Annotated in this window: 21 protein-coding genes (1 of these 21 running past the window's edge); 3 read left to right on the plus strand and 18 right to left on the minus strand. The window is 74.0% G+C overall.

All coding sequences use genetic code 11. The features are described from left to right. Positions 1–341 precede the first annotated feature (341 nt). Complete coding sequence (locus ACFPM7_RS29235; protein ID WP_378251063.1) at positions 342–1,157, minus strand: hypothetical protein; 816 nt, start codon at positions 1,155–1,157, stop codon at positions 342–344. Positions 1,158–1,335: 178 nt separating this feature from the next. Here ACFPM7_RS29235 and ACFPM7_RS29240 point away from each other — a divergent pair, with 178 nt between their 5' ends. Together ACFPM7_RS29240 and ACFPM7_RS29245 are read left to right on the plus strand one after the other, a co-directional pair. Beyond that, on the plus strand, positions 1,336–2,739 hold the full coding sequence (locus tag ACFPM7_RS29240) for an alpha/beta hydrolase family protein (RefSeq protein ID WP_378251064.1): 1,404 nt from the start codon (positions 1,336–1,338) through the stop codon (positions 2,737–2,739). A 70-nt stretch (positions 2,740–2,809) separates the two neighbouring features. Beyond that, positions 2,810–3,175: an STAS domain-containing protein gene (locus tag ACFPM7_RS29245; RefSeq protein ID WP_378251065.1), complete on the plus strand. Its 366-nt coding sequence runs from the start codon at positions 2,810–2,812 to the stop codon at positions 3,173–3,175. Here the strand turns inward: ACFPM7_RS29245 and ACFPM7_RS29250 are convergent. The 6 genes from ACFPM7_RS29250 to ACFPM7_RS29275 form a co-directional block, all read right to left on the minus strand. Continuing rightward, on the minus strand, positions 3,172–4,410 hold the full coding sequence (locus ACFPM7_RS29250) for an RNA polymerase sigma factor (protein ID WP_378251066.1): 1,239 nt from the start codon (positions 4,408–4,410) through the stop codon (positions 3,172–3,174). The genes ACFPM7_RS29245 and ACFPM7_RS29250 overlap by 4 nt on opposite strands. Next, positions 4,407–4,730 (minus strand): YciI family protein, encoded by a 324-nt coding sequence (locus tag ACFPM7_RS29255; protein ID WP_378251118.1) that lies wholly within the window; start codon positions 4,728–4,730, stop codon positions 4,407–4,409. The genes ACFPM7_RS29250 and ACFPM7_RS29255 overlap by 4 nt, the downstream gene beginning before the upstream one ends. A 13-nt stretch (positions 4,731–4,743) precedes the next feature. Further along, the gene (locus ACFPM7_RS29260) at positions 4,744–5,343 is read right to left on the minus strand and encodes a dihydrofolate reductase family protein (protein ID WP_378251067.1); all 600 of its coding nucleotides are present in this window, start codon (positions 5,341–5,343) and stop codon (positions 4,744–4,746) included. A 176-nt stretch (positions 5,344–5,519) separates the two neighbouring features. Then, positions 5,520–7,262, minus strand: a complete 1,743-nt coding sequence (locus tag ACFPM7_RS29265) for a ThuA domain-containing protein (RefSeq protein WP_378251068.1) — start codon at positions 7,260–7,262, stop codon at positions 5,520–5,522. Positions 7,263–7,611: 349 nt separating this feature from the next. Continuing rightward, positions 7,612–10,452: a carbohydrate-binding protein gene (locus ACFPM7_RS29270; RefSeq protein WP_378251069.1), complete on the minus strand. Its 2,841-nt coding sequence runs from the start codon at positions 10,450–10,452 to the stop codon at positions 7,612–7,614. A gap of 47 nt (positions 10,453–10,499) precedes the next feature. Next, positions 10,500–12,887: a ricin-type beta-trefoil lectin domain protein gene (locus tag ACFPM7_RS29275; protein ID WP_378251070.1), complete on the minus strand. Its 2,388-nt coding sequence runs from the start codon at positions 12,885–12,887 to the stop codon at positions 10,500–10,502. A 393-nt stretch (positions 12,888–13,280) separates the two neighbouring features. On the opposite strand from ACFPM7_RS29275, the gene ACFPM7_RS29280 reads away from it, so the two are divergent. Further along, positions 13,281–14,483, plus strand: a complete 1,203-nt coding sequence (locus ACFPM7_RS29280) for a S8 family peptidase (protein ID WP_378251071.1) — start codon at positions 13,281–13,283, stop codon at positions 14,481–14,483. Between the two features lie 455 nt (positions 14,484–14,938). Here ACFPM7_RS29280 and ACFPM7_RS29285 read toward each other — a convergent pair whose 3' ends face one another. The 11 genes from ACFPM7_RS29285 to ACFPM7_RS29335 all read right to left on the minus strand — a co-directional run. After that, positions 14,939–15,679, minus strand: a complete 741-nt coding sequence (locus tag ACFPM7_RS29285; protein ID WP_378251072.1) for a thioesterase II family protein — start codon at positions 15,677–15,679, stop codon at positions 14,939–14,941. Between the two features lies 1 nt (position 15,680). After that, on the minus strand, positions 15,681–16,850 hold the full coding sequence (locus tag ACFPM7_RS29290; protein ID WP_378251073.1) for an acyl-CoA dehydrogenase family protein: 1,170 nt from the start codon (positions 16,848–16,850) through the stop codon (positions 15,681–15,683). Next, positions 16,850–24,976, minus strand: a complete 8,127-nt coding sequence (locus ACFPM7_RS29295; RefSeq protein WP_378251074.1) for a type I polyketide synthase — start codon at positions 24,974–24,976, stop codon at positions 16,850–16,852. The genes ACFPM7_RS29290 and ACFPM7_RS29295 overlap by 1 nt, the downstream gene beginning before the upstream one ends. Before the next feature lie 84 nt (positions 24,977–25,060). Next, entirely contained in the window at positions 25,061–25,942 is an 882-nt protein-coding gene (locus ACFPM7_RS29300; protein ID WP_378251075.1) for an SDR family oxidoreductase, read from the minus strand. A gap of 70 nt (positions 25,943–26,012) precedes the next feature. Beyond that, positions 26,013–27,173, minus strand: a complete 1,161-nt coding sequence (locus ACFPM7_RS29305; RefSeq protein ID WP_378251076.1) for an aminotransferase class I/II-fold pyridoxal phosphate-dependent enzyme — start codon at positions 27,171–27,173, stop codon at positions 26,013–26,015. 119 nt (positions 27,174–27,292) lie between these two features. Beyond that, positions 27,293–27,871: a DUF2867 domain-containing protein gene (locus tag ACFPM7_RS29310; RefSeq protein WP_378251077.1), complete on the minus strand. Its 579-nt coding sequence runs from the start codon at positions 27,869–27,871 to the stop codon at positions 27,293–27,295. A gap of 72 nt (positions 27,872–27,943) precedes the next feature. Beyond that, positions 27,944–29,344 (minus strand): cytochrome P450, encoded by a 1,401-nt coding sequence (locus ACFPM7_RS29315; protein ID WP_378251078.1) that lies wholly within the window; start codon positions 29,342–29,344, stop codon positions 27,944–27,946. Positions 29,345–29,393: 49 nt separating this feature from the next. Continuing rightward, positions 29,394–34,823 carry a type I polyketide synthase gene (locus ACFPM7_RS29320; RefSeq protein WP_465251848.1) on the minus strand — a complete coding sequence of 1,810 codons (5,430 nt, stop codon included), beginning with the start codon at positions 34,821–34,823 and terminating at the stop codon, positions 29,394–29,396. 100 nt (positions 34,824–34,923) lie between these two features. Next, positions 34,924–46,464 carry an SDR family NAD(P)-dependent oxidoreductase gene (locus tag ACFPM7_RS29325; protein ID WP_378251079.1) on the minus strand — a complete coding sequence of 3,847 codons (11,541 nt, stop codon included), beginning with the start codon at positions 46,462–46,464 and terminating at the stop codon, positions 34,924–34,926. 14 nt (positions 46,465–46,478) lie between these two features. Next, positions 46,479–57,002, minus strand: coding sequence for an SDR family NAD(P)-dependent oxidoreductase (locus ACFPM7_RS29330; RefSeq protein ID WP_417281768.1), 10,524 nt, complete (start codon positions 57,000–57,002; stop codon positions 46,479–46,481). Continuing rightward, positions 56,999–57,671, minus strand: the 3' portion of a protein-coding gene (locus tag ACFPM7_RS29335) for an SDR family NAD(P)-dependent oxidoreductase (protein ID WP_378251080.1). 5,828 nt of this gene lie beyond the right edge of the window; the window shows 673 of its 6,501 coding nt (coding positions 5,829–6,501); its start codon lies beyond the right edge, outside the window; its stop codon occupies positions 56,999–57,001. The genes ACFPM7_RS29330 and ACFPM7_RS29335 overlap by 4 nt, the downstream gene beginning before the upstream one ends.

Consider the following 57,671-nt stretch of genomic DNA (forward strand, 5'->3'; position numbering starts at 1 on the left):
CATCGCCGCGGTGGTCGTCGTGGTCATCGGGGCCATCGCCGTCGTGGTCGTGGCCTGGCCACCCGGGGCGGCCGCGTCGTCGCTGCCACAAGCAGACAGAACCAGGGCCATCGCACCGATGCTGCCCGCGACGACGGCATTGCGAACAGAGGACTTCATCGTGTTCTCACTCCAGTGGTTCGGGTTACCGGCGTCCGCCGCTCCCCTGTGGACCTTGCCTTCGGAAGTGGATTCGCCGCCGGGGTCCGGGGTGGATTGGTGAGAATCCGGGGAATCTTTCCGGAATCGCGTCGCCGCTGGTCAGCGCGGGTTCGGTTCACCCGATCGAAGGAACGTCTAGCTCAACGCTCCGGCACCTGCCCCGCTCGGTCGACGTGCTCGCACGCCTTGCCGAGCACATAGACCAAGCCGTCGGCCACGAGCACGGAGTTGCGGAAGTGCTCGGCCGCCGCCATCGCCGCCAGCTCGACCAACTCGTCCGGGTTCTCCCCGACCGCCTCCGCCGACCCGTGCGGATCGATGCGGTCGGCCAGGTGGGAGAACAGCTGCCGGGCGGAGGAGGCCGCGCCGCGCAGGGCGGAGACGGTCGCGACGATGTGGTCGGTGTCCGGCAGCGCGCGCTCCGGCGCGATCAGCGCGGCGTGGTGGCACCACCGCAGGAGCTCGGCCGCCACCCTCGCCGCCGACAGCACCCGGTCGGCGTCGTGGTGCGGGTGCGCCCAGCCGGACTCCCTGACGAAGCGCTCCGCGGAGAACGCGGCGTCGGCTGGGTGCGACTCGGGCTGCTGCGCGGTCACCGGCGGGCTCCCCTGATCGGCTGACGTGCTCCCGTTCCGCATTCGTCGCCGACGTGCTCGCGGACTGGCCGGAGTCCGCGGGCGCTCAGCCGCCGGAGTGGGCGGCCCGGCCCGGGGTGTGGCCGTACTCCTCGGCGTAGGCGGCGACGAAGGCCGACGGGCCCGCGCAGCGGTGGGGCGGGCGATGGAGGCCAGCAGGCGGGCGGCGTCCCGGGAGATCGACACCGCGCCCGCGCGCAGGTCGGCGAGCGCGGGCGGGACCTCGCGCAGGCACACCCGGTAGACGGTGTCCCCGCCGGGGGTGTCGAGGGCGTAGCCGTACTCCTCCGGGCCCGGGCCGAGGTGGCCTCTTGGCCGCATGGGCTGCCCTCTCGTCGACATCCACCGGGCCGTCGCGAGGCTAGCCTCATCAGCCTCCTAGCTGCGATGACGGCGTGGCGGCGAACGATATGAACAGAACACCGGGTGGTCGCGACGGCGTGCCTAGCATCACATCCCGCGGTGCGACACGGCATCGGAAGGCCGAGGGAGGTCCTCAGTGGGGACAGCACATCGTCGCCGGTCGCGGCTTCAGGTCGCAGTCGGGCTCCTGGCGGCCTCTGTCGCCACCGCGACGCCCGCCGCCGCCGACAGCGGCCCGGAGCCGTCGGCCTGTCCGGCCGAGATCGCGGTCGCGGCCACCTGCTACACCGGCCAGGACTCCCACGGCGCGCACTACGCGATCGCCATCCCCGAGGACTGGAACCGCTCGCTGGTCGTGCACGCCCACGGCGGGCCCGACCTGACCGACGCCTCCGACCCGGCCCGCGCTCCCGAGGACCTCGCCCGGTGGTCGGTCATGGTCGAGGAGGGCTACGCGTGGGCGGGCTCGGCCTACCGGCGGGGCGGCTACGGCACCCGGATGGGCGCGGCCGACACCGAGACCGTGCGCAGGCTGTTCGTCTCGACGTTCGGCGAGCCTCGGCGCACCTACCTGCACGGGCAGTCCTGGGGCGGCAACGTGGCGGCCAAGGCGGCCGAGATCCACCGCGGCTACGACGGCGTGCTGCTCACCAACGGCGTCCTCGCGGGCGGCTCGCGCGGATACGACTACCGCGTGGACCTGCGCGTGGTCTACCAGCACTACTGCGGCAACCATCCGCGTCCCAGCGAGCCCCAGTACCCGCTGTGGATGGGCCTGCGCGCGGACTCCGCGATGACCCCGGCCGGGCTGCGCGCCCGACTGCGGGAGTGCACCGGCCACGACTCCCCCGCCGAGCGCACCGCCGCCCAGCAGCGCAACCTCACCGACATCCTGGCCGTCACCAAGATCCCGGAGCGCGCGCTGGAGTCGCACCTGCGCTTCGCCACCTTCACCTTCCGCGACATCGTCCACAAGCGACTCGACGGCCGCAACCCGTTCAGCAACCGCGCCGTGCGCTACACCGGCTCGCACGACGACGCCGCCCTCAACGCGGGCGTGGAGCGCTTCAGCGCCGACCCGTCCGCCCGCCGAGACCTGTCCTTCGACAGCGACCCCACCGGCCTGGTCACCGTCCCGGTCCTCACCCTGCACGCCATCGGCGACCCCACCGCCTTCGTCGAGCACGAGTCGGCCTACCGCGCGAGCCTGCGGGGCAGCTTCAGCGGCCACCGCCTGGTGCAGACCTTCACCACCGAGACGGAGCACAGCGCCCTGAGCGACGCCGGGTACGCCACGGCCATGTCGGCGCTCGACAGGTGGGCCGAGAGCGGCCACCGGCCGTCGGCCGCCGCCATCGCCAGGGAGTGCCCGAGGTTCAACGAGGTCTACGGCACCGGCTGCTTCTTCGACCCCGCCTACCGCCCGGCCGACTACTCGGCGAGGGTGTACGCCCGACCGGGTGGCCTGCGCTGGCCCGCGCTGTCCCCGGTCGAGGAGCTGGTGCTGCGGCACCGGCCGGGTGTGGGCATCTCGCCCTGACCTTCCCGGCGTCGCGAGCTGGGGTTCTCCCCCGCCCGGGACTACGGTGAGGAGGTCCGAAGGAGAGCCCGTGTCCGAACCGCCGAAGCACCCGCCCGTCATGTCCGTCGGCGTCGCGGTGGAAGAGGGCTGCGCCGTCGCCGTGGTCGCGGGCGAGATCGACATGGCGACCGCGCCCGAGATGATCGCCGCCGTCCAGGCCGTCATCGAGGACCAGCCCGCCGCGGTGCTGGTCGACCTGGCCGCGGTGACCTTCTTCGCCTCGGCGGGCGTCCACGCGCTCGTGGTCCTGCACGACCTGGCCCAGCGGCACAGCGTGCCCGTCGGCCTGGTGCACAGCGAGATCGTCGGCCACGTCCTCACCATCTCGTCGCTGCCGGAGCTGCTCGACACCTACCCCACCCGGCGGATGGCCCTCGACGCGCTGACCGGCTAGACCGAGTCCCCCAGCTGGTCGCGGCGGCGGGTCAGGGCGGCGATCTCGGCCGCGTTGCCCGCCAGGGCGACGGCCTGGTCGTAGGCCGTCCGCGCCTCCCGGTCCCGCCCGAGCCTGCGCAGCAGGTCGGCGCGGGTCGCGTGGAAGGCGTGGTAGCCGGACAGGGGCGACTCCAGGCCGTCGACGGCTGCCAGCGCCACCTCCGGGCCGTCGAGTTCGGCGACGGCGATCGCCCGGTTGAGGGCCACGACCGGGGACGGGTCGAGGCGGGCCAGGTGGGTGTAGAGGGCCACGACCTGGGACCAGTCGGTGTCGCGCAGGTCGCGGGCCGAGGTGTGGACGGCGTTGATGGCGGCCATGAGCTGGTAGCGGCCGGGGGCCGCCCCGGTGGCCAGGCGTTCGCGCACCAGGCGGTGGCCCTCGGCGACCATGGCCGGGTCCCAGGCGCCGCGGTCCTGCTGGTCGAGGGTGACCAGTTCGCCGTCCGCCGACACGCGGGCGGCGCGGCGGGCCTCGGTGAGCAGCATCAGCGCCAGCAGGCCGGTCGCCTCGCCGTCCTCGGGCAGCAGAGCGCGCAGCAGGCGGGTCAGGCGGATGGCCTCGGCGGTCAGGTCGTGGCGGACGGGCGGGGTGTCGGGGCCGGTGGCCAGGTAGCCCTCGTTGAAGATGAGGAACAGGACGGCCAGCACCCCGGACACGCGGGCGGGCAGGTCCTGCGCCGACGGCACCCGGTAGGGGATGCGGGCCGCTGTGATCTTCGCCTTGGCGCGGGTGATCCGCCTGCCCATGGCCGCCTCCCCGACGAGGAAGGCGCGGGCGATCTCGGGCATGGTCAGGCCGCCGACCATGCGCAGCGTGAGCGCCACGCGGGCCTCGACGGCCAGCGCCGGGTGACAGCAGGTGAAGATCAGCCGGAGCCGGTCGTCGTCGACCGCGCCGACGGGCTCGGGCGGGTCGTCGTCGTGGATCATCCGAGCCTCCCTGTGCTTGTCGTCGCGCTTGTTCTCGCGCCGGATGCGGTCGATGGCCTTGCGGGTGGCGGTGGTGCTCAGCCAGGCGCCGGGGTTGGGCGGCACGCCGTCGGCGCCCCACCGCTCGACGGCGGTCGCGAACGCCTCGGCCGCGGCCTCCTCAGCGAGGTCGAGGTCACCGAAGCGCCTGGTCAGGGCGGCGACCACCCGGGCCCACTCCGCGCGGTGGGCCCGGGTGACGGCGGCTTCGGCGGCGCCGCTCACAGGAACGGCCGGACCTCGACGCGCCGGTTGCAGTGCCGCGACCCCTCGGCGGCGAGCGCGATGGCCGCGTCGAGGTCGGGCGCCGACAGGACCCAGAAACCGGCCAGGTACTCCTTGGACTCCAGGAACGGCCCGTCGGTGATCATCGGCTCGGCGCCGCGGTTGTCGATCACGGTCGCGGTGTGCGGGTGGGCCAGGCCGCCGGCGAAGACCCAGTTGCCGTCGGCCTGGAGGCGTTCGTTGAAGGCGGTGATCGCGGCCATCTCCTCCGGGGTGGCCGAGCCGGTCCGGTCATCGATCACGGAGATCAGGTACTGCATGTCGCTCATCCCCCTAGTGTGCGTACCGGGGGCGACCGGCGGGCCGGTAGACCTGCACCGTGACCCCGTTCGCGGCGGCCCGGGACTCGACCAGCTCCAGCGCGGCGTCCGCGCCGTCGGCCGGGAACAGGCGCATGCCCTGGCCGATGACCACCGGGTAGGTGAACAGGGTGATCTCGTCGGCGAGCTGGTTGTCCAGCAGCCAGCGGGCCAGGCTCAGGCTGCCGTGCACCTGCAGCTCGCCCCCCGGCGCGTCCCTCAGCGCCCGGATGGCCTCGACATCGGGGAGAACGGTCGTGCCCGCCCACCCGGGTTCGGCGAGCGCCGTGGACACCACGTACTTGGGCCGCGAGTTCAGCGCGTCGGCGATGAGGCTCGTGCCCGCGTCCGCCACCTGCCCCCACGACCCGGCGAAGACCTCGAAGGTCCACCGGCCGAACAGGAACGCGTCGGCCCGCTGGTAGACCCGGCCCAGCAGCTCCTCGACCTCCGCGTCGAACAGCGGCAGCGCCCAGCCGCCACGGGTGAACCCGTCCCTGCGGTCCTCCTCGGGCCCCCCGAGCCCCTGCATCACGCCGTCGACGGAGACGTTGGTGGTGATCGTCAGCCTCATGGCCTGTCCTTCCGGTCCGAGGAGCCCGTCGCGGACACCTCCCACCCTGCTACGAACGCCTCCCGCCCGATCCGACACCGGACCGCGAAGATTCTCCCGAAAGTCTGTCGGGACCGGACAGCACTCGCCGGCCAGGTGGGCTTCCACCTGGCCGGCGAGTGCTGTTCACGGTGTGGTTACGGCAGGACCCACTTCTGGTTGCCGACGTTGAGGCAGTCCCAGATGTGCAGGGCGGTGCCGTCGGCCGTGCCGGCGTTCATCGCGTCCAGGCAGCGGCCGGACTGGGGGTTGCGCAGCGAGCCGTCGGCCTGGGCGGTCCACTGCTGGGCGCCGGTGCCGTTGCAGGTCCACAGCTGGGTGAGGGTGCCGTTGGCGGTGCCTCCATTGCGGATGTCCAGGCACTTGCCGAGCGCCCGGATCGAGCCGTCGCCGGGCAGGGTCCAGCGCTGGGCGCCGGTGCCGTTGCACGTCCACAGCTGGATCTTGGTGCCGTCGGCGGTGTTCGAGCCGCTGATGTCGACGCACTTGCCGCCGACACCGGTGATCTGGCCGGTGCGGGGACCCGGGCCGGGGCCGCTGCCCAGCTCCTTGACCCGGATGTTGCGGAAGGAGACGTCGTCGCCCGCGCCGTGGTTCTGCAGGCCGATGTGGCCCTGCAGGAGGCTGCGCGCCGGGTCGGTGTTGGTGAAGTCGTTGATCTTGGTGCCGTTGAGGAAGATCTGCAGGCGCTCGCCCTCGACCAGCAGCTCGAAGGTGTTCCACTCCCCCGGCGGGTTCAGCGACCGGTCCCGGGCGGCGATGTCGGCGGACTTGTAGCCGTAGACCGCGCCGGTGGTGCGGTCGGCGGAGTCGGTGGCGTCGATCTGGATCTCGTAGCCGTTGTTGACCGCCGACCACGGGTCGCTGCTGGCCGGGAACCCGATGAAGACGCCGGAGTTGTCGTCACCGGGCATGCGCCAGTCGAGCTTCAGGGAGTACGAGCGGTACTCCTTGGCCGAGTACCAGAGCAGGCCCATGCCGCCTTGGGAGGTGAGCGTGCCGTCGGACAGGGCGAAGCTGCCGGGGCCTGCCTGGCTCCAGCCGGTGAGGCTGTTGGCGAAGATCGGCGTATAGCCGGTCTCGGCGCGGCAGTCGGCCTTGGTCACGCCGGCGGCGTAGCGGATGCCGCCGAGCAGGTGGGCGCGGAAGCCCGCCTCGGCGTAGGTCTGCTCGGTGTGGCCGCCCGCGGTGTACCAGGACCGGCCGCCCTCGTAGGGCTTGCACCAGGCGATGGGGTGATCGCCCATGTTGCCGCCGGTGTAGGTGCTCTCGTCGAGGCGCGCCAGCACGCGGGCGCCCGAGCGGGGGTTGGTGGTGAAGTTGTACCACTCGTCGGTGCGGACCCAGTCGTTGCCGAGGTGTGATGTGGACGCGTGCGCGCGGTCCTCGACGCGGACGGTGGCCTGCTGGATGTGCGGGTGGGAGTGGAAGTAGGCGCCGACCAGGCCGCCGTAGAAGGACCAGCCGTACTCGGTGTCGGAGGCGGAGTGCACGCCGACGTATCCGCCGCCGCCGCGCACGTAGGACTCGAAGGCGGCCTGCTGGGTGTTGTCCAGAACGTCGCCGGTGGTCATCAGGAACACCACGGCGCGGTACTGGGCGAGGTTGGCGGTGGTGAAGGCGGCGGCGTTCTCGGTGGCGTCGACGGTGAAGTTGTTGGCGGAGCCGAGGTCGCGGATCGCCTGCAGGCCGTTGGGGATGGACGAGTGCCGGAAGCCCGCGGTCTTGGAGAAGACCAGGACCTTGTAGGCCGGATCGGCGGCCACGACCGGGTTGGCGGCCGGCGCCCGGTCAGCGGCCTGCGCCGAGAACGGCGCGAAGGTGACGGCGCAGGCCAGCGCGGAGCCGAGCGCGAGCAGCGCTCTGCGCAGACGGGACATGGGTTCTCTCCTCGGGGTGGTCATGGCAGGGTCCGGCCCGGGACGGGGGCGCGGCGGACGGGCCGGTCGTGGCGGGGCCCCGGAGCCGGTCGGCTCCGGTCGGCACGGGCACGGCCCCAGCGGGCTCCGCCCGCCGAGCCGCGCGGGGCGAGGTCGACGCGGGCACAGCCCACCCGCGCTCCACCCGCCGAGCCGCGCGGGACCGGATCGGCCACAGCGGTGCCCGACATCTCCCGGGCGCGCGAACCCGACACCGGACACGTGGCGGGATGGTCGTCGCCGGGGCGGCACGGGGGTCGCCCGCGCCTGTCCCTGGCTGGTGCCAGAGCCCGCATCTTGGTCAGGCCGGTCATGGCAGGGTCCAGCGCTGGTTGGCCGCGCCCGCGACGCAGTCCCAGATGTGCAGGGCCGTGCCGTCGGCGCTGCTGTTGCCGGAGGCGTCCAGGCAGCGGCCGGACTGGGGGTTGCGCACGGTGCCGTCGGGCTGGGGTGTCCAGCGCTGGGCGCCGGTGCCGTTGCAGGTCCACAGCTGGGTGAGGGTGCCGTTGGCGGTGCCCCCGTTGCGGATGTCCAGGCACTTGCCGAGCGCCCGGATCGAGCCGTCGCCGGGCAGGGTCCAGCGCTGGGCGCCGGTGCCGTTGCACGTCCACAGCTGGATCTTGGTGCCGTCGGCGGTGTTCGAGCCGTTCACGTCGACGCACTTGCCCGCCAGGCCGGTGATCGGGCCGGTGCGCGGGCCGCTGGTCGTGCCGGTGGTGAAGGTGAAGTCGTCGATGTCGAACAGCGAGCCAGCGCCGCCGGTGAAGCGCAGGTACAGCGTCGTGGTGCCCGAGGGCTGGGCCGACAGGGACGTGCTGACGGTGGTGAAGGTCTCCCAGCCGCCGGTCACCGGGACGGCCACCGAGCCCAGCAGGGTGCCGGTCGCCGAGCCCGCGCGGATCTCGATGGTGCCGCCCGCGCCCGCCGACGCGACCCGGGCGGTGAACGCCGTGGCGTTGGACAGGACGTAGGGCTGGAAGGCGATCCAGTCGCCGTTGTCGATGTAGCCGACCGCCTTGCCGCCGTGCGCGACGGCCTTGTCCACCACCTGCACGCCGTTGTTCGTGCCGAAGTGCTCGGCCTGGCGGTTCTTCTGCTGCGTCACGTGCTGGGTGTGGGTGGTCAGGCCGCCGTTGTCGGTGTACTCCGCGTCCCAGACGCCGTAGATGTTGGCGTTGGGGTCGTGTTCACCGTCGACGGGGGTCTGGAGGGTGCCGGAGCAGCCGCTGGCCTCGGTCAGCTTGTGGCCGTGGGAGTCGTGGCCGAGGATGTAGCTGATCTTGACCCGGGAGCAGTCGACCGTCCCGTCCTCCGGGTCGGTCACGCTGATGCGGAACGGCACGGCGTCGCCGAAGTTGAACAGCTGGCCGTTCGCCGGTTCGTGCAGCACGACCGTCGGGGCGGTGTTGCCGACGTTGACCCGGACGCTGGCGCTGCCGGACTTGCCGGTGTTGTCGGTGACCGTCAGCGTCGCGGTGTAGGTGCCGTTGGCCGTGTAGGTGTGGGTGGGGTTGGCGGCGGTGGAGGTGCCGCCGTCGCCGAAGGTCCAGCGGTAGGTGATCGGGTCGCCGTCGGGGTCCGAGGAGCCCGCCGAGGAGAACGTCACCGCCAGGGGCGCCGGTCCGGAGGTGCGGTTGGCCGACGCCTGCGCCACCGGGGCGAGCCCGTCGGCGGTGTGCTCGATGCGGTAGAGCGCCGAGTTCTGGTCGCCCGCGAACCAGCCGGTGCCGTAGTCGAGCACGTAGAGCGCGCCGTCGGGCCCGAAGGCGGCGTCCATCACCTGCGTGCCCGTCCACGGGAAGTTCGCGATCGTGCCCGGGGAGCCGTCGGCGTTGACGGTGATGTCCTTGATCCAGCGGCGACCGTACTCGGTGGCGAAGAAGTGGCCGTCGTAGGACTGCGGGAACTTGACCGCGGAGTTGAGGTTCGGGTTGTAGCGGTAGACCGGGCCGCCCATGGGCGACTCGCTGCCGCAGCCGAGGCCGGTCACCGAGCAGCCGTCGTAGGGCAGCCAGGCGGGCTGGGCGGGCGGAAGCGTTTGCCTGCCGGTGTTGTTCGGGGAGTTGTTGACCGGACCGCTCGCGCAGGCGAACTTCGCGCCGGAGGCGCCGGTGGCGAAGTTGAAGTCGTTGTAGGTCTCGGCGGTGGTGTTGCGCCCGGTGCAGTACGGCCAGCCGAAGTTGCCCGGCCCGGTGATCCGGTTGAACTCCACCTGCCCGGCCGGGCCGCGCTGCGGGTTCGCCGCGCCCGCGTCAGGGCCGTAGTCGCCGAGGTAGACGATGCCGGTGGCCTTGTCCACGTTGAAGCGGAACGGGTTGCGGAAGCCCATGGCGTAGACCTCGGGCCGGGTGTTGGCAGTCCCCGGCGCGAAGAGGTTGCCCGCCGGGATCGAGTAGCTGCCGTCGGCGTTGACCTTGATGCGCAGCAGCTTGCCGCGCAGGTCGTTGGTGTTGCCGCTGCTGCGCTGGGCGTCGAAGGCCGGGTTGCGGTCGGTGCGCTCGTCCAGCGGGCTGAAGCCGTCGGAGGCGAATGGGTTGGTGTCGTCGCCGGTGCTCAGGAACAGGTTCCCGGCGGCGTCGAAGTCGATGTCGCCGCCGACGTGGCAGCACATGCCGCGGCTGGCGGGCACGTCGAGCACGATCCGCTCGCTGGCGTTGTTGAGCGTGCCGTCGGCGTTGAGCACGAACCGGGACAGCCGGTTGACGCCGTTCCACGCCGAGAAGTTCGTCCCGCCCGACGGGGCGTCACCGGCCGGTGTGGACAGCGGTGGCGCGTAGTAGAGGAAGACGTGCCGGTTGGTGGCGAAGTTCGGGTCCGCGGCGATGCCCTGCAGGCCCTCCTCGTCGTGGGCGTAGACGGCGACCCGGCCCGACACCCGGGTGTTGCCCGCGGCATCGGTGAAGCGGATCGTGCCGTCGCGGGAGGTGTGCAGCACCGAGCGGTCCGGCAGCACCGTCATCGACATCGGCTCGCCCATCTCGGCTTCGCCGCGGGCGAGGGTGACCTGCTGGAACGTGGGCGCCGCCGCGGCGGGCGGCGCGGGGTCGAGCGGGGCGGCCGCGCCCGTCCCGGTGGGGACGGCCGCGGCGAGGCCCGCGATCAGCAGCGCGGCTGTGCCCAGGCGGGCCAGGCCGCGCGAAGTGGGAGACATGGTAGTGCCGTCCTTCCGCCCTGATGTGTCCTGAGTAGAGGGGTGGGTCATGGCAGGGTCCAGCGCTGGCTCGCGCCGGTGTGGCAGTCCCAGATGTGCAGGACGGTGCCGTCGGCGCTGCTGCCGCCGAGTGCGTCGAGGCAGCGCCCCGAGCGCGGGTTGCGCAGCGCGCCGGTGGGGTCGGGGACCCACTGCTGCGCGCCGGTGGAGTTGCAGGTCCACAGCTGCGCGACCGTGCCGTTCACGGTGCCGCCGTTGCGCACGTCGAGGCACTTGCCGAGGACCCGGACGGTGTCGTCGCCGGGCAGGGTCCACCGCTGGGCGGCGGTCCCGTTGCAGGTCCACAGCTGGATCTTCGTGCCATCGGCGGTGCCGGAGTTGTCGACGTCGGCGCACTTGCCGCCGATGCCGGTGATCTGCCCGGTGCGCGGCCCCGCGCCGATGAGGCTGTTCAGCGTGTACCAGGCCTCGGTGCTCCACAGCGACGTCCCGGCCTGGCTGGCGAACGGCTTCGGCGAGCGCACGTGCACGACGTGGCCCGACAGCAGCCCGGCGACCTTCAGCGTGACCTTCTTGCGGTCGGCCGACGGGGTGGCCGAGCTGACCGTGAGGGTCTTCTCATCGATCTTCGGTCCGCCGTAGGCCGCGGTCGGGGCGTAGCGCCACTGCTTGACCCTGTACTTCGTCGCCAGGTCCGCCAGCGTGGCGTCGGAGAGCGGCTGGGTGTACTCCAACTCGAAGCCGCCGTCGACGGCACGCATGGCGAGGATGTCGAAGGCGCCCGTGCCGGTCGGGGTCAGCTTCTGGAAGCCGTGGGCGAGCTTGCCCGGCTGGCCCCAGTTTCCGCCCGCGCCGATGCCGCCGGTGTAGATCGCGCCGTCAGGGCCGAGGCTGATGCGGCTGACCCCGGACTCCAGGCCCTGGGTCATGCGGAACACCGCGCCCTGGTACTCGCCGTTGACCTTCTCCAGGAACGCGCGCTGCAGGCCGCCGTAGGTGACGTCGCCGAACACCAGCTGTCCGGCGAACGGCCCGGTGCTGAGCTGCACGGGGTTGCTGGGCGAGTTCGCGATCTCGTTCTGCGGCAGCCACAGCACCGGCTTGGTGACCGGGCGGTTGTCGAAGGGGCCCGCCGGGTTCACGAAGTGGTTGAAGAAGCGGTCCTGCTTGATGTGCAGCAGCTTGGAGGACGGCAGCCAGTCGCCCTGGTTGTCGGTGACGAAGATGCCGTCCTCAGGGCCCCAGCCGATGCCGTGCGGGGTGCGCAGGCCGCCTGCGACAGAGGACACCGCGCCGGTCGCCTTGTTGACCTTGATGGTCGTGCCGCGGTTCGCCGCGGGCTGCGGGTTGGTGGTCGCGCCGCCGTAGTTGATCGACACCGACAGGTTCAGGTAGAAGAATCCGTCCTTGTAGAGCAGGCCGAAAGCGAACTCGTGGAAGTTGCCGCCGTAGGGCCAGGTGGCGACCCTGCGGTAGTTGTCGGTGACGCCGTCGCCGTTGGTGTCGTTGAGTTCGGTGAGACCGTCCTTCTCGGACACGTACAGCTTGCCGTCGGCGTACGTGATGCCCATGGGCTCCTTGAGGCCTTGGGCGATGCGCTGGGTGGTCACCCGCGCGGGGCTGGTCGTGCCGGTGACGTTCGAGAGCAGGTAGACCTCGCCGGTCTCGTTGTCAGTACCGCCCCAGGTGACGATGGCGGCGCGGCCGTCGGGCAGCCAGTCGATCCCGGCGACCTGGGGGGTGAAGCCGGAGGGGCGCAGGTTCGTCAGGGTGTAGTTGGGGTGCACGCCGGTCAGCGGCAGCCCGTCGCCCGGGGAGTCCGCGCCGGTCTCGCACTCCTTGCGGCCCGGCGCGGTCACCCGGACCACGCCGGCGTCGGTGGACAGGGCGCTGGTGGGCACCAGGGTGTAGCCCGAGGCGCCCGGCGGCTGCCAGTCGAGGGTGATGCGCTGGTCGCCGCCGTTCTCGAAGTGGTCGATGCGCAGCGCGTGCATGCCCGCGGTCAGCTGCACCGAGCCGGTCTTCGGCGGGTCGGCGCCGTGCAGGCCGTCGTGGTCGATCACCACGGTGTTGCCGACGCGCAGGCGCGAGCCGTCGTCGCTGGTGAGGCGGAAGTTGTAGGTGCCCGTGGTGGGCACGGTGATGTTGGCGATGACCTGCGCGGCGAAGTAGTCGGTGAAGCCGAAGTCCTGCGCGGTCGTCCAGTTGATCGTCGGCATGAGCTTGTCGACGTTCGGGGTCTGGCCGGGCTTGAGCGTGCACAGCTTCGACAGGCCGACCTGCAGGTCGAAGACGCGCAGCGTGACGCCGGGCTCCTGCGGGGGCGGTTGGGCCTGCGCGCGCCCGGGGACGGTCGCGGAGAGGGCGAGCAGGAGGACGGCCAGAGCGGCGAGCGGGCCTGCGGCCCGGCGGCGCAGGGCAGGGACGAAGGGCATGGACGGAACTCCCTTATGAGCCGTGAGCAGGGGACTCGACTGACAAGGAGGGCCGTGTGGTCTGTCCGGGTGTAGCCCAGATCACACTCGGGATGACGGTATGGTTACTTTCGCTTGAGGTCAACGAAAGAGTGCTGAGAGCGAACGGAAGTACGTCGAACGGAGGCAAAACTCCCTCGGCGGTCGAGACTCCGAGCCCGCGCGGGCGCGGGACCTTACCGGGCGCGCGGCGTTCGATCACCCATCAGTTGTCAACTGTTCTCGGCCGAACGCAGTACCTCGTTAGGTGTCAACCAGCCGATTGTCGACCCCAGGATGGCCGCTTACAGTCAGAAGAAGTCCGCGCGGACTGCACAAAACCCTGCCAAGTCCCGTCGTGAGGGAGATACCTCTATGACGCGCTTCCGCGCTGCCCGAACCCGCATGGTGGCCGTGCTGGCGGTCTCAGCCGCCGCCTCCGCGGTCCTGACCGGCCAGGCCACCGCCGCGGCCGAGGGGACCGTCGTCTCAGCGGCGAACGCCATCCCCGGCAGCTACATCGTGACCTTCAAGGACGGAGCGCTCGGCACCCAGAGCGCCCGCTCCCTGACCGGCGCCCTGGCCGACCGGCACGGCGTGTCCGTCGAGCACACCTACGAGCACGCGGTGCACGGGTTCTCCGGCACCATGAGCGCCAAGGCCGCCCGCCGTCTGGCCGCGGACCCGTCCGTGGCGATGGTCGAGCAGAACGGCCGGGTCAGCCTCGCCGCGACGCAGTCCCCCACCCCGTCCTGGGGCCTGGACCGCACCGACCAGCGCAACCGTCCGCTGAACAACAGCTACTCGTACACCACGACCGGCTCGGGCGTCACCGCCTACGTCCTCGACACCGGCATCCGCACCACCCACCGCGACTTCGGCGGCCGGGCGGTCTGGGGCACCAACACCGTCGGGGACGGCAACAACACCGACTGCAACGGCCACGGCACGCACGTCGCCGGCACCGTCGGCGGCACCTCCTACGGCATCGCCAAGTCGGTGCGCCTGGTCGCGGTGAAGGTCCTGTCCTGCAGCGGCTCCGGCAGCTGGGCGGGCGTCATCGCCGGCATCGACTGGGTCACCAACCACCACACCTCGGGCCCGGCGGTCGCCAACATGTCGCTGGGTGGCTCCGGCACCAACGCCTCCCTGGAGAACGCCGTCCGCCGCTCCATCGCCGACGGCGTGACCTACGCGCTGGCCTCCGGCAACTCCAACTCCAACGCCTGCAACTTCACCCCGGCCCGCACCCCCGAGGCCATCACGGTGAACGCCAGCACCAACACCGACGCCCGCGCGTCGTTCTCCAACTACGGCACCTGCACCGACATCTTCGCCCCCGGCCAGAACATCACCTCGGCCTGGCACACCAGCGACACCGCGACCAACACCATCAGCGGCACGTCGATGGCGTCCCCGCACGTCGCGGGTGCGGCGGCGCGGGTGCTCAGCGGCAACCCGGGCCTGACCCCGGCCCAGGTCGCCAGCACCCTGGTGTCGGCGTCCACGCCGAACGTGATCACCAGCCCCGGCTCGGGCTCCCCGAACCGACTGCTCTACCTGGCCCCCACGGCCTAGTCCCTCCCTGTGCGGACACCGCCCGGTCCCTTCTGGGGCCGGGCGGTGCCGTGGGCGGGGTGCCGCGGGCAGCGGCGTCGTGGGCGGCGATCTGGGCGCGCAGGGGGCGACCTCGGCTTCGGCGTGGCGCAGCTTGAACTCGGCGAACTCCTGCGCCATCTCCCGCTGACGCTCCTGCACGCCGTGTCGCGGTTCGATCGGGTCGGCGGGGAAGTCCACGATCCTCCGGGAACCCCATCCGGCGATCGTTCGACAAGGCGGCGGCGCATTCTGACGACGGCCGCGATTCGCCGTGTGTCAGGAGGTCGGTGACACAGCCGCAGGTCAGCTCCGCCCTCCACCGGTACGAGTGCGTTCGATCGTGTCGTGTCACCTGGTCAGCGGTCCGGTCCCCACAACGGCGTGAACCGCCTCCCCAGGGGGATGGGGGGAGGCGGTTCACTGGAGGCGGGCGGTCAGGAGAAAGCGCCCGCCAGTACTGTGGCCAGTTCCTGGCGGTGGTTGTCCAGGTAGAAGTGGCCGCCGGGGAAGACGGTGATGGCGAAGCCGCCGCGGGCGTGGCCGGACCAGGCTTCGGCTTCGGCGATGGTGCACTTCGGGTCGTCGTCGCCGATGAGGGCCACTACCGGGGACTTGATGGTCCGGTCGGTGTTGACCGGGTAGTTCGCCGCCGCCGTGTAGTCGCTGCGGAGGGTGGGCAGGACCATGCGGACCAGGTCCTCGTCGGCGAAGGCGGCGGCGCTGGTGCCGTTGAGCTTCTGGATCTCGGTGATGAACTCCTCGTCGGTGAGGGTTTCCGGGCGTTCGTCGCGCCAGGTGGAGGGGGCGCGGCGGCCGGAGGCGAAGAACGTGGTCAGGGTGTGGCCGCGCTCTTCCAGGCGGCGGGTCACCTCGAAGCCGACCAGGGCGCCCAGGCTGTGGCCGAAGAAGGCCACCTGGTGCTCCAGGTAGGGCTCCAGGGCCGCCGCGATCGGGTCCACGAAGTCCTCGATGTGCTCGAAGGGGGCCTCGCGGTAGCGGTCGTGCCTGCCGGGGTACTGCACGGCCAGGACCTCGACGTCGTCGGGCAGCAGCTCCGAGAACGGGAAGAAGTAGCTGGCCGAGCCGCCCGCGTGGGAGAAGCACACGACGAAGCGTGTGGTCTTCTCCCGCGCGTGGAAGCGGCGGACCCACAGCGGGGTGGAGACGGCGGTCATGTCACGTCCGCCGGGGCACGGGGACGACGTAGCGGCCGAAGACCAGCTCGCGCAGGACGTCGTCGCCGCCCTCGACCACCGACACGTAGCGGATGTCGCGCATCAGCTTGCCGATGCGGGCGTCGTGGGTGTAGCCCAAGCCGCCGAACATCTCCGAGCCGACGCTGGCCACCTCCCAGCCCGCCTGACCGCAGAACATCTTCGCCGTCAGCGCCGTCTTCAGCGTGCCGCTGCGCACGAACGCTGCCGCCGCGTCCTCGCCCGCCATGACCGCGTCGAAGTCGCGCGCCGCGCGCAGCAGGTGGCTCTTCATCACGTCGATCTGGACTTCCATCTGACCCAGCCGCTGGGCGAACACCGGGCTCTCCAGCAGCGTGCCGTCGCGGAACGGCTTGGCCTTGGCGTAGGTCATGCAGTCGTCCCTGATGCGCCGGGAGATCCCGAGCGCCGTGGTGGCGATCAGGATGCGGCTGGCGTTCAGCGCGATCTCCAGCAGGCGCAGGCCGGACCCGGCCAGGCGGTTGCTCGCGGGCACCCGCACGTCCTTGAGCGACACCTGGTAGGTGTGCGAGGCGCGCAGGCCGATGACGTCCCAGCGCTTCACGACCTCGATGCCCGGCGTCTCGCGCGGCACGACGACCGCGGCGTAGTCCTCCGGGTCGTCGGCCGAGCGGGCCACGACAACGATGAAGTCGGCGAAGTCGGTGTTGGTGGAGAAGTACTTCTCCCCCGTGATCACCAGATCGCCGCCGTCCTTGCGGACCATCGTCTCGATCTTGCTCAGCTCGCTGCCCGACGTGCGCTCGCTGCCCAGCGTCGCGCAGAACGTGCCCGCCGACGCCATCGGCTTGAGGTAGCGCTCCTTGAGCTCATCCGAGCCGTAGAGCTGCACCATCGTCGTGCCCAGGATGGAGATGAACAGCGTGAAGGCCACTCCGGCGTCGCCGTAGGACAGCTCGTTGACGATCTCCACGCTGTCTTCCAGCGTCAGGCCGCGCCCGCCCAGCTCCTCGGGCAGCCACCAGTTGGCCAGGCCGGTGTCGCGGAAGCGCTCGTAGAGCTCCACCGGCTTCTCGTGCAGCGCGTCCAGGTCCGTCCCGCCCGCGGCGAGCTCGGTGCGGACGAACTGGCGGATACCCTTCAGGTCCTCGGGTTTCATCACGTTGCCCATCAGTCGGTGAGTGTGCGCTGGATGAGGTCGTCGATGTCCAGGCCGTCGATCTCGTCGTCCAGCTCGGACATCGCCGCCGCCGACTCGTCGGCGGCCTCGGTGTCGTCCCCGGCGCCGAACATGCGGTCCACCAGGTGGCTCGCCAGCGCCGCGGGGGTCGGGTAGTTGTAGATGATCGTGGCCGGGATCTCGACCCCGGTGTCCACCTTCACCTGGTTGCGGAAGTCCATGCCGCTCAGCGAGTCGAACCCGATCTCCTGGAACGACATGTCGGCTTCCAGGTCGTCGGTGGACGGGTAGCCGAGCACCACGGCCGACGTGGACAGCAGCAGCTCCACCATGGCCTCGACGCGCTCCTTGGCGGCGACATCGGCCAGCCGCTTGACCACCGGGGGCACTGCTGCCTCCTCGACAGCCGCCGCCTCCACGGTTTCGGTCCGCGTGCGGAACAGCACGTGCGCCACAGCGCCCGGCGCGGCGCGGTCCACGATCGCCGGGACCACCGCGGGTGCGCCCAGGCGCAGCGCGGCGTCGAACATCGCCGTGCCCGCCGCGTCCGGGATCGGGACGAACCCGGTGCGGCGCAGCCTGGCCAGGTCGACCTCGCTGAGGGCGCCCGCCATGCCGATCTCCCACGGACCCCACGCCAGCGAGGCCGCGGGCAGCCCGGCCGCGTGGCGGTGGGCCGCCAGCGCGTCGAGGAAGGCGTTGCCCGCCGCGTAGTTCGCCTGGCCCGCGGTGCCGAAGGTGCCCGCGACCGAGGAGTACAGCACGAACGCGGACAGGTCCAGGTCCTTGGTCAGCTCGTGCAGGTTCCAGGCGGCGTCGACCTTCGGCCGCAGCGCCGTCTCCAGCTGCTCCGGCGTCAGGTTGGCGACCGCGGCGTCGTCGACGACACCGGCCAGGTGCACGACCGCGGTGAGCGGCGCGTCGGCCGGGACGGCATCGACCAGGGCCGCCAGGGCGGTGCGGTCGGCGGCGTCGCAGGCCGCGTGGGTCACCTCGGCGCCCAGCGCGGTCAGCTCCGCGGTCAGCTCGCCCGCGCCCGGGGCACTCTCGCCGCGCCTGCTCAGGAGCAGCAGCTTGCGCGCCCCCTTGGCCGACACCAGGTGCCGGGCCAGCAGCGAGCCGAGCGCGCCGCCCGCGCCGGTGAGCAGCACGGTGCCCGCCGACCAATCCGGCTGCGCGGCCTCGGCCGCCGCGGACGCCTGCGCCAGGCGCGGCACGTAGGCCACGCCTCGGCGCACCGCGACCTGCGGCTCGGCGAACCCGATGGTCTCGACCAGCGCGGCAGAGGCCGCGTCGTCGTCCACGTCCACCAGGACGACGGTGTCGGGGTGCTCGGTCTGCGCGGAGCGCAGCAGGCCCCACACCGGCGCCTGCGCGACGTCCGGCTCGTCGCCCTCGCCCACCGAGACGGCCAGGCGGGTCACGACGATGCGCCGCTGACCGGAGTCGGCCCACCTCTTGGCCTGGTCGAGCACCTCGGCGGCCAGCGCGCGGGCCGCGGACGGCACGTCGTCGGCGACCGGGGACTTCAGCCAGGTGACGGCCACGTCGTCCGGCCGCTCGCCCGAGGAGCCCAGCGGCTGCCAGTCCAGCGCGAACAGCGCGTCGGCGACCGCGCCGGAGACGACCTGGTCGGCCGAGGCGGGCAGCAGGGCCAGCGAGGCCACCGACAGCACCGGTGCGCCATCGGGGGTGCTCAGCTGGACCGACACCTCGTTCGCGCCGGTCTCGCGGACGCGGACCCGCACGCTCGTCCCGGCGGTCTCGCCGAGCGCGACCCCCGCCCACGAGTAGGGCAGCAGCACCTTGTCCGGCTCGGCCTGGCCGAGCAGCACCAGCACCGGGTGCAGCGCCGCGTCCAGCAGCGCCGGGGAGACGGCGAACCCAGCGGCGGTGTGCCTGCCCTGCTCCAGCTCCACGTCGGCGAAGAACGCGTCGCCGTCGCGCCACATGGCGCGCACGCCCTGGAAGGCGGGGCCGTAGCCGTAGCCGCGACGGGACAACCCGGCGTAGAGGTCCGCGATGTCCACGACCTCGGCGTTCGAGGGCGGCCACACCGACTCGCCGGACTCGGCGAGCGGGGTGTCGGCGAGGACGCCGGTGGCCATCCGGGTCCACGGCGCGCCCTTGGCGGTGCGGACGTGGACCTCGAGCGAGCGCTTGCCGTCAACCGTGGCGTCGACGATCAGCTGCACCTCGACGTCGGCGTCGTGGCCGAGCGCCAGCGGCGCGAGCAGCGTCAGCTCGGCGACACCGCCGAGCCCGGCCTCCTTCGCGGCCCGCAGCGCCAGGTCAACGCTGGCCGCGCCGGGCAGCACGGCCGCGCCGAAGATGCGGTGGTCGGCCAGCCACGGCTCGTCGGCCAGCCGGATGCGCCCGCCGACGACGAGCTGGCCGGTGGTCGCCAGCTCCGTGCTCGCGGTCAGGAACGGGTGGTCCCCGGCCGCCGGGCCCGCGACGACGTCGGCGCGCGCCGACGCCCAGTAGCGCCGGTGCTCGAAGGCGTAGGTGGGCAGGTCGGCCGAGGTGGCCGAGAGCCCTTCGGCGGTGAGGTAGGCGGCCCAGTCCACGGCGGCGCCCGCGACGTGCAGGCGGGCGAGCGCCTCGGCGAAGGCCTTGGCCTCCGGCCTGTCCTTGCGCACCACCGGCACCGCGACGACGTCGGGGGCGGACCCGCCGATGGTCTCCTTGGCCATCGCCGAGAGCACGCCATCCGGCCCGACCTCGATGAACGCGCCCACGCCCTCGGCGAGGGCGGCGCGCACGCCGTCGGCGAAGCGGACCGCGCCGCGCACGTGGCGCACCCAGTACTCGGGGTTCTCCAGCTCGCCCGGCCCGGCCACCGAGCCGGTCACGTTCGAGACCACCGCCAGCGTCGGCGCCGAGTAGGTCACCGAGGCGGCGACCTCGGCGAACTCGGCGAGCATCGGCTCCATGAGCGGGGAGTGGAAGGCGTGCGAGACGCGCAGCTGCCGGGTCCGGTGGCCCGCGTCGGCGAACATGCCCGCGATGTCGAGCACCGAGGACTCCTCGCCGGAGATCACGCACGCCGTGGGGCCGTTGACCGCGGCCATCGACACGGTGTCGGCGTAGTCCTCCAGCGCGGCGTAGACGTCCTCCTCGTCGGCCTCGATGGCGACCATCGCGCCGCCGCGGGGCAGCTGCTGCATGAGCCTGCCGCGGGCCGCGACCAGGCGCGCGGCGTCCTCCAGCGAGAACACCCCCGCCACGTGCGCGGCGACCAGCTCGCCGATCGAGTGTCCGACCAGGACGGACGGCACGACGCCGAAGGACTCGACCAGCCGGTAGGCGGCCACCTCGAAGGCGAACAGCGCGGGCTGGGTCATCGCCGTCTCGTGCAGCAGGGCGGCGGTCTCGGACTCCGGCTCCGCGCCGACGACCTCGCCCAGCGGGCGCTCCAGCAGCGGGTCGAGCGCGGCGCACACGCGCGCCCACTCCTCGGCGAAGACGGGGTAGCGCGCGGCCAGCTCGCGGCCCATGCCGATGCGCTGGCTGCCCTGCCCGGTGAACAGCACGCCGATCTCCGGGGCCGCGCCCGCGACGCCGCTGACCAGCTGCGCCGAGCGCTGCCCGTCGGCCAGCGCGGCGAGCCCGGCCAGCAGCTCGCCGCGGTTCGCGCCGAGCACGACGGCACGGTGCTCCATGGCCGCGCGCCCGGTGGCGAGCGTCCTGGCGACGGCGTCGACGGCCAGTGCGCCCTCGGAAACCTCGGGGTCTTCGGGGTCGCCGGTGACCTGGCTGTGCAGGCGCTGGGCCTGCGCGGTCAGCGCGGCGGCCGTGCGGCCGGACACCAGCCACGGGACCAGCGCGTCCTCGCGCTCGGTGCCCGGCTCGGGGGCGGGGTCGCCCTGCTCGATGATGACGTGCGCGTTGGTGCCGCTGATGCCGAAGGACGACACCGCCGCGCGCCGGGGCCTGCCGACCTCGGGCCACGGCGTCTGCTCGGTGAGCAGCGCGACCGCGCCGGACTCCCAGTCCACGTGCGGGGTGGGCTCGTCGACGTGCAGCGTGCGGGGCAGGACGCCGTTGTGCAGGGCGTGCACCATCTTGATGACGCCCGCGACGCCCGCGGCGGCCTGGGTGTGGCCGATGTTGGACTTGATCGAGCCGAGCCGCAGCGGCTCGGACCGGTCGCGGCCGTAGGTGGCCAGCAGCGCTTGGGCCTCGATGGGGTCGCCCAGCGCGGTGCCGGTGCCGTGCGCCTCGACGGCGTCGACGTCGTCGGGCTTGAGGCCGGCGTTGGCCAGCGCCTGGCGGATCACCCGCTCCTGCGAGGGGCCGTTGGGGGCGGTGAGGCCGTTGGACGCGCCGTCCTGGTTGACCGCGCTGCCGCGCAGCACCGCCAGGACGCGGCGGCCGTTGCGGCGGGCGTCGGAGAGGCGCTCCAGCACGAGGACGCCGATGCCCTCGGACCAGCCGGTGCCGTCGGCGGCGCCGGCGAAGGCCTTGCAGCGGCCGTCCTCGGCCAGGCCCTTCTGCCGGGAGAACTCCTCGAAGATGCCCGGCGTGGCCATGACGGTGACACCGCCGGCGAGGGCGAGGGTGGACTCCCCCGAGCGCAGCGACTGCGCGGCCATGTGCAGCGCGACCAGCGACGAGGAGCACGCCGTGTCGACCGTGACGGCCGGGCCCTCAAGGCCGAGGGAGTAGGCGACGCGCCCGGAGATCACGCTGGCGGCGCTGCCGGTCAGCGCGTGCCCGGCCAGCTCGTCCTGCACCTCGGCGAGGCGGGGCAGGTAGTCCTGGGCCATCGCGCCGATGAAGGTGCCGGTGCGGGTGCCCACCTGGGCCGACGGGTCCAGACCGGCCCGCTCCAGGGCCTCCCAGGCCACTTCGAGGACGAGCCGCTGCTGCGGGTCCATGGCCACGGCCTCGCGCGGGCTGATGCGGAACAGGCCCGCGTCGAAGTCGCCCGCGCCGGGCAGGAAGCCGCCGACGGGGGCGTACTCGCCGACCGGGGCGCCCCAGCCGCGGTCGGCGGGGAACGGGGCGATGGCGTCGACACCGTCGAACACCAGCCGCCACAGGTCTTCCGGCGAGTCGACCGCGCCGGGGTAGCGGCAGCTCATGCCGACGATGGCGATCGGGTCGTCGGACCAGCCGCCCACGGCGGCCACCTCGTCAGCGGCGCCGGAGAGCGTGCCGCTCAGGTGCCGCACGACGGCGTCGGGGGTGGGGTGGTCGAAGGTCAGCGAGGTCGGCAGCCGCAGGTCCAGGGCGGTGCCCAGGCGGTTGCTGAACTCCACGGCCATGACCGAGTCGAAGCCCAGCTCCTTGAAGGTGCTGGCGCCGTCGACGTCCTTCGGGCCGCCGAGGCCGAGGACGACCGCGGCGTGCGCGTGCGCCAGCGTCCGCAGCTCCTTCTCCCCGAGCCGGGTCGCGGGCTCGGCCGGAGCCGAGGACGACTGCGCCGCCGGGGGCCGCGCGGCCTGGGTCTGCTCGGTGATGTCGCCGGAGACCCAGTAGCTCTTGCGCTGGAAGGCGTAGGTCGGCAGCGGGACGCGGGACGCGCCCTCGAACAGGGCCGTCCAGTCGACCGGCACGCCCTGGGCGTTCAGCTCGGCCATCGACAGCACCAGCCTGCGCCACTGGGGCTCGCCCCGGCGCAGCGAGCCCTGCACGACGGTGTCCGCGGCGGTGTCCTCTTCGGACCGCGCCGTGATGTCCTGGACCGAGGAGGCCAGCACCGGGTGCGGGCTCATCTCGACGAACACGCTGTGGCCCGCGGCGGCGAGCGCGGCGACGGAGTCGGCGAAGCGGACGGGCTCGCGCAGGTTGCGGAACCAGTACTCAGGGGTCAGCTCGGCGACGTCGAGGTCGCCGCCGGTCACCGTGGAGCAGAACCGGACACCGGTGTCGGTCGTCGCGATGCCCCGCGCGGCCGTGAGGACCTCGTCGCGGACGGACTCCACGTGGGCGGAGTGCGAGGCGTAGTCGACCGGGATGACCTTCGCCCGGACGTCGCGGGCGGCCCAGTCGGCGACGACGGCCTCGACGGCCGCGACGTCGCCGGAGATCACCACGGCGTTGGGGCCGTTGTCCGCGGCGACGAACACGGTGCTGGTGTCGATGTTGGCGGCCGAGGTGGCGATCGAGGCCATGGTGCCCCGGCCGGAGAGGCCCTCGTTGATGGCGCGGCTGCGCGCGACCACCAGGCGCATGCCGTCGGCCAGGGAGATGATCCCGGCCGCGCAGGCGGCGGCGATCTCGCCCTGGGAGTGGCCGACGACCGCGTCCGGCACGACACCGGCGGCCCGCCACACCTCGGCGAGGGAGACCATCACGGCGAACAGGGCGGGCTGCACGACGTCGACCCTGGCGAGCTGGGTCTCGTCGGCGAGGGCCGAGCGCAGCGTCCAGTCCACCAGACCCGACAGCGCGCGCTCGCACTCGTCCATCCTGGCGGCGAAGGCGGGCGCGGTGTCCCACAGCTCCAGCGCCATGCCGACCCACTGCGAGCCCTGGCCGGGGAACACCCACACCACGCCGGAGCCCGCGGTCGCGGTGCCCTCGACGGTGCCTGCGGCGGGCAGCCCGGCGGCCAGCGCGGCCAGGCCGTCGGCCAGCTCGGCGCGGTCCTGCGCCACGACGACGCCGCGGTGCTTGAGCGCCGAGCGGGTGGTGGCGGTGGAGAAGCCGACGTCGGCCGGGGTCAGCGACTCCTCGGCGGCCAGCCAGTCGCCCAGCCGGGCGGCCTGGGCGCGCAGCCCGGCGGCCGATCCGGCGGAGACCACGACCGGGACGGCGCGCTCGGCGGCCGGGGCGGACGCGGCAGGCTCCCGGGCGGGGGCGGCGGCGGCGGGGGCCGCGGCGACAACAATGTGGCAGTTCGCGCCGCCGACGCCGAAGGAGCTGACGCCCGCGAGCGCCGGGCCGTCGCCCGGCCAGGCCCGCGTGGCGGTGTTGACCGAGAGGTTCCACTCGTCCAGCGGGATCGCCGGGTGCGGCTCCTGGAAGTTGAGGCTGGCCGGGATCTGGCCGTGGCGCATCGACAGCGCCACCTTGATCAGGCCGACCGCGCCTGCGGCCGCGTCGAGGTGGCCGATGTTCGTCTTCACCGAGCCCACGAGCAGCCGGTCGCGGCCCGACCGGCCCGCGCCGAGCACGGCGCCGAGCGCGCCCGCCTCGACCGGGTCGCCCGCGCGGGTGCCGGTGCCGTGCAGCTCGACGTACTGGACCTGGGCGGGGTCGACGCCCGCGCGGGTGTAGGCGGCGCTCAGCATGGCCCGCTGCGCGTCGCCGTCGGGGACGGTCAGCGCCTGGCCCGCGCCGTCGTGGTTGACCGCGCCGCCGACCAGCACGCAGTGCACGAGGTCGCCGTCGGCGAGCGCGTCGGACAGGCGCTTGAGCACGACCACGCCGCCGCCCTCGCCGCGCACGAAGCCGTTGGCGCGGGCGTCGAAGGTGTAGCTGCGGCAGTCCGGGGACAGCGCGCCCGCCCTGGCGAGGGCGAGCGTGCTGGCGGGCTGCAGGTTCAGGTGCACGCCGCCGGCGAGCGCCATGCGCGTGGAGCCGGTGCGCAGGGCCTCGCAGGCGAGCTGGACGGCCACCAGCGACGACGACTGCGCGGTGTCCACCGAGAGGCTGGGACCGTGGAAGCCGAAGCGGTGCGAGACCCGGTTGGCGATCAGGCCGCGGCTGAGCCCGGCCAGCGAGTGGTGGGAGACGACGTCCGGGCCGTAGCGCTGGACCACGGCGGCGTAGTCGTCGCCGGTCGCGCCGAGGAACACCGCGGTGTCGCTGCCGCGCAGCCGCTCGGCCGCGGTGCCGCTGGACTCCACGGCCTCCCAGGCCAGCTCCAGCGCCATGCGCTGGCGCGGGTCCATCGCCGCGGCCTCGCGCGGGGAGATGCCGAAGAACTCCGCGTCGAAGTCGGCCACGGCGTCGACGAACCCGCCCCGGCGATACCGGTCGAGCTCGGGGACGTCGTACCAGCGGCCCTCCGGGGCCTCCCTGATGGCGTCCACGCCGTCGGAGAGCAGCCGCCAGAACCCCGCCACGTCGTTCGCGCCGGGCACCCGGCACGCCATCCCCACCACCGCTACGGCGTCATCGGGCAGGCGATCGGCCGTACCCCGTGCGTCGTTGATGTCCATCAGTTCCCATTCCTCGGCCGCAGCAGCAGCGAACTCGCTTTGATCCCCATTACGCGGGCGCGGCCACTCGGCCGCGCGCGCCCCCTATCGCAAGAAGCGCCGGTCGCCCCGGCCCGGCGCGCCCGAGCCGCCCCTGCGGCGCACCTTGCGCACCACGCGGTCGACGTACCAGTGCAGCGCCCCGGGCAGGAGCCCGAAGGTCGCCACCGCCAGCTGGTTCGTCGCGCCGATCACCATCCTGGACTTGCGCCGCTCGATGCCGCGCACGATCTCGCCCGCGACCTCCTCCGGCGGCATCACCGCCATGGCGTTGGCGAACGCCTTGTACTCGGCGGGCAGGTGCGGCTGCTCGTAGGCGTAGTGCGGGGTGTCCACGTCCGGCGGGCAGACGTAGCCGACGTGCACGCCGTGCGGGGTCAGCTCGTCGCGCAGCGACTCCAGCAGCCCGCGGACGGCGAACTTCGACGGGCTGAACGCCGTGTAGCCGAAGGTGCCGTACATGCCCACGAGCGAGGAGATGCCCACGATCGAGCCGCGCCCGCGTTCGATCATCTGCGGGACGACCGCCTGGATCGGCCACAGCGTGCCGAAGTAGTTGGTGTCCATGACCCGGCGGAACACCTCCGGCGACAGGTCGCCGAAGTAGCCGGGGTGGGTGATCCCCGCCGAGGTGACGAGGATGTCGCACGCCCCCTGCCGCTCGACCAAGCCGGCGAAGGCCTTGTCGACGCCGTCCTGGTCGGCGACGTCCACCGAGGCCGTCGCCACCCGGCCGCCGCAGTCCTGGAGCTTGCGCGCGGCCTTCTCCAGGCGCTCGGCGTCGCGGGCCACCAGCGACACCCGCGCGCCGCGGCTGACCAGCAGCCGCGCCGTCGCGAAGCCGATCCCACTCGACCCGCCGGTGATGACCGCGTGGGTGCCCGCGCTGATCCGACCGACGGGACTCCTGCTGTCCTTGCGCTCCATCAGGGACCAGCACCCCACTCGCACCCCGACCGCGCGGTGCTCACTGCTCCTGGGCCCACCGCTCCTGGGCTCACAGCTTCTTCTCCGCGAGGAAGCGCTTGGAGACGTCGATGAAGTGGTCGATCTGCTCGTCGGTGTGGCCCGCGTTCAGGATGATGCGCAGCACCGCGCCGCCGCGGCGGGCCGCCGGGTACAGGTACGGGGGAACCCGGATGCCTTCCTCGAGGTAGGCGTTGTACAGCTCGACGCACTTGCGCTCGTCACCGACGACGACGGAGGTGAAACACGTCTCGGTGTCGGTGATGGGCAGCTCGACGTCGAGCATCTTCTTGCGGAAGTCGGCGACCTTCGCCAGGTAGTCGTCGACGATCTCGGGTTCGCGGTAGGCCAGCAGCTTGGTGATGTAGGCCGTGCCCGCCGCGGCGGGGGCGAGCACACCGGCGGTGAACGAGCTGGCGCCGGAGATCAGCTCGAAGGAGTCGATGGCGTCCTTGGGGCCGGCGATGAGCCCGCCCTCCAGGCCGACCGCCTTCTTCATGGAGACCATGATGAAGGTGGCGCGGCGCATGCCCTCGTACTCCTTGTGGAACTTGCGGTGCGCCGGGCCGTAGACCAGGAAGCCGTTCGCGTCGTCCACGTAGGACAGCGCGCCGTACTTCTCGCACACGTCCACCATCTCGTGCATCGCGGGCACGGTGCCGTCGATCGAGTACACCGACTCGATGACGACGACGACCCGCTTGCCCTTCAGCTTCTTGAGGACCTCCTCAAGACCTTCCACCGAGTTGTGGGGGAAGGAGAACAGCCGCTCGCCGAACTTCAGGCCCTCGGCGGCCTTCCAGAGCGACCAGTGCGCATCCCGGTCGTAGACGAACACGACGTCGCGGTTGACCATCGCGACGCCCGCCATGAACTGCTGGGTGCTCGCCATCGCGTTCACGAAGCCGATGTTCGCGACCGTGCCGGTCGCGAAGCTGATCGCCGCCTCCTTGCCGAGGTACTCGGCGACGGTCTGCTCCATGTCCACGTGCGCGGGGGTGATGCCCTGGATGACGCGGGTGCCACCGCTGCCGAGCCCGTACTGCCGCGTCGCGTCGACGAGGCAGTCCATCACGTCTTCGCGGCGCTGGAGGTTGAGCAGGTTCACCGAGGCGAAGTTCGTGATCAGCTTGTCGGTGCCGTGCTGCGGGCCCGGGATGATCCCGGACACCGGCACGTTGCCGACTCCCATAGCCCGAATACCCTCGGCGAACTTGTCAAAGTTCCAACCTGGCATCTCTGTCATCGTGCGCGGCCTCATTCCGTTGCCGAGAACCCATTGAGTACTTGTGGGATGCGCACCGGCCGCCGTCAGGTGTACTGCGGCCAGTTCTTGCCGATGGACCGGATCAGCTGCGGGTACACGACGGTGTACCGGATGGGCTTGATCCCGACCATGTAGAGCTTTCCGAACGCGCCGTTCGGCTTGACGAGCGCGGTCATCACACCGTGGTGGCCGCCCTTGCCGTCCTCGACCCACCCGACGTGCATCAGCGCGTGCACCGTCTTGTTGGCGATCTCGGAGACCCATTCCGTGTCGGTCATGTAGACCGACCGGAACGGGACGCCGGAGAAGTCCGGCCCGCGGTCGCCGTTCTTCAGGTCTTCCGGGAGCCGGTCGCGCAGGCTCACGACCCGCTTCTTGACGCCCTTGTCCTCGTCGTCCCAGCCGAAGATCTTGCCGAGCCGCCAACGGATCGCGAACAGGACGCTGGTGGCCTTGTCCGAGATCTCGTTGGTGTTCGGGGCGGTGAAGCCCCGCGCGAAGCGGCCCAGGTCGTCCGGGCCGCCCGGCGTGGGCAGCGACCAGACGTCCTCCACCTCGAAGTCACTGGCGAACTCGTGGATGCGCCACGGCCGCTTGGTGAACTCGGAGTTGGGGATTCTCATCAGATGTCTCCTCACCGTATGGGGCTTTCCGCTCCACCGGCAACGATACGGGACAGCGTGGACGGTCCGTGATCAGCCGCTTACTGGCTGACGACGCGGTTCGAGCGCCATTTTGGCTCCACGCTTGGGAGTCATGGTCACCGTGCGGCTCGTGGGCGCCTCTTCCCTCGGGTCGGGGCGACGCAGCTCACACGTGGTGAGCACCTCGCGCAGCACCTCCTTCGTCTCGATGATCGCGATGCGGTCGCCGAGGCAGCGGGTGTGGCCGCCGCCGAAGGGGATCCAGGTGTAGGCGCCCGGCTTGACGCCGACGAAGCGCTCCGGCTTGAACTCGTCGGGGTCCGGGTACACGTCCGGGTCGGTGTGCAGCAGGTACCCGCTGGCCCACAGCTGGTCGCCCGGCTCGTAGCGCACGCCGTTGAGGACGACCGGCTTCACGACCTCCCGCGGGATGATCTGCGGGTTCGGCGGGCGCAGCCGCAGGATCTCGTGCACGGTGGCCGTGAGGTACGTGTCGTCCGTGCCCTCGTCGACCTCCTTGGTGAGCTTCTCCAGCTTGTCCGGGTGCCGGGTCAGGTGCTCCAGCGCCCAGCAGATGCCGCCCGCGGTGGTCTCGGTGCCCGCGACGAACATCGTCATGATCTCGTCGCGCAGCTCGGTGGCGCTCAGCGGCGAGCCGTCCTCGCGCTTGATGTTGAGCATCACCGCGAGCATGTCGTCGCCGGGCTCGCCGGAGTCCAGGCGCTCGGCCACCGCCTCCGCGAGCAGCGCGTCGGTGCGGTCGCGGTCCTTGAAGAACTTGTCCAGACCGAGCGGCTTGATCGCCCGCATCGTGCGCACGCCCAGCGGGGACATGTTGTGCGTCTCGATCATCGTGGTCACGCTGTCGTTGAGCTTCAGCATGTCCCAGATCGCGTCGAACAGCTGCGGCCAGTTCGACGGGACGTGCTTGCCGAACACGACCTCGCGGATGACCTCGATGGTGAACTTGTGCACGTACGGGCGCAGCGACAGCACCTCGCCGCGCGGCCACGACGCGACGGCCTCCTTGGCCATCTCGGTGATCGCGGCCTCGACCCGCTTCTGCGCGCCGCCCTTGACCGAGGGCATCAGCTGCTTGCGGCGGTTCAGGTGCTCCTTCTCGTCCAGCCAGGCCAGACCCGTCTGCCCGAAGTACTTCTCCAGCGCCGCGCTGCCCTGGCCGGTGTGCAGCACGTCCCTGGGCGCCAGGAACATCTCCTTGATGTCCACCGGATCGGTGAGCACGTACAGGTCGGCCTGCGGGAAGATCTTCAGCACGAAGCGCTTGCCGAACTTGTCGCGGCAGGAGCGCATGAACTTCGTCGGGGAGGCGAACAGCTGCACGCCTTGCAGGAACCCGGGGGTGCGCGGTCCCTTGATGCTCGTGGCGGGCACGGCCCGCACGGACTCGGCCTCGACCGGGGCCGGGGCGGCGGCTTCGGGGGCTTCCATGTCTTCGTGACTCCTTGTCAGATCTGTCGGTGTCCGCGGCGCCGGGCCGTCAGACCGCCCCGACGGGGGCTCCGGTGCGGCGGTTCGCCAGGTCGAGCAGGGTGTCCAGGACGCCCGCGGCGCGCAGGTCCTCGACCGGGATGCTGTCGAGCAGGGCCCGGATGTCCTCGTCGGCGGCCCGCTCGGGCGCGGGCGCCGACTCCTGCGCCACGCCGTCCTCCGGCTCCACCAGCGTCAGCAGGTGGGCGACGATGGCGTTGGGCGTCGGGTGGTCGAAGACGAGGGTGCCTTCGAGCTTGAGCCCGGTGAGCCGGTTGATGCGGTTGGCCAGCTCGACCGCGCTCAGCGAGTCGAAGCCCAGTTCCGCCAGCTCCCTGGCGGGCTCGATGGCCTCCGGCGAGCTGTGCCCGAGCACCCCGGCGACCTGCTCGCGCACCAGCGCGAGCAGGACGTCGGCGTGGTTCTCCTCGGCGACGCCCGCCAGGCGGCTGGCCAGCGAGCGCACGGTCTCGGTCCGGCCCGCGACGCGGATCAGGCCGCGCAGCAGCGGCGGCAGGCCACCGGCGCTCGCGTGCTTGCGCAGCACCGCGGTGTCCAGGCGCACCGGGGCCAGCAGCGCCCGGTCCAGGTCGAGCGCGCGGTCGAAGAGCGCCAGGCCGAGTTCGGTGGACAGCGGCACGATGCCCATCTGGTCCAGGCGCGCCAGGCCGGTCTCGTCCAGGGTGCCCGCGATGCCCGCCGGGTCGGCCCACAGGCCCCACGCCAGCGAGGTGCCGGGCAGCCCGGCCGCGCGCCGCGCCGCCACGAGGGCGTCGACGGCCGCGTTCGCCGCCGAGTAGGCGGCCTGGCCCGCGCTGCCCACCAGGGAGGCGACCGAGGAGAACACCACGAACGCGGTGAGGTCGGCCTCGGCGGTCAGCTCGTGCAGGTGCCACGCGCCGTCCACCTTCGGGGCGAGCACCCCGTCGAGGCGGTCGCCGGTCAGGAACTCCACCACGCCGTCGTCCAGCACACCGGCGGCGTGCACGACGCCGCGCAGGTCGGCGATGCCGCCGACGACCGCGGCGATCTGCTCGCGGTCGGCCACGTCGCAGGCCACGACCTGGACCTGGGCGCCCGCGGTCTCCAGGTCGGCGACCAGGTCGACCGCGCCCGCGGCCTCGATGCCGCGCCTGCTCAGCAGCACCAGGCGCGGCACGCCGCGCTCGGCGAGGTGGCGGGCCACGGACGCGCCGACACCGCCGGTGCCGCCGCTGACCAGCACGGTGCCGTCGGTGGGCCACTCGTGGCCCGCGGCGGGCTGCTCGGCGATGCGGCCCAGGCGCGGCACCACGAACACGCCGCCGCGCAGGGCGATCTGCGGCTCGTCCAGGTCGAGCACCGCGGCCCAGTCGGGCTCGTCCGCGGCACCGTCCACACCGAGGTCCACGAGCACGAACCGGCCCGGGTGCTCGGACTGGGCGCTGTGCACCAGGCCCCAGACCGCGGCCTGGGCGACGTCGGCCTGCTCGCCGGGCACCGCGGCCACCGCGCCGCGGGTCACCACGACCAGCGTCGACTCGGCGCAGAAGTCGCTGAGCAGCCACTGGCGCACCAGCTCCAGCGCGGCGTTGGCCGCGCCGCGCGCCGCGTCGTGCCCGGCGCCCGCGGGCGTCGGGCACGAGGTCACGACGACCTCGGGGGCCGGAGTGCCGTCGTACTCGGTCTCCTCCAGGACGAACATGTCCGGGTAGCTCAGACCCGACACCGGGCTCTCGCCGAGTCCGACGACGGCCTGCTCGCGCGCCGCGGGTGCGGCGGCCTCGACCCAGTCGACGCTGAACAGCGAGTTGCGCACGACGTCCTGCGCGCGGGTGAGCTGGGAGCGGTCGACCGGCCGCAGCGCCAGCTTGTCGACGCGCACCACCGGCTGGTCGGCCTCGTCGGTGACCAGCAGGCGCACCGCCTGCTCGCCCATCGAGATGATCCGGGCGCGCCCGCTGGAGGCGGCGGTGCGGACCAGGCTGACACCGGACCACAGGAACGGCAGCAGCACCGGGCCGGGGCCCTCGAGGTCGCGGCCGGCCAGCCCGATGTGCAGGGCGGCGTCGAACAGACCGGGGTGGATGCCGTAGCCGGCGCCGGAGGTGTCCTCCGGCAGCGCGATGTCGGCGTAGAGGTCCGCGCCGATGCGCCACACCCTGCGGGCGTCGCGGAAGGTCGCGCCGTAGTCGTAGCCGGTCTCGGCGAGGCGGTCGTACCAGCCCTCGATCGGGAACTCCTCGGCCCCGGCGGGCGGCCACTCGGTCGGCTCCTCCGCCGCGACCGGCCGCTCCTCGGCGAGCCAGCCCCTGGCGTGGCAGGTGATCGCGCCCTCGGCGTCGGAGTCCTCGGCGTTCTCCAGTCGGGTGAAGACGCCGATCTCGCGGCGGCCGTCCTCGCCGGGCGCGCCGATGGTGACCTGGACGGCGTAGACCGTCGACTCGTCCAGCAGCAGCGGCGACTCCATCAGGAGTTCGTCGACCACCGGGTAGCCCGCGACGCGGCCCGCGGTGAGCGCCAGGTCCACCAGCGCCGTGCCGGGCACGATCGTCGCGTCGAGCACGACGTGGTCCAGCGTCCACGGGTGGGTGCCGGTGGAGATGGTGCCGGTGAGCAGCCACTCGTCGCGGTCGCCCAGGCGCGAGGCGCCCGCCAGCACGGCGTGGTCGACGGGGGTGAACCCCGCGCCGGCGCCGGAGCCCGCGACGGGCATCTGCCAGTAGCGCGCGTTCTGGAAGGCGTAGGTCGGCAGCGCGACGCGCCGTGCGCCGGTGCCCGCGAAGTACGCGGCCCAGTCGACCGCCGCGCCCGCCGTGTGCGCCTGGCCGAGGAACGCGGCGAAGGTCTCGTCCTCGGAACCGTGCTTGCGCAGGGCGGGAAGGACGACCGCGGGGGAGGTCTCGGACTCGCCGAAGGTGTCGATGGTCTGGCGGGCCATGGCGGTCAGCACCGCGTCCGGGCCCAGCTCCAGGAACCGGCGGACGCCCGCGTCCCACAGCGCGCGCACGCCGTCGGCGAAGCGCACCGCCTGGCGCACGTGCGCCACCCAGTACTCGGCGTCGTAGGCCGTGACCGGCTCACCGGTCAGGTTGGACACCACGGCCACGCGCGGCGCGGCGAAGGTCAAACCGCTGACGACGGCGCGGAACTCCTCCAGCATCGGCTCCATGCGCGCGGAGTGGAAGGCGTGCGAGACGCGCAGGCGGGTGGACTTGCGCCCGTCCCAGCGCGGCAGCCACTCCGCCACGGCGTCGGCGTCGCCGGACACCACGACCGACTGCGGCGCGTTCACGGCCGCGATCTCCAGGCGACCGGCGAAGCCCGCCAGCGACTCGGCGACGTCGGCCTCGCCCGCCTGCACGGCGACCATCGCGCCGCCGGTGGGCAGCGCGCCCATCAGCCTGCCGCGCGCGACGACCAGCGTGCTCGCGTCGGCCAGGGTCAGCGCCCCGGCGACGTGGGCGGCGACGATCTCGCCGACGGAGTGGCCGATCAGGTAGTCCGGCTTCACGCCGAGGGAGTCGAGCAGGGCGTACAGCGCCACCTCGAAGGCGAACAGCGCGACCTGGGTGTACTCGGTCGCGTTGAGCAGCTCGGCCTCGGGCGTGCCCTCCTCGGCGGTCATGAGGGCGAGGACCGAGCGGCCGACCTTCGGGTCCAGCTCGGCGCACACCTCGCGCAGCGCGCGGTCGAACACCGGGAACAGCCGCGCCAGCTCGACGCCCATGCGGGCGCGCTGCGCCCCCTGGCCGGAGAACAGGAACGCGGTCTTGCCGAAGGCGGCGGCGCCCTCGTGCGCGCCGGGGCCGGGCACCCCGTCGACGACGGCGGCGAGGCGCTCGATGAGCTGCTCGCGGCTGTCGGCCACCACGACGGCGCGCTGCTCCAGCAGCGCTCGGGCGCTCACCTGCGAAAGGGCGATGTCGGCGACTGAACAGTCGGCGAGGTCGGCGAAGTCGGCGGAGCGCAGGTGCGCGCGCAGCCGCTCGGCCTGCGCCCGCAGCGCCTGCGCGCCGCGGCCGGAGAGCACCACCGGCACCGCGCCGAGGGTGCGCGGCTCGGCGGCGTCGGCGGCGGGCTCGGCGGCCGGGGCCTCTTCGAGGATCACGTGCGCGTTGGTGCCGCTCACGCCGAAGGCCGAGACCGCGCCGCGGCGCGGGCGCTCGGCCGGGGTCCAGGCGCGGCCCTCGGTCAGCAGCTCGACCGCGCCGGCCTGCCAGTCCACGTGCGGCGACGGGTCGTCGGCGTGCAGGGTCGGCGGCAGCACGCCGTGGCGCATGGCCTGCACCATCTTGATCACACCGGCGACACCGGCCGCGGCCGAGCTGTGCCCGATGTTGGACTTGATGGAGCCCAGGTACAGCGGGGCGCCAGAGCGCTCCTGGCCGTAGGTCGCCAGCAGCGCCTGGGCCTCGATCGGGTCGCCCAGCTTGGTGCCGGTGCCGTGGCCCTCGACGGCGTCCACATCCGACGTCGTGAGCCCGGCGTTGGTCAGGGCGGCGCGGATGACGCGCTCCTGCGACGGGCCGTTCGGCGCGGTCAGGCCGTTGGACGCGCCGTCCTGGTTGACCGCGGAGCCGCGGATGACGGCCAGCACCTTGTGGCCGCGGCGGCGGGCGTCGGAGAGGCGCTCCACGACCAGCACGCCGAGACCGTCGGAGAAGCCGGTGCCGTCGGCGCCGGAGGAGTACGCCTTGCAGCGGCCGTCCGGGGACAGGCCGCGCTGGCGGCTGAACTCGACGTAGAGGAACGGGCCGGACATGACGGTGACGCCGCCGACCAGCGCCATCGAGCACTCCCCCGCCCGCAGCGCCTGGGCGGCGAGGTGCAGGGCGACCAGGGAGGACGAGCACGCCGTGTCGACCGACACCGCGGGCCCTTCCAGGCCGAGGCTGTAGGCGATGCGGCCGGAGACGACGCTGGTCGACTCGCCGGTGAGCCGGTAGCCCTCCACGTCCGGGTGCGCGGTGCCGTAGTCGGAGGTGATGACGCCGAGGTAGACGCCGGTGTCGGTGCCGCGCAGCGACAGCGGGTCGATCCCGGCGCTCTCCAGGGCCTCCCAGGCCGCGGGCAGCATGAGGCGCTGCTGCGGGTCCATCGCCATGGCCTCGCGCGGGCTGATGCCGAAGAACTCCGCGTCGAAGTCGCCCGCGCCGTCGATGAAGCCGCCGCCGCGGGAGGTCACCGAGCCGAGGCGGTCGGGGTCGGGGTCATACATCCGGTCGGGGTCCCAGCCGCGGTCGGTCGGCATCGCCGAGATGCCGTCGCGGCCGTCGGCGACCAGCTCCCACAGCTCCTGCGGCGAGGAGACGCCACCGGGGTAGCGGCACGCCATGCCCACGATCGCCAGCGGCTCGCTCGACCGCGCGCGCAGCCTGCGGTTCTCCTGGCGCAGCTGGTCGTTGTCCTTGAGCGACTTCCGCAGCGCCTCTACGAAGTCGTTCTCCTGATTCGGCATGTGCCCCGTTACCTCCGTGTGGAGCGCTGCTCGCGCCCACATCGCCGTTGATTCACGCCGTCGGACATCGACAGCCGTGTGAGTTCCCTGGCCGCGGCGATCACGCCGAGCCCTCTCGTGCCAGCCGCAGCAGCGCTGCCGCGTCCATGTCATCGATCGACGTGCCCGCCTCGGCGCTCTCCTCGACGACGACCGGGTCGCCCGCCGCCAGCTCGCGCAGCGTGTCGATCAGCCCGGCCGTGCGGAAGCGGGCCAGCGGGATCGCCGCGAGCAGCGCGCGCAGCTCGTCCTCCTCCGACGGCGCGGCCACGGCCGCCTCGTCGGGGGCGACGAGGGTGAGCAGGTGCTCCGCGACCGCCTGCGGCGTCGGCTGGTCGAAGATCAGGGTCGCGGGCAGCCGCACCCCCGCCTCCTGGCCGAGCCGGTTGCGGAACTCCACCGCGGACAGCGAGTCGAAGCCCATGTCCTTGAACGCCTTGGCCGGGTCGACCGCGGTGGCCGAGCCGTGGCCGAGCACGGCGGCCACCTGCGCGCGCACCACGTCCAGCACGACCGCCACGCGGTCGGCCTGCGCCACGGTGGCCAGCCGCCGCGCGAGCGAGCGCTGCTCCTGCGCCCGCTTGGCGGGGGCGGGGGCCAGGCCGCGCAGCAGCGCGGGCAGCGCCCCGGCCCTGGCCTGCTCGCGCAGCGCCGCCGGGTCCAGGCGCATCGGGACGACCACGGCGGTGTCCTGGCCCAGGGCGTCGTCGAAGAGCGCCAGACCGGTCTCGGCGTCGATCGTGCCGATGCCCAGGCGGGTCAGCCGGGCGCGCTGGTCGTCGGACAGCTCGCCGGACATGCCGCCCGCGTCGCTCCACAGGCCCCAGGCCAGGGAGGTGGCGGGCAGGCCGTCGGCGTGCCTGCGCTGCACCAGCGCGTCCATGGCGGCGTTCGCGGCGCCGTAGTTCGCCTGGCCGGGGCTGCCGATCAGCGCCGCGGCGGAGGAGAACACCACGAACGCGCTCAGCGCCATGTCCTCGGTCAGCTCGTGCAGGTTCCACGCGCCGTCGACCTTCGGCCGCAGCACCCGGTCGAGCTGGTGGACCGTCAGCGAGGCCGCGAGCCCGTCGTCGAGCACACCGGCGGCGTGCACGACACCGGAGAGCGGGCCCTCCAGCGACTCCAGCACCTTCGCCAGCTGCTCGCGGTCGGCCACGTCGCAGGCCTCGACCCGCACCGCCGCGCCCGCCGCTTCCAGCTCGGCCACCAGGGCGGTCGCGCCGTCGGCGGCAGCGCCGCGGCGGCTGACGAGCAGCAGCCGCTGAACGCCGTGGGCGTGCACCAGGTGCCGCGCGACCGTCGCGCCGAGACCGCTGGCGCCACCGGTGACCAGGACCGTGCCGGGGAACTCCGGCAGCGGGCCCGGCTCGGCGGCCAGCCGCGCCAGGCGCGGCGCCAGCACCCGGCCGTCGCGCAGGGCGAGGCGGGGCTCCTCCAGCGCGGCGAGCGCGCTCCAGTCCGGGGCGTCGGCGTACAGGTCGGCGTCCACGACCATGAACCGGCCGGGGTGCTCGGCCCGCACGCTGTGCACGAGACCGGCGACCGCGGCCTGCGCCGGGTCGGGGGCCTCGCCGCCCACCGCGAGGCCGCGCGGGGCGGCCACGACGAGCCGGGCGTCGGCGAAGGCGGGCTCGGCGAGCCAGCGCTGCACCAGCGCCAGGGCGTCGGCCGCCGCGGCGAGCGCGGTGCCGGGTCCGGCGTCGGGCAGCGCGGCGACGGTGGCGACCACGACATCGGGCCGCTCCGCGCCGTCCTCCAGTTCCCCGAGCAGGGCGCCGAGGTCGGCGGTGTCGCGGCCGATGACGACGACCCGCGAGGCCGCGGGCGCGACCTCGACCTCGGCCCAGTCGACGTGCAGCAGCGAGTTCTTGCGGTCGCGCTGCCCGGAGGACAGCTGCGACTGCTCGACCGGGCGCATGTCCAGGCGCGCCATGCTCAGCACCGGCTCGCCGGACTCGTCGGTGATGTCGACGCTCAGCGCCAGGCCCTCGGTGGGCTTGATGCGGGCGCGGACCCGCGACTGGCCAACCCGGCCCAGCCGCACACCGGACCAGGAGAACGGCAGCACGGCGGACACGTCCTCGCCCTGCTGCATCAGGCCACCGTGCATGGCGGCGTCGAACAGGGCGGGGTGGATGCCGAAGCCGTCCCCGCTCGTCCCCTCCGGCAGCGCCACCTCGGCGTAGACCTCCGCGCCGAGCTTGAAGAGCGCGCGCACGCTCTGGAACGCGGGCCCGTAGTCGTAGCCGAGGTCGGCCATGCCGTCGTAGAGCGCGTCGACCGACAGCTCCTGGGCGCCCGCGGGCGGCCACTGGCCGGTCCAGTCGGCGATCGGCTCGCCCGCCGGGGCGAGCAGGCCCCGGGCATGGCAGACCGTCGGCTCGGGCTCCTCGTCGCGCACCGCGGCGGCGCGGGTGAACACCGCGACCTCGCGGCGGCCGTCATCGCCCGGGACGCCCACGGTGACCTGGAGGTTCCTGGCGACGCCGTCGGTCAGCAGCAGCGGGGCCTCGATGACCAGTTCGTCGAGGGCCGGGCAGCCGGTCCGCGCGCCCGCGGCCAGCGCCAGCTCCACCAGCGCGGTGCCCGGGACGATCGTGGCCCCCAGCACGACGTGGTCGGCGGTCCACGGCTGCGTCTCGGTCGAGAGCAGGCCGGTGAAGATCCACTCGTCGCGGTCGGCGACCTGGGCGGCGGCAGCCAGCACCGGGTGCCCGGCGTGGCCGAGGCCCGCCGCGCCGACGTCGCCGCCGCGGTCGCGGGTCACCAGCCAGTACCGCTCGCGCTGGAAGGCGTAGGTCGGCAGCGGCACCTGGCGGGCGGTGGTGCCCGCGTAGACGCCCTGCCAGTCCACGTTCGACCCGCTGATGTGGGCGGTGCCGAGGAAACCGGCGAACGTCGCCTGCTCGGGCCTGCGGGCCCGCTGCGCGGCGGCGAACACGGTGGCCGGGGTGTGGCCCTGGCCGGTGGTGCTGTCGACGGTCTGCTCGGCCATCGGCGTCAGCACGGCGTCGGGGCCCAGCTCCAGGAACCGGCGGACGCCCGCCTCGTGCAGCGCGCGCACGCCGTCGGCGAAGCGCACGGCGGCGCGCACGTGGCGCACCCAGTAGTCCGCGTCGTACTCGGCCACCAGCTCGCCGGTCAGGTTGGACACGACCGGGGTCGTCGGCGGCGTGAAACGCAGCCCGCGCACCACGGCGGCGAACTCGGCCAGCATCGGCTCCATGCGCGGGGAGTGGAAGGCGTGCGAGACCCGCAGGCGCGTGGTCTTGCGGTCGGTCCACAGCGCCAGGAACTCCTCGATGGCGTCGGCGTCGCCGGAGACGACCACCGAGCCGGGGGCGTTCACCGCGGCGACCGCCAGGCGGTCGCCGAAGGCGGCGAGCTTGGCGAGGACCTCGTCCTCGTTCGCCTGGACCGCGGCCATCGCGCCACCGGAGGGCAGCGCGCCCATCAGGCGGCCACGGGTCACGACCAGCTCGCAGGCATCCGCCAGCGACAGCGACCCCGCGACGTGCGCCGCCACGATCTCGCCGACCGAGTGCCCGATCAGGTAGTCCGGCCTGATGCCGAGGGACACCACCAACCGGAACAGCGCCACCTCGAAGGCGAACAGCGCGACCTGGGTGAACTCGGTGCGGTCCAGCGAGCCGTCCTCGGCGGTCATCAGCTCGCGGACGGAGCGCCCGACCCTCGGGTCCAGCTCGGCGCAGACCTCGGTCAGCGCCTGGTCGAACACCGGGTAGGCGGCGGCCAGCTCCACACCCATCCCGGCCCGCTGCGACCCCTGCCCGGAGAACAGGAACGCCGTCTTGCCGGACACCGCGACCGACTCGGTCACCCCGGCCGCGCGCTCGCCGGTCGCCAGCGCGGCGAGGGCGGTGAGCAGCTCGTCGCGGTCGGCGGCGACCACGGCGGCGCGGTGCTCCAGCAGGGCGCGCGTCGTCACCGACGTGTACGCCGTGTCGGCCACCGACAGGTCCGGGCGGGCCAGGACGTGCTGGCGCAGCCGCTCGGCCTGCGCCCGCAGGGCGGCCTCGCCGCGCGCGGCCAGCACGACCGGGGTCAGCGGCTGGACAGCCTGCTCGGCGGGCTCGGCGGGCTCGTTCGCTCCCGGGGCCTCTTCCAGGATCAGGTGCACGTTGGTGCCGCTGACGCCGAACGAGGAGACGCCCGCGCGGCGCGGGCGGTCCGCCCGCGTCCACTCGCGGCCCTCGGTCAGCAGCTCGACGGCGCCGGACTCCCAGTCGATGTGCGGGGAGCGGTCCTCGGCGTGCAGGGTCGGCGGCAGCATCCCGTGGCGCATGGCCTGCACCATCTTGATCACACCGGCGACGCCCGCGGCGGCCGAGCTGTGCCCGATGTTGGACTTGATCGAGCCGAGCCACAGCGGGTCGCCCGAGCGCTCCTGGCCGTAGGTGGCCAGCAGCGCCTGCGCCTCGATCGGGTCACCCAGCATCGTGCCCGTGCCGTGGCCCTCCACAGCGTCCACATCGGACGCCGTGAGCCCGGCGTTGGCCAGGGCCGTGCGGATCACGCGCTCCTGCGACGGGCCGTTCGGCGCGGTCAGGCCGTTGGACGCGCCGTCCTGGTTGACCGCGGAACCCCGCAGCACGGCCAGGATGCGGTGCCCGTGGCGCAGGGCGTCGGACTGGCGCTCCAGGACCAGCAGGCCCAGGCCGTCGGAGAAGCCGGTGCCGTCGGCGTGCGCGGAGTACGCCTTGCAGCGGCCGTCCGGCGCGAGGCCGCGCTGGCGGCTGAAGTCCACCAGCAGGTGCGGCGCGGTCAGCACGGACACGCCGCCGACCAGCGCCATGGAGCACTCACCCGAGCGCAGCGCCTGCGAGGCCAGGTGCAGGGCCACCAGCGACGAGGAGCACGCCGTGTCCACCGACACCGCGGGACCTTCCAGGCCGAGGCTGTAGGCGACCCGGCCGGAGACGACGCTGGAGGTGGTGCCGGTGAGGTAGTAGCCGTCCATCTCCGGCAGGTGCGCCGCGCCGTAGTCGGTCGTCACCGCGCCGCAGAACACGCCGGTGTCGGTGCCGCGCAGCGACTGCGGATCGATCCCGGCGTCCTCGAACGCCTCCCACGCGGCCTCCAGCAGGAGCCGCTGCTGCGGGTCCATGGCCAGCGCCTCGCGCGGGCTGACGCCGAAGAACTCGGCGTCGAAGTCGGCGACGCCCTCGATGAACCCGCCGCCGCGGGTGTACAGCGTGCCCGGCTGGTCGGGGTCCGGGTCGTAGAGCCGCTCCAGGTCCCAGCCGCGGTCGGTCGGCAGCCCGGTGATCGCGTCGCGACCGGTGGAGACCAGCTCCCACAGCTGCTCCGGCGAGGACACCCCGCCGGGGTAGCGGCAGGCCATGCCGACGATCACCAGCGGGTCGCCCGCGTCGATCGCCTCGCGCCGGGCCGCCACGACGGGCCGGGCCCGCTCGACGGGGCCCGCCTCGGCGAGCAGCATCCGGGCCACGGCGGCCGGGTTCGGGTAGTCGAAGACCAGCGTCGCGGGCAACCGCAGACCGGTCACCTGGGCGAGCCGGTTGCGCAGCTCGACCCCGCTGAGGGAGTCGAAGCCCATCTCCTTGAACGCGCGGTCGGACTGCACGGCGTCGGCCGACTCGTGGCCGAGCGCGGCGGCGGCGTGCGTGCGGACGATGTCGAGCACGACCTGCTCGCGGTCGGCCTCGGCGACGCCGGCCAGGCGCTGGGCCAGCGAGCCGCCCGCGTCGGCGCGCCGGGCCGGGGCCCGGACGAGGCCGCGCAGCAGCGGCGGCAGGGCACCGGCGCGGGCGCGGGCCCGCAGGGCGGCCATGTCCAGCAGCACGGGGGCCAGCAGCGGGTGGCGGGCGGCGGTGCCCGCGTCGAACAGGGCGGTGCCCAGCTCGTCGCCGATGGCGGTGACGCCCATGCGCTCCAGGCGCTCCAGCGCGTCGCCGTCCAGCTCGCCGGTCATGCCCGCGCTGTCGGCCCACAGGCCCCACGCCAGCGAGGTGGCGGGCTGCCCGGCCGCGCGCCGGGTGGCGGCCAGCGCGTCCAGGGCGGCGTTCGCCGCGGCGTAGTTCGCCTGCCCCGGGCTGCCCACCAGGGCGGCCACGGAGGAGAACAGCACGAACGCCGACAGCTCGGCGGTCAGCTCGTGCAGGTGCCACGCGGCGTCGACCTTCGGGCCGAGCACGCGGGCGAAGCGCTCGTCGGTGAGGCTGGTGACCACGCCGTCGTCCAGGACACCGGCCGCGTGCACGACCGCCGTCACCGGCTCACCGGCCAGCAGGTCGGCGACCTGCGCCCGGTCGGCCACGTCGCAGGCCGCGACGCGGACGTCGGCGCCCAGCTCGCGCAGTTCGGCGGCCAGCGCCTCCGCGCCGGGGGCGGCCGGGCCGCGGCGGCTGACCAGCAGCAGGCGGCGCGCGCCCCGGCCCGCCAGGTGGCGGGCGAAGACCGCGCCGAGACCGCCGGTGCCGCCGGTGATCAAGGTGGTGCCGTCGAGCGCCATCGGGGCGGGCGCCGTCAGCACGACCTTGCCGGTGTTGCGGCCCTCGCGCAGGTGCTGGAAGGCCGCGACGCCGTCGCGCACGTCCCAGCAGCGGATCGGCGAGTGGGTCAGCTCGCCGCGCTCAATCATCGCCGCGACGGTGGTCAGCAGCTCGCGGACGCGCTCGGCACCCGCGGACTCCAGGACATCGATCGCCAGGTAGCGCACGCCCGCGGGGGCCTCGGCGCGGATGTCGGTCTTGCCCAGCTCGATGAAGCGACCGCCGTCGGACAGCAGCGCCAGCGAGGCGTCGACGAACTCGCCCGCGAGCGAGTTGATCACGACGTCCACCCCGGCGCTGAAGCGCTCGCGGAAGTCCAGGTCGCGCGAGGAGGCGATCCGCTCGTCCGGCACGCCCAGCGCGCGCACGGCGGCGCGCTTGGCCGGGCTCGCGGTCGCGAACACCTCCGCGCCCAGGTGCTGGGCGATCTTCACCGCCGCCATGCCGACACCGCCCGCGGCGGCGTGCACCAGCACCCGGTCGCCCGCGCGGACCTGCGCGAGGTCCACGAGGCTGTGGTAGGCGGTGAGGAAGGCGACGGGAACGGCCGCGGCCTGGGCGAAGGACCAGGCCGACGGCATCGCCGCGACCATGCCCTGCTCCACCACGGCCAGCGGGCCGAAGCCCTCCGGCACGCAGCCGAACACGCGGTCGCCGACGGCGAAGTCGGTGACCCCGGCGCCCACCTCGACCACGACGCCCGCGGCCTCGCTGCCCAGCGGGGCCGCGTCGGGGTACACCCCGAGCGCGATCATCACGTCGCGGAAGTTCAGACCGGCGGCGCGCACGTCCACGCGCACCTCGGTCGCGCCCAGCGGGCGGTCCGCGGTCGACGGCACGACGGCCAGGTCGTCCAGCGAGCCCGAGCCGGTGAGCCCGAGCCGCCAGAGCGACCCGACCGGCTCCTGGGGCGCGCGGGCGAGCCGGGGTGCCAGCGCGCGCCCGGCCCGCAGCGCCAGCTGCGGCTCGTCGCCGCCTGCGAACACCGACCAGTCGGGCAGTTCGGCGTCGGCCGGGTCGAGGTCGACCAGGGCGAAGCGGCCGGGGTTCTCCGACTGCGCGCTGCGCACCAGGCCCCACACCGCGGCGGAGGCGAGGTCGGCGGCCTCGGCCCCGACACCCGCGCCGCCGCGGGTGGCGACGACCAGGCGGGCGCCCTCGGGCCGGTCGACGGCAAGCCACTGCCGGACCAGACCCAGCACCGCGCTGGTCGCGGCCTTGACCGCCGCGGGGGGCGAGCCCGCGCCCCGGGGGATCAGCGCGATGACCAGATCCGCGCTCTCCTGGGCGGCGTCCAGGTCGGCCAGGTCGGCGAAGCGCTCCCCCAGCACCTCGACGCGGGCCTGGCCCGCGCTGAGCGCGACCTCGGTCCAGTCGAGCCGGTGCAGCGCCTCGCCGGCGCCGCTGCCGCCGCCGAGCTGGGCCGGGTCGACCGGCCGGAAGACGAGCTTGTCCATGTGCAGCACGGACTCGCCCTCGGCGTCGACCACGTCCACGCGCAGCGTCGAGTCGCCGAGGCCGGTGATCCGCACCCGGGCGCTCTGCTGCCCGCCGGCGCCGATGCGCACGCCGGACCACGAGAACGGCAGCACGACGCCGCCACCGGACTCCTTCTCCAGCAGGCCGCCGTGCATGGCGGCGTCGAGCAGGCCGGGGTGCAGCGCGAAGCCGCCGGTGTCGGCGCCGTCGGGCAGCGCGATCTCGGCGAACACCTCGCGCTCGCGGCGCCAGAGCGCCCGCACGCACAGGAAGGTCGGGCCGTAGCCGTAGCCGAGGTCGGCCATGTCCGCGTACAGCTCGTCCACCGAGGCGGCGTCGGCGTCGGCGGGCGGCCACTGCTCGGGCCAGCGCAGGGTGGTGGCGGTCTCCGGGCCGATGTGGCCGCGGCCGTGGCAGAGCGCTTCCTGGCGCTCGCCGTCCTGCTGCTCGGCGGGACGGCTGTAGACGGCGACCTCGCGGCGGCCGTCCTCGGCGGCGGCGCCCACGGTGATCTGCAGGTGGCGGACCTCGTCGGCGGACAGCGTCAGCGGCGCGGCGAGCACCAGCTCCTCGGCGACCGGGCACCCCACGGTGCGGCCGGCGGTGACGACCATCTCGGCCAGCGCGATCCCGGGCACGACGACGCTGTCGAGCACCACGTGGTCGCGGGTCCACGGCTGGGTCTCCTGGGAGACGCGGCCGGTGAACACCCACTCGTCGCGGTCGCCGACCGCGACGGCGGCGGTGATGACGGGGTGGTCGACGGCGCGCTGGCCCGCGGTGGCGGCGTCGCCGCCGGTGGTGCCGGGCTCGATCCAGAAGCGCTTGCGCTGGAAGGCGTAGGTCGGCAGGGCGACGAGCGTGCCGCCGCTGCCCGCGAAGAAGCCCGCCCAGTCGACGGGGACGCCGGCGATGTGCGCCTCGCTCAGCGAGCGGGTGAAGCGGGGCAGGCCGCCCTCGCCGCGGCGCAGCGAGCCGACGACCGACACCCGGTCGCCGGCGCCGTGGGCGTCGGCGGTGTCCTCGACGGCCATCGTCAGCACCGGGTTGGGCGACATCTCCAGGAAGCAGCCCGCGCCGCTGTCGATGAGGGCGCGCACCGCGGGCGCGAACTCGACGCGCTCGCGCAGGTTGCGGTACCAGTAGGCGGCGTCCATGGCGGCGGTGTCGATGACCGCGCTGTCCACAGTGGAGTAGAACGGGATCTGCCCGGAGGTGGGCGCGACCGGCGCGAGGGCCGCCAGCAGCGCGTCCTCGATGGTCTCGACCTGCGCGGAGTGCGAGGCGTAGTCCACCTTCACCCGGCGCGCGCGGACGCCGTCGGCGTCGCAGCGGGCGATGAGGTCGTCCAGGCAGTCCGGGGCGCCGGAGACCACGACCGAGGCCGGGCCGTTCTCGGCGGCGATGGAGACCTTGCCCTCGTAGGGGGCGATCAGCGCGGTGACCCGCTCGGCGGGCTGCGCGACGGACACCATGCCGCCGTGCCCGGCCAGGCGCTCCAGCACCAGCTTGCTGCGCAGCGCCACGATGCGCGCGCCGTCCTGAAGGGACAGACCGCCCGCGACGCACGCCGCGGCGATCTCGCCCTGCGAGTGCCCGACCACGGCGGCGGGCTCGACGCCGTGGGAGCGCCACAGCGCCGCCAGCGACACCATGACCGCCCACAGCGCCGGCTGCACGACATCGACGCGCTCCAGCGTCGGCGCGCCCTCGGCCTCGCGCAGCACACCGGTCAGCGACCAGTCCACGAACTCGCCGAGGGCGGCCTCGCACTCGGCGATCCGCGCGGCGAAGACCGGCGCGGTGTCCAGCAGCTCCACGGCCATGCCCGCCCACTGCGCGCCCTGGCCGGGGAAGACGAAGACCGGGTTGCCCCCGGTGGCGCGGCCGGTGACGACGCTGTCGACGGGCTCGCCGTCGATGAGCGCGGTCAGGCCGGCCAGCAGGCCATCGCGGTCCTCGGCCACGACCGCGGCGCGGTCCTCCAGGTGCGCCCGCGACGTCGCCGCCGACAGGCCCGCGTCGAGCGCGGTGACCGCCGGGTGCTCGACGAGGTGGGCGCGCAGCCGCTCGGCCTGCGCGCGCAGCGCCTGGCCTCCGCGCGCCGAGAGCAGCACGGGCACGGCGGGCAGGTCGGCGAGGCTGCCGGTGACGGTGATTCGCCCCGACGGCCCGTCGGCGGGCTCCTCGGGGGTCGCCTCCTCCAGGATGAGGTGGGCGTTGGTGCCGCTCACGCCAAAGGAGGAGACACCCGCGCGGCGCGGGCGGTCCTTGGCGGTCCACTCGCGCGCGGAGGTCAGCAGCGACACCGCGCCGGAGTCCCAGTCCACGTGCGGGGAGGGCTCATCGATGTGCAGCGACGGCGGCAGGGTGCGGTTGCGCAGCGCCTGCACCATCTTGATCACACCGGCGACGCCCGCGGCCGTGGAGCTGTGGCCGACGTTGGACTTGATGGAGCCCAGGTACAGCGGGTCGCCGTCGCGGTCCTTGCCGTAGGTGGCCAGCAGCGCGTGCGCCTCGATCGGGTCGCCGAGCTTGGTGCCGGTGCCGTGGCCCTCGACGGCGTCGACGTCGCGCGGGCGCAGGCCCGCGTTCGCCAGCGCGGCGCGGATCACCCGCTCCTGCGACGGGCCGTTCGGGGCGGTCAGGCCGTTGGAGGCGCCGTCCTGGTTGACGGCGCTGCCGCGGATGACGGCGAGCACGTTGTGCCCGAGGCGGCGGGCGCGGGAAAGCCGCTCCACCACGACGAGGCCGAGGCCGTCGGCGAAGCCGGTGCCGTCGGCCGCCGCCGCGTACGGCTTGCAGCGGCCGTCCGGGGCCAGGCCGCGCTGGCGGGAGAACTCCACGAACAGGAACGGCCCGGACAGCACGGTGACGCCGCCGACGAGCGCCATGGAGCACTCGCCCGCCCGCAGCGCCTGCGCCGCCAGGTGCAGCGCGACCAGCGAGGAGGAGCACGCGGTGTCGATCGAGATCGACGGGCCCTCCAGGCCCAGGGTGTAGGAGACGCGTCCGGAGACCACGCTGGAGGTCGAGCCGGTCAGGCGCAGGCCCTCGATCTGGGGCAGGCTGCCCGCCGGACCGACGGCGTAGTCGGAGGACCCGACGCCGCAGAACACGCCGGTGTCGGTGCCGCGCAGCGAGAGCGGGTCGATGCCCGCGTCCTCGAAGGCCTCCCACGCCGCCTCCAGCAGCATGCGCTGCTGGGGGTCCATCGACTTCGCCTCGCGCGGGCTGATGCCGAAGAACTCCGCGTCGAAGTCGGTGACGCCGTCGACGAACCCGCCGACGCGGCTGTAGGCCTTGCCGAGCTGGTTGGGGTCGGGGTCGTAGAGCCCTTCGAGGTTCCAGCCGCGGTCGGTCGGCATGGTCGACATCGCGTCGGTGCCCTCGGACACCAGCTCCCACAGGCGCTGCGGGGTCACCGCGCCGCCCGGGTAGCGGCAGCTCATGCCGACGATCGCGATCGGCTCGCTGGCCTGCTCCTGCAGCTCGGCCAGCCGAGCCTTGGTGGAGCTGAGATCGGCGGCCGTGCGCTTCAGATAGCGGAGCAGCTTGTCCTGCTCGTTCTCGCTACCTGCACCCATGTTCCCGTCCTTCGTCATGCGTCACCGAACTCGGCGTCGAGCAGGGCGAAGACCTCGTCCGCGCTGGTCGCGGCCTCGATCTGCTCACTGGCGTGGTTTCCGTTGTGCGAGAGGGCGCCCACCAGCGCCCGCAGCCGGTCGGCCACCCTGCGCCGCTCGTCCTCGGCGACCTCGGCGAGCATGTCCTCAAGGCGGGACAGCTCCTCATCGATCGACGGGGCCTCGGGGGCGCCGCCGAAGTGGCCGAGCAGGACGCGCGCCACGGCGGCGGGCGTCGGGTGGTCGAACACGAGCGTGGCGGGCAGCCGGACCCCGGTCGCCTGGGTCAGGCGGTTGCGCAGGTTGACCGCGCCGAGGGAGTCGAAGCCCATGTCCTGGAAGGCGCGCTCGGCCTCGATGGCCGCGGCGCTCTCGTGGCCGAGGACGGCCGCGACGTGGCCGCGCACGACGTCGAGCACGATCTTCTCGCGCTCGGCGTCGGACGCCCCGGCGAGGCGCTGCTCCAGCGACCCGCCGGTGGGTTCGGCCTGCTGCTCGGGCATCCGCACCAGTCCGCGCAGCAGCGGCGCGAGCGCGCCGCCGCGGGCCTGGACGGTCAGCGCGCCGGTGTCCAGCTGGACCGGGGCGAGGACCGCGTCGGTGGCCGCGAGGCCGTGGTCGAACAGCTCCAGGCCGGTCTCGGCCGACAGCGGGATCGCGCCGAGCCCGCGCAGCCGCGCCAGGCTCGTCTCGTCCAGCGTGCCCGCCATGCCCGCGGTGTCCTCCCACAGGCCCCAGGCCAGCGAGGTCGCGGGCAGGCCCGCGGCCTTGCGGTGCTGGGCCAGGGCGTCCAGCGCGGCGTTGGCCGCGGCGTAGTTCGCCTGTCCGGGGCTGCCGATCAGCGAGGCGACCGAGGAGAACAGCACGAACGCCGCCAGCTCGGTGCCCGCGGTCAGCTCGTGCAGGTGCCAGGCGGCGTCGACCTTGGGCCGCATGACCTTGGCGAGCTGGTCGTCGGTCATGGCCTCGACCAGACCGTCGGCGAGCACACCGGCGGCGTGCACGACCGCGGTCAGCGGGCGCTCCAGCGAGGCCAGCAGGTCGGCCAGCTGGGCCCGGTCGCCGACGTCGCAGGCGGCCACCCGGACAGCGGCTCCCGCCGCCTCCAGCTCGGCGACCAGCGCCTCGACGCCCGGCGCCGCCGGTCCGCTGCGGCTGACCAGCGCCAGGTGCCGCACACCGTGGCGGGCGACGAGGTGGCGCGCGATGAGCGCGCCGAGCCCGCCGGTGCCGCCGGTGACCAGCACCGTCTTCTCCTGGTCGAACACCGCGGCCACGCCGTCGGTGACCGCCTGGGCCAGGCGCGGGGCGAGCACCCGCCCGTCGCGCACGGCCAGCTGCGGCTCCTTGGCGCCCGCGAGGGCGTCCCAGTCCGGCTTGGTGTCGTCGGTGTCCAGCAGCACGAAGCGGCCGGGGTGCTCGGACTGGGCGCTGCGGAGCAGGCCCCAGACCGCGGCCTGGGCGACGTCGGCGCCCTCCCCCGCGACGCCCGCGGCGTTGCGGGTCATCACGACCAGTCGCGCGTCCTCGGACCAGGTGCCCGCCAGCCACTGGCGCACCAGCGCCAGCGCCCGGCGCGCCGCGGTCCCGGCGGCGGCCGCGAGGTCGGCGTCGGGAGCGTCGATCGCGGCGACGACGAGGCCGGGCGACGTCGCGCCGTTGGCGACCTCGCGCTGCAGCTCGGCCAGGTCGGCGTAGCGCTCGCCGGGCACCGCCACGTCGCCGAGGACGGCGACCGGGGGCGGCGTGGAGCGGGTCACCGAGACCGGGGTCCAGTCGATGCGGTACAGCGAGCGCGGCCTGCCGCGGCGCGGCGAGCCGAGCTGCTTGCGCTCCACCGGGCGCACGTCGAGCCTGCCGACGCTGCCGATGGTGGTCCCGTCCTCACCGGCGATGTCCAGGCGCAGCGCGGCGTCGTCGGCCAGGCTGATGCGCACCCGGATGCGGGTGCGCCCGACCTGGTCCAGGCGCACGCCCGCCCAGGAGAACGGCAGCCCGCCCGCGTTGTCGCCGCCCTTGTCGAGCATGCCGAGCCCGCCGTGCAGGGCGGAGTCGAACAGCGCCGGGTGCAGGGCGAAGCCGTCGGCCGCGCCGGCGACCTCGGGCAGCTCCAGCTCGGTGAAGACCTCCTCGCCGAGGCGCCAGGCCTTCTGCACCGCCCGGAAGGCCGGGCCGTAGTCGAAGCCGATGTCGGTCAGCCTGCCGTGCTCGTGGACCCGCTCGTAGAGCGCGTCGACGGTCATCGGCTCGGCACCGGCGGGCGGCCACTGCGCCGGGAACGGCTCCAGCGGCGCGGTGTCGGCGGTGAGCCAGCCGCGGCCGTGGCAGACCAGGGCGGTGGCCTCGTCCTCGATCTCGGGTCCGGTGTAGACGGCGACCTCGCGGCGGCCGTCGTCGTCGGCCGCGCCGACGGTGACCTGCACGCGCACGGTGGCGTCGTCCAGGATCAGCGGCGTCTCCAGGACCAGCTCGCCGAGCGTCGCCGCGCCCACGTGGCGGCCCGCGGTGAGCGCCAGCTCGACCAGGGCCGCGCCGGGCACGAGCACGAGCCCGAACACGACGTGGTCGCGGGTCCACGGCGCGCTGTCCTGGGACATGCGGCCGGTGAAGACCCACTGGTCCTGGTCGCCGACCTCGACCGCGGCGGAGAGCACCGGGTGGTCGACGGCCTGCTGACCGGCCGCGCGGACGTCGCCGTCGCGGGCGGTGGGCGTGAGCCAGTAGTGGCTGTGCTGGAAGGCGTACACCGGCAGCGCGACGCGGCGCGCGCCGCTCCCGGCGTAGAAGCCCGTCCAGTCGACGGGCACGCCCGCCAGGTGCGCCTCGGCCAGCGACGCGGTGAACCGCGCCAGCCCGCCGTCGTCGCGGCGCAGCGAGCCGACCGCGGCCGCGCGGCCCGCCACCGTCTCCTCGACGGGGGAGGCGAGCACCGGGTGCGGGGACATCTCGATGAAGCAGCCCATGCCGGACTCGGCCAGCGCGGCGATGGCGGGCTCGAAGCCGACCCGGCCGCGCAGGTTGCGGTACCAGTACCCGGCGTCGACCGCGTCGGCGGCGTCGAGGTAGCGGCCCTCCACAGTGGAGTAGAACGGGATGTCGCCTTCGGTGGGCCGCACCGGGGCGAGCACCGAGAGCAGCTCGGTCTCGATGGCCGCGACCTGCGCCGAGTGCGAGGCGTAGTCCACGTTCACCTTGCGCGTCCAGACGCCCTCGCGGGCGCAGCGCGCCATGATCTCCTCCAGCGCGCCAGGGTCACCGGCGATGACCGAGGACGTCGGGCCGTTGGCCGCGGCGACGGACACCCGGCCCTCGTACGGCGCGACGAGGTCCTCGGCCTTGGCCGCCGACAGCGCCACCGACACCATGCCGCCGTGCCCGGCCAGGTGCTCCAGCACCAGCTTGCTGCGCAGCGCGACCACGCGGGCCCCGTCGACCAGGGACAGCGCCCCGGCCACGCAGGCCGCGGCGATCTCGCCCTGCGAGTGCCCGACGACCGCGGCGGGCCGCACGCCGTGCGAGCGCCACAGCGCCGCGAGCGACACCATGACCGCCCACAGGGCGGGCTGCACCACGTCGACGCGCTCGAAGGTCGGCGCGCCGTCGACCTGCCGCAGCACGTCGGTCAGCGACCAGTCCACGAACTCGCTCAGCGCGGCCTCGCACTCGGCGAGGCGGGCGGCGAAGACCGGCGAGGAGTCCAGCAGCTCCACGGCCATGCCCGCCCACTGCGCGCCCTGGCCGGGGAAGACGAACACCGCGCCACCGCGGTGCGGCTTGCCCAGCACGACGCTGTCGGCCGCTTCGGCGTCGGCGAGCGCGCCGAGCCCGGCGAGCAGGCCGTCGCGGTCGGCGGCGACCACGGCGGCGCGGTCCTCCAGCTGCGCCCGGTTCACCACGGAGGTGAAGCCGACGTCGACCGGGGACAGCTCGGGACGGGCGATGAGGTGCTCGCGGAGCTTGCGGGCCTGCGCCCGCAGCGCCTGCTCGCCGCGGGCGGTCAGCACCACCGGCACGGCGGGCAGCGGCGCGGCGGCCTCGGCGAGTTCGTCCGAGGCCGGGGCCTCTTCGATGATCAGGTGCACGTTGGTGCCGCTGACGCCGAAGGAGGACACCGCGCCGCGGCGGGGCCGACCGGCCGAGTCCCACTCGCGGGTCTCGGTCAGCAGCTCGACGGCGCCGGACTCCCAGTCGACGTGCGGCGACGGCGCGTCCACGTGCAGCGTCGGCGGCAGCACGCCGTGGCGCAGCGCCTGCACCATCTTGATGACACCGGCGACACCGGCGGCGGCCGAGGTGTGGCCGATGTTGGACTTGATCGAGCCGAGGTACAGCGGGTCGCCCGAGCGCTCCTGGCCGTAGGTGGCCAGCAGCGCCTGCGCCTCGATCGGGTCACCGAGCTTGGTGCCGGTGCCGTGCCCCTCGACAACGTCCACATCCGACGTCGTGAGCCCGGCACTGGCCAGGGCCGTGCGGATCACGCGCTCCTGCGACGGGCCGTTCGGCGCGGTCAGGCCGTTGGACGCGCCGTCCTGGTTGACCGCGGAGCCCCGCAGCACCGCCAAGACGTGGTGACCGCGGCGACGCGCGTCGGACAGGCGCTCGATCAGCACCACGCCGACGCCCTCGGCGAAGCCGGTGCCGTCGGCGTCGGAGGAGTACGCCCGGCAGCGGCCGTCCGGGGACAGCGCGCGCTGGCGGCTGAACTCGGTCAGCAGGTACGGGCCCGCCATGACCGTGACGCCGCCCGCGATGGCCAGGGAGCACTCCCCCGACCGCACCGCCTGCGCGGCCAGGTGCAGCGCCACGCCGGAGGACGAGCACGCCGTGTCCACCGACAGCGCGGGGCCCTCAAGGCCCAGCGAGTAGGAGATCCGGCCGGACAGCACGCTCGACGTCGTGCCGGTCAGGCGGTAGCCCTCCAGGTCCGAGGACGTCATGCCGCCGTAGTCGGTGGTCACCGTGCCGCAGTACACGCCGGTGTCGCTGCCGCGCAGCGACAGCGGGTCGATCCCGGCGCTCTCCAGGGCCTCCCAGGAGACCTCCAGCATGAGCCGCTGCTGCGGGTCCATCGCCAGCGCCTCGCGCGGGCTGATCCCGAAGAAGTCGGCGTCGAAGTCGCCCGCCCGCTCCAGGAACCCGCCGCCGGTGGTGTAGACGGCGCCGATCTGGTCGGGGTCCGGGTCGTAGAGCCGCTCGATGTCCCAGCCGCGGTCGGTCGGCAGTCCGGTGATCGCGTCGCGGCCGGAGGACACCAGGTCCCACAGCTCGTCCGGCGAGGTCACCCCGCCCGGGTAGCGGCAGGCCATGCCGACGATCACCAGCGGGTCGCTCGCGTCGGAGACGCGCGGTCGCGACGGCGCCGTCGGCCCCGTCGGCGCGGTCTGCGCGGTCGCGAGCACCAGCCCGGTGATGGCGCGGGCCACGGCGACCGGGTTCGGGTGGTCGAAGACCAGGGTGGCGGGCAGGCGCACGCCGACGGCCTGGTTCAGGGTGTTGCGCAGCTCGACGGCGCTCAGCGAGTCGAAGCCGAGGTCCTTGAAGGCCCGCTCGGGGTCGATCGCCGAGGCCGAGGAGTGCCCGAGCACCGCGGCGACCTTGGCCAGCACGATGTCGAGGACGGTGCGCTCGCGGTCGGCGTCCGACAGCGGGGCCAGCCGCTGCGCGAGGCTGCCGCCCGCCGCGGGGGCGGCGGTGGGGGCGAGCTTGCGGAACAGCGCGGGCAGCGCGCCGGAGCGCGCCTGTGCCCGCAGCGCGGTGGTGTCCAGCGCGACCGCGGCCACCAGCGGGGTGTCCAGGGCGAGCGCGTGCTCGACCAGGTCCGGCGCCTGCTCGGCGGGCAGCGGGCCGATGCCCATCCGCGCGAGCCGGGCCAGGTCGGCCTCGCCCAGCTGGTCGCCCATGCCGGTGGAGCCGGTGACCAGGCCCCACGACACCGAGGTGGCGGGCTGCCCGGCGGCGCGGCGCACGGCGGCCAGCGCGTCCAGCGCGGTGTTGGCGGCGGCGTAGTTCGCCTGGCCGGGGCTGCCGATCAGCGCCGCGACGGAGGAGAACAGCACGAACGCCGAGAGGTCCCCGGCCAGCTCGTGCAGGTGCCACGCGGCGTCCACCTTCGGACCCAGCACGCGGCGCAGCTGCTCGTCGGTCAGACCGGCGACGACGCCGTCGTCCAGCACGCCGGCGGCGTGCACCACGGCCGTCACCGGCTCCTCGGCCAGCAGCGCGGCGACCTGGGAGCGGTCGGCCACGTCGCAGGCGGCGATCCGCACGTCGGCGCCCAGCGCGCGCAGCTCGGCGGCCAGCGCGTCCGCGCCGGGAGCCGATTCGCCGCGACGGCTGACCAGCACCAGTCGCCGCACCTTCGCGGCCAGGTGCCGGGCGAAGACCGCGCCCAGCCCGCCGGTGCCCCCGGTGATCAGGACGACATCGTCGGCGTCCCAGCTGTGGGGCGCGCCGCCCTGGGCGGCGCGGGTGAGGCGGGGGGCGAGCAGCTTGCCGTCGCGGACGGCCAGCTCGGGCTCGTCGGCGGCGTGCACGGCGGCCCAGTCGACCTCGGCGGCTTGCGTGCCCGTGTCGACCAGCAGGAACCTGCCGGGGTGCTCGGCGCGAGCACCGCGCAGCAGACCCCAAGCAGCGGCCTGGGCGACGTCAGTGGACTCCGCGCCGACGGCGACGGCGCCGTGGGTCACCACGACGAGGCGGGCGTCCCCGGCGCGCTCGTCGGCGAGCCAGGAGCGCACCACGGCGAGCGCGCGGGCCGCGGTCTCCAACGCCGTGCCGCCCGTGAGGTCGGCGAGGTCGGCGAACACCAGGTCGGGAACGTCGGTCGCACTGTCCAGATCGGACAGGGCGACGACGCAGGCAGCGGGGCCGGTCGCCTCGACCGGGACCCACTCGACGGTGTAGAGCGGACGCTTGCCGCCCTCCAGCTTGGCCTGCTCGACCGGGCGCACCGCCATGGTGCCGATCGAGACGACCGGGGCGCCGGTCTCGTCAACGGCCTCCAGGCGCAGGGCGTCGGCGCCGGTGCGCGAGGAGCGCACCCGCAGCCGGGTGCTGCTCGACCCGCCGAGGCGCACCCCGTGCCAGCTGAACGGCATCCGGTGCCCGCCGCCCTCGGTGAGCAGCACGACGCCGCTCTGCAGGGCGGCGTCGAAGAGCGCCGGGTGCACGCCGAAGCCTGCGCTGTCGGTGGTCTCCGGCAGCACGACCTCGGCGTAGGTGCTGTCGCTGTCGCGCCACGCGGCCCGCACGCCGTGGAAAGCGGAACCGTAGGTGTAGCCGAGGTCGGAGAGCTGCCCGTACAGCTCGTCCACCGGCAGCGGCTGCGCGCCTGCCGGGGGCCACTGCTCGGACCACGACTGCGCGGGGGCGGGGGCGGGGGCGTCGCCGAGCACGCCGCGGGCGTGGCAGGTCGGCTCGTCGGCGGCGGACTCGGCGTAGGAGTAGACGACCACGTCGCGGTTGCCCGCGTCGTCGGCGACGTCGACGGTGATCTGGAGCTGGCGGGCGACGCCCGCGGTCAGCACCAGCGGGGCCTCAAGGACCAGCTCGTCCACCACGGGTGCGCCGACCCGCGAACCGGCGGTCAGCGCCAGCTCCACGATGCCGGTGCCCGGCACCACGACGGTGTCGAACAGCACGTGCTCGGCGGTCCACGGCTGGTCCTCAGTGGAGATCCGGCCGGTGAACAGCCACTCGTCGCGGTCGCCGAGGCGCACGCCGCCGGAGAGCACGGCGTGCTCCAGCCTGCCGAGCCCGCGCACGCCCGCCGCGGACGCGCCGCTGTCGGGGGCGAGCCAGTAGCGGTTGCGCTGGAAGGCGTAGACGGGCAGCGGAACCTGCCGCACACCGGTACCCGCGTAGTAGGCGGACCAGTCGACCGCACCGTTCGCGCCGCCCGCGATGTGCACCTGGCCGAGGAACGCGGCGAAGGACTCGGCCTCGGCGCGCTTGCGGCGCAGGGCCGGGGCGAAGACGGCGCGCGCGCCGTCTTCCAGGCACTGGCGGGCCATCGGCGTCAGCGCCGCGTCCGGGCCCAGCTCCAGGAACACCCGGACGCCGAGGTCGTGCAGGGTGGCGACGCCGTCGGCGAAGCGCACGGCCTCGCGAACGTGGCGCACCCAGTACTCGGCGTCGTAGGCGGTGACCAGCTCACCGGTCAGGTTGGACACGACCGGGATGCTCGGCGCGGCGAACCGCAGGCGGTTGAGCACCGCGCGGAAGTCGGCGAGCATCGGCTCCATGCGCGGGGAGTGGAAGGCGTGCGAGACCCGCAGCCTGGTGGTCTTGCGGTCGGTCAGACCGGCCAGCAGCTCGTCCAGGGCGTCGGCGTCGCCGGAGACGACGACCGCGCCGGGGGCGTTGACCGCGGCGACGGCGAGCCTGCCCTCGAAGGCGGCCAGCTCGGGGGCGATCTCGGCCTCGGTCGCCTGGATCGCGGCCATCGCGCCACCGGAGGGCAGCGCGCCCATCAGGCGACCGCGGATGGCGACCAGCTCGCAGGCGTCCGCCAGCGACAGCGACCCGGCGACGTGCGCCGCCACGATCTCGCCGACCGAGTGCCCGATCAGGTAGTCCGGCGTGATCCCGAGGGACTCCACCAGGCGGTAGAGCGCGACCTCGACGGCGAACAGCGCGGCCTGCGTGTACTCCGTCGCGTCGAGCAGCTCGGCGGCGGGCGTGCCCTCCTCGGCCTCGACCAGCTCGCGCACCGAGCGGCCCACCCTGGGGTCCAGCTCCGCGCAGACCTCGGCCAGCGCGCGGTCGAACACCGGGAACGCCGCGGCCAGCCCGGCGCCCATGCGGGCGCGCTGGGACCCCTGGCCGGAGAACAGGAACGCGGTCCGGCCCGCGACGGCGGGCGTGCCGGACTCGACGGCGGCGAGCCCGGCGAGCAGCTCGTCGCGGTCGGCGGCGACCACGACCGCGCGCCGGTCCAGCAGCGCGCGGGTCGTCACCGTCGAGTGGGCGACGTCGGCCGCGGTCAGCCCGGCGTCGGCGGCGACGCGCTCGCGCAGCCGCAGCGCCTGGGCGCGCAGGGCCTCGTCACCACGCGCCGAGAGCACGACAGCGGCCACGGGAGCGGGGCGCTCGATGGCCTCGGCCTCGACCTCGACCGGCGGGGCCTCTTCGAGGATGACGTGGGCGTTGGTGCCGCTGATACCGAAGCCGGACACCGCCGCGCGCCGCGGGTGCGGGCCGCGCGGCCAGTCCTGGGCGTCGGTGAGCAGCCGGACCTGGCCGGACTCCCAGTCCACGTGCGGCGACGGCGCGTCCACGTGCAGGGTCGGCGGCAGCAGGTCGTGGCGCATGGCCATGACCATCTTGATGATGCCCGCGACACCGGCGGCCGCGGAGGTGTGCCCGATGTTGGACTTGATCGACCCGAGCCACAGCGGCTCGCCGACGCGGTCCTTGCCATAGGTGGCGAGCAGGCTGCGCGCCTCGATCGGGTCGCCGAGCTGGGTGCCGGTGCCGTGGCCCTCGACCGCGTCGACCTCGGCCGGGCTCAGGCCCGCGCTGGCCAGCGCGGCGCGGATGACCCGCTCCTGCGACGGCCCGCTGGGCGCGGTGAGCCCGTTGCTCGCGCCGTCCTGGTTGAGCGCGCTGCCGCGCACCAGGCCGAGCACGCGGTGGCCGTTCTTGCGGGCGTCGGAGAGCTTCTCGACCACCAGCAGGCCGACGCCGTCGGCGAAGCCGGTGCCGTCGGCGGCCGCCGCGTAGGCCTTGCAGCGGCCGTCGGGGGCCAGGCCCCGCTGCCGGGAGAACTCCAGGAACAGGAACGGTCCGGCCAGGACGGTGACGCCGCCGACGAGGGCGAGCGAGCACTCCCCCGTCCGCAGCGCCTGGCCCGCCATGTGCAGCGCGGCCAGCGACGACGAGCACGCCGTGTCCACGGTGACCGCCGGGCCCTCCAGCCCCAGGCTGTAGGCGATGCGGCCGGACACGACGCTGCTCTGCGTGCCGGTGAGCCGGAAGCCCTCCAGCTCCTTGGGCATGGTGCCGCCGTAGTCGGAGGTCACCGCGCCGCAGAAGACGCCGGTGTCGGTGCCGCGCAGGGCCGTCGGGTCGATGCCCGCGTCCTCGAAGGCCGCCCACGCCGTCTCCAGCGCGATGCGCTGCGCCGGGTCCATGGCCAGCGCCTCGCGCGGGCCGATGCCGAAGAAGTCGGCGTCGAAGTCGCCGACGCCGTCGACGAAGCCGCCCGAGGCGGTCGTCACCGAGCCCGGCTGCTCCGGGTCGCCGCCGAAGAGGCGCTCCAGGTCCCAGCCGCGGTCGGTGGGCAGCGCGGTGATCGCGTCCTGCCCGGAGGACACCAGCCGCCACAGCTCGTCGGGGCTGTCGACCCCGCCCGGGTAGCGGCAGGCCATGCCCACGATCGCCAGCGGCTCGGCGTCGCGCTGCTCCAGCTCGCGCAGCCGCCGGTTCGCGGTCTTCAGCTCGGTCGTGACCTTGCGCAGGTACGTCCGGAGCTTCTGCTCGTCCGCTGTGTCGGTCATACGGACCCGAGCTCCTTGTCGATGAGGTCGAACATCTCTTCGTCGGACACCACGTCGAGGCCGTCGTCCGTGTCATCCACATCGGACTTGTCGGCGCCCGCGAAGGCCAGCACCTCGCGCATCCGGTTGGTCAGGTACTGCAGGCGCGGGGCCAGCTCGGCCAGCTGGTCCTTGTCGTCGGCGACGGCGACCAGCACCTCCTCGAGGGCGCGCAGCTCGGCGTCGAACGGCGCGGGCGCCTCGGCGGCCTCGCCGCCCACCTCGGAGCGGATCAGCGCGGCCACGTCGGCAGGCGTCGGCCGGTCGAAGACCAGCGTGGCGGGCAGGCGCAGGCCGGTGGCCCGGTTGAGGCGGTTGCGCAGCTCCACGGCGGCCAGCGAGTCGAAGCCCAGCTCCTTGAACGCGCGCCCGGCGTCGATGTCGGCCCCGGACGCCTCGCCGCGCACGGCGGCGACCTGGGCCAGCACCAGCTCCAGCACGATCTCGTCGCGGTCGGCGCCCGCGGCGGCGATGCGCTCGCGCAGCGAGCCGCCCGCCGCGCCCGCCCGGCGGGCCGGGGCGCGGACCAGGCCGCGCAGCAGCGCGGGCAGCGAACCGACGCCCGCCTGCGCCCGCAGCGCGGTCGCGTCCAGCTCGATCGGCACCAGGACCGACGCGGCGGCGGTGACG

Source organism: Actinokineospora guangxiensis, from assembly GCF_042657845.1.
In the GTDB taxonomy this organism is placed as follows: Bacteria; Actinomycetota; Actinomycetes; order Mycobacteriales; family Pseudonocardiaceae; genus Actinokineospora; species Actinokineospora guangxiensis.

What these genes read in the sequence shown, in the direction of transcription:
- ACFPM7_RS29235 (WP_378251063.1), bottom strand. Translation starts at nt 1,157, where the DNA reads ATGCGGCCAAGAGGCCACCTCGGCCCGGGCCCGGAGGAGTACGGCTAC.
- ACFPM7_RS29255 (WP_378251118.1), bottom strand. Translation starts at nt 4,730, where the DNA reads ATGCAGTACCTGATCTCCGTGATCGATGACCGGACCGGCTCGGCCACC.
- ACFPM7_RS29260 (WP_378251067.1), bottom strand. Translation starts at nt 5,343, where the DNA reads ATGAGGCTGACGATCACCACCAACGTCTCCGTCGACGGCGTGATGCAG.
- ACFPM7_RS29265 (WP_378251068.1), bottom strand. Translation starts at nt 7,262, where the DNA reads ATGTCCCGTCTGCGCAGAGCGCTGCTCGCGCTCGGCTCCGCGCTGGCC.
- ACFPM7_RS29270 (WP_378251069.1), bottom strand. Translation starts at nt 10,452, where the DNA reads ATGTCTCCCACTTCGCGCGGCCTGGCCCGCCTGGGCACAGCCGCGCTG.
- ACFPM7_RS29275 (WP_378251070.1), bottom strand. Translation starts at nt 12,887, where the DNA reads ATGCCCTTCGTCCCTGCCCTGCGCCGCCGGGCCGCAGGCCCGCTCGCC.
- ACFPM7_RS29280 (WP_378251071.1), top strand. Translation starts at nt 13,281, where the DNA reads ATGACGCGCTTCCGCGCTGCCCGAACCCGCATGGTGGCCGTGCTGGCG.
- ACFPM7_RS29285 (WP_378251072.1), bottom strand. Translation starts at nt 15,679, where the DNA reads ATGACCGCCGTCTCCACCCCGCTGTGGGTCCGCCGCTTCCACGCGCGG.
- ACFPM7_RS29290 (WP_378251073.1), bottom strand. Translation starts at nt 16,850, where the DNA reads ATGGGCAACGTGATGAAACCCGAGGACCTGAAGGGTATCCGCCAGTTC.
- ACFPM7_RS29295 (WP_378251074.1), bottom strand. Translation starts at nt 24,976, where the DNA reads ATGGACATCAACGACGCACGGGGTACGGCCGATCGCCTGCCCGATGAC.
- ACFPM7_RS29300 (WP_378251075.1), bottom strand. Translation starts at nt 25,942, where the DNA reads ATGGAGCGCAAGGACAGCAGGAGTCCCGTCGGTCGGATCAGCGCGGGC.
- ACFPM7_RS29305 (WP_378251076.1), bottom strand. Translation starts at nt 27,173, where the DNA reads ATGGGAGTCGGCAACGTGCCGGTGTCCGGGATCATCCCGGGCCCGCAG.
- ACFPM7_RS29310 (WP_378251077.1), bottom strand. Translation starts at nt 27,871, where the DNA reads ATGAGAATCCCCAACTCCGAGTTCACCAAGCGGCCGTGGCGCATCCAC.
- ACFPM7_RS29315 (WP_378251078.1), bottom strand. Translation starts at nt 29,344, where the DNA reads ATGGAAGCCCCCGAAGCCGCCGCCCCGGCCCCGGTCGAGGCCGAGTCC.
- ACFPM7_RS29320 (WP_465251848.1), bottom strand. Translation starts at nt 34,823, where the DNA reads ATGCCGAATCAGGAGAACGACTTCGTAGAGGCGCTGCGGAAGTCGCTC.
- ACFPM7_RS29325 (WP_378251079.1), bottom strand. Translation starts at nt 46,464, where the DNA reads ATGGGTGCAGGTAGCGAGAACGAGCAGGACAAGCTGCTCCGCTATCTG.
- ACFPM7_RS29330 (WP_417281768.1), bottom strand. Translation starts at nt 57,002, where the DNA reads ATGACCGACACAGCGGACGAGCAGAAGCTCCGGACGTACCTGCGCAAG.